At 61.5% G+C, this 57389-nt stretch carries 51 protein-coding genes, 1 tRNA gene and 1 riboswitch (2 of these 53 cut by a window edge); of the genes, 37 read left to right on the top strand and 15 right to left on the bottom strand.

The window, feature by feature from the left end; all coding sequences use genetic code 11:
* A protein-coding gene (locus tag AB8B33_RS14045) for an aldo/keto reductase (protein WP_439015859.1) crosses the window boundary here: on the bottom strand, window positions 1-312 show its beginning. The gene continues 747 nt to the left of window position 1, outside the view; 312 of the gene's 1059 nt are visible here — the first part of the coding sequence; the start codon lies at window positions 310-312; its stop codon lies beyond the left edge, outside the window.
* 586 nt (window positions 313-898) lie between these two features.
* Here AB8B33_RS14045 and AB8B33_RS14040 point away from each other — a divergent pair.
* The 17 genes from AB8B33_RS14040 to AB8B33_RS13960 all read left to right on the top strand — a co-directional run bounded on the left by AB8B33_RS14040 (window position 899) and on the right by AB8B33_RS13960 (window position 21766).
* Complete coding sequence (locus AB8B33_RS14040; protein WP_439015858.1) at window positions 899-1876, top strand: ABC transporter substrate-binding protein; 978 nt, start codon at window positions 899-901, stop codon at window positions 1874-1876.
* 7 nt (window positions 1877-1883) lie between these two features.
* Entirely contained in the window at window positions 1884-3578 is a 1695-nt protein-coding gene (locus AB8B33_RS14035) for an ABC transporter permease (protein ID WP_439015857.1), read from the top strand.
* The gene (locus AB8B33_RS14030; protein ID WP_439015856.1) at window positions 3566-4585 is read left to right on the top strand and encodes an ABC transporter ATP-binding protein; all 1020 of its coding nucleotides are present in this window, start codon (window positions 3566-3568) and stop codon (window positions 4583-4585) included. The genes AB8B33_RS14035 and AB8B33_RS14030 overlap by 13 nt, the downstream gene beginning before the upstream one ends.
* A 128-nt stretch (window positions 4586-4713) precedes the next feature.
* Window positions 4714-5823 carry an endonuclease/exonuclease/phosphatase family protein gene (locus AB8B33_RS14025; RefSeq protein ID WP_439015855.1) on the top strand — a complete coding sequence of 370 codons (1110 nt, stop codon included), beginning with the start codon at window positions 4714-4716 and terminating at the stop codon, window positions 5821-5823.
* Entirely contained in the window at window positions 5820-6569 is a 750-nt protein-coding gene (locus AB8B33_RS14020) for an NUDIX hydrolase (protein WP_439015854.1), read from the top strand. Before AB8B33_RS14025 ends, AB8B33_RS14020 begins: the two co-directional genes overlap by 4 nt.
* Window positions 6570-6639: 70 nt before the next feature.
* On the top strand, window positions 6640-7551 hold the full coding sequence (locus tag AB8B33_RS14015) for a PhzF family phenazine biosynthesis protein (RefSeq protein WP_439015853.1): 912 nt from the start codon (window positions 6640-6642) through the stop codon (window positions 7549-7551).
* 126 nt (window positions 7552-7677) lie between these two features.
* A tRNA-Lys gene (locus AB8B33_RS14010) sits at window positions 7678-7753 on the top strand.
* 227 nt (window positions 7754-7980) lie between these two features.
* On the top strand, window positions 7981-8634 hold the full coding sequence (locus tag AB8B33_RS14005) for an O-methyltransferase (RefSeq protein ID WP_439015852.1): 654 nt from the start codon (window positions 7981-7983) through the stop codon (window positions 8632-8634).
* Window positions 8635-8779: 145 nt separating this feature from the next.
* Window positions 8780-9859, top strand: coding sequence for a glycosyltransferase family 2 protein (locus AB8B33_RS14000; RefSeq protein ID WP_439015851.1), 1080 nt, complete (start codon window positions 8780-8782; stop codon window positions 9857-9859).
* Between the two features lie 166 nt (window positions 9860-10025).
* Window positions 10026-11471: an MFS transporter gene (locus tag AB8B33_RS13995; protein ID WP_439015850.1), complete on the top strand. Its 1446-nt coding sequence runs from the start codon at window positions 10026-10028 to the stop codon at window positions 11469-11471.
* Window positions 11472-11742: 271 nt separating this feature from the next.
* Window positions 11743-12798 carry a sensor histidine kinase gene (locus tag AB8B33_RS13990; protein WP_439015849.1) on the top strand — a complete coding sequence of 352 codons (1056 nt, stop codon included), beginning with the start codon at window positions 11743-11745 and terminating at the stop codon, window positions 12796-12798.
* A 33-nt stretch (window positions 12799-12831) separates the two neighbouring features.
* Window positions 12832-13389 (top strand): DUF924 family protein, encoded by a 558-nt coding sequence (locus AB8B33_RS13985; RefSeq protein ID WP_439015848.1) that lies wholly within the window; start codon window positions 12832-12834, stop codon window positions 13387-13389.
* A 91-nt stretch (window positions 13390-13480) separates the two neighbouring features.
* A complete protein-coding gene (locus AB8B33_RS13980; protein ID WP_439015847.1) occupies window positions 13481-16129 on the top strand; it encodes a mechanosensitive ion channel family protein in 2649 nt (882 codons plus the stop codon).
* Window positions 16130-16229: 100 nt separating this feature from the next.
* Complete coding sequence (locus AB8B33_RS13975; protein ID WP_439015846.1) at window positions 16230-16505, top strand: hypothetical protein; 276 nt, start codon at window positions 16230-16232, stop codon at window positions 16503-16505.
* Window positions 16506-16741: 236 nt separating this feature from the next.
* Complete coding sequence (locus AB8B33_RS13970; protein ID WP_439015845.1) at window positions 16742-19255, top strand: GcvT family protein; 2514 nt, start codon at window positions 16742-16744, stop codon at window positions 19253-19255.
* A gap of 147 nt (window positions 19256-19402) precedes the next feature.
* Window positions 19403-20233, top strand: a complete 831-nt coding sequence (locus AB8B33_RS13965) for a response regulator (protein WP_113323315.1) — start codon at window positions 19403-19405, stop codon at window positions 20231-20233.
* 201 nt (window positions 20234-20434) lie between these two features.
* Window positions 20435-21766 carry a diguanylate cyclase gene (locus AB8B33_RS13960; RefSeq protein ID WP_439015844.1) on the top strand — a complete coding sequence of 444 codons (1332 nt, stop codon included), beginning with the start codon at window positions 20435-20437 and terminating at the stop codon, window positions 21764-21766.
* Between the two features lie 186 nt (window positions 21767-21952).
* On the opposite strand, the gene AB8B33_RS13955 is transcribed toward AB8B33_RS13960, so the two are convergent.
* From AB8B33_RS13955 to AB8B33_RS13935, 5 genes are all read right to left on the bottom strand, one after another.
* Window positions 21953-22975, bottom strand: a complete 1023-nt coding sequence (locus AB8B33_RS13955; RefSeq protein WP_113323369.1) for a GlxA family transcriptional regulator — start codon at window positions 22973-22975, stop codon at window positions 21953-21955.
* A gap of 302 nt (window positions 22976-23277) precedes the next feature.
* Window positions 23278-23481: a hypothetical protein gene (locus tag AB8B33_RS13950; RefSeq protein WP_113323313.1), complete on the bottom strand. Its 204-nt coding sequence runs from the start codon at window positions 23479-23481 to the stop codon at window positions 23278-23280.
* Window positions 23482-23597: 116 nt separating this feature from the next.
* The gene (locus AB8B33_RS13945; protein WP_007817848.1) at window positions 23598-23765 is read right to left on the bottom strand and encodes a hypothetical protein; all 168 of its coding nucleotides are present in this window, start codon (window positions 23763-23765) and stop codon (window positions 23598-23600) included.
* Window positions 23766-23980: 215 nt separating this feature from the next.
* Window positions 23981-25882 carry a potassium transporter Kup gene (locus AB8B33_RS13940; protein WP_439015843.1) on the bottom strand — a complete coding sequence of 634 codons (1902 nt, stop codon included), beginning with the start codon at window positions 25880-25882 and terminating at the stop codon, window positions 23981-23983.
* Window positions 25883-26007: 125 nt separating this feature from the next.
* Window positions 26008-27312 (bottom strand): hemolysin family protein, encoded by a 1305-nt coding sequence (locus AB8B33_RS13935; protein ID WP_310387469.1) that lies wholly within the window; start codon window positions 27310-27312, stop codon window positions 26008-26010.
* A 289-nt stretch (window positions 27313-27601) separates the two neighbouring features.
* On the opposite strand from AB8B33_RS13935, the gene AB8B33_RS13930 reads away from it, so the two are divergent.
* The 4 genes from AB8B33_RS13930 (at window position 27602) to AB8B33_RS13915 (ending at window position 31130) form a co-directional block, all read left to right on the top strand.
* Window positions 27602-29008, top strand: coding sequence for a DUF882 domain-containing protein (locus AB8B33_RS13930; RefSeq protein WP_439015842.1), 1407 nt, complete (start codon window positions 27602-27604; stop codon window positions 29006-29008).
* Between the two features lie 109 nt (window positions 29009-29117).
* Window positions 29118-30017: a LysR family transcriptional regulator gene (locus tag AB8B33_RS13925; RefSeq protein WP_439015841.1), complete on the top strand. Its 900-nt coding sequence runs from the start codon at window positions 29118-29120 to the stop codon at window positions 30015-30017.
* Window positions 30018-30091: 74 nt separating this feature from the next.
* Window positions 30092-30784 carry a molybdate ABC transporter substrate-binding protein gene (locus AB8B33_RS13920; protein WP_439015840.1) on the top strand — a complete coding sequence of 231 codons (693 nt, stop codon included), beginning with the start codon at window positions 30092-30094 and terminating at the stop codon, window positions 30782-30784.
* A 190-nt stretch (window positions 30785-30974) separates the two neighbouring features.
* Complete coding sequence (locus tag AB8B33_RS13915; protein WP_113321818.1) at window positions 30975-31130, top strand: entericidin A/B family lipoprotein; 156 nt, start codon at window positions 30975-30977, stop codon at window positions 31128-31130.
* Window positions 31131-31136: 6 nt separating this feature from the next.
* Here AB8B33_RS13915 and AB8B33_RS13910 read toward each other — a convergent pair whose 3' ends face one another.
* Window positions 31137-31487, bottom strand: a complete 351-nt coding sequence (locus AB8B33_RS13910; protein WP_439015839.1) for a hypothetical protein — start codon at window positions 31485-31487, stop codon at window positions 31137-31139.
* 33 nt (window positions 31488-31520) lie between these two features.
* Window positions 31521-32519, bottom strand: a complete 999-nt coding sequence (locus tag AB8B33_RS13905; RefSeq protein ID WP_439015838.1) for a glycine betaine ABC transporter substrate-binding protein — start codon at window positions 32517-32519, stop codon at window positions 31521-31523.
* 662 nt (window positions 32520-33181) lie between these two features.
* On the opposite strand from AB8B33_RS13905, the gene AB8B33_RS13900 reads away from it, so the two are divergent.
* Window positions 33182-34636 carry a cobyric acid synthase gene (locus tag AB8B33_RS13900; protein ID WP_439015837.1) on the top strand — a complete coding sequence of 485 codons (1455 nt, stop codon included), beginning with the start codon at window positions 33182-33184 and terminating at the stop codon, window positions 34634-34636.
* Between the two features lie 104 nt (window positions 34637-34740).
* Window positions 34741-35511 carry an SDR family oxidoreductase gene (locus tag AB8B33_RS13895; protein ID WP_439015836.1) on the top strand — a complete coding sequence of 257 codons (771 nt, stop codon included), beginning with the start codon at window positions 34741-34743 and terminating at the stop codon, window positions 35509-35511.
* 34 nt (window positions 35512-35545) lie between these two features.
* Here the strand turns inward: AB8B33_RS13895 and AB8B33_RS13890 are convergent, their stop codons facing one another.
* The gene (locus AB8B33_RS13890) at window positions 35546-36049 is read right to left on the bottom strand and encodes a MarR family transcriptional regulator (RefSeq protein WP_113311133.1); all 504 of its coding nucleotides are present in this window, start codon (window positions 36047-36049) and stop codon (window positions 35546-35548) included.
* Between the two features lie 104 nt (window positions 36050-36153).
* On the opposite strand from AB8B33_RS13890, the gene AB8B33_RS13885 reads away from it, so the two are divergent.
* A complete protein-coding gene (locus AB8B33_RS13885; protein WP_439015835.1) occupies window positions 36154-36453 on the top strand; it encodes a DUF1330 domain-containing protein in 300 nt (99 codons plus the stop codon).
* Between the two features lie 236 nt (window positions 36454-36689).
* Entirely contained in the window at window positions 36690-37757 is a 1068-nt protein-coding gene (locus tag AB8B33_RS13880) for an adenylate/guanylate cyclase domain-containing protein (protein WP_439015834.1), read from the top strand.
* 75 nt (window positions 37758-37832) lie between these two features.
* On the opposite strand, the gene AB8B33_RS13875 is transcribed toward AB8B33_RS13880, so the two are convergent.
* Entirely contained in the window at window positions 37833-39623 is a 1791-nt protein-coding gene (locus AB8B33_RS13875) for a chloride channel protein (RefSeq protein WP_439017252.1), read from the bottom strand.
* Between the two features lie 207 nt (window positions 39624-39830).
* Window positions 39831-40225: riboswitch (cobalamin riboswitch) on the top strand.
* A 352-nt stretch (window positions 40226-40577) separates the two neighbouring features.
* Here AB8B33_RS13875 and cobU point away from each other — a divergent pair.
* The 4 genes from cobU to cobO are packed head-to-tail and all read left to right on the top strand — an operon-like array spanning window position 40578 to window position 46598.
* Window positions 40578-41102 (top strand): bifunctional adenosylcobinamide kinase/adenosylcobinamide-phosphate guanylyltransferase, encoded by a 525-nt coding sequence (gene cobU, locus AB8B33_RS13870; RefSeq protein WP_439015833.1) that lies wholly within the window; start codon window positions 40578-40580, stop codon window positions 41100-41102.
* A gap of 4 nt (window positions 41103-41106) precedes the next feature.
* Window positions 41107-42153, top strand: a complete 1047-nt coding sequence (gene cobW / locus AB8B33_RS13865) for a cobalamin biosynthesis protein CobW (RefSeq protein WP_439015832.1) — start codon at window positions 41107-41109, stop codon at window positions 42151-42153.
* Window positions 42154-42162: 9 nt separating this feature from the next.
* Window positions 42163-45969, top strand: coding sequence for a cobaltochelatase subunit CobN (cobN, locus tag AB8B33_RS13860; protein ID WP_439015831.1), 3807 nt, complete (start codon window positions 42163-42165; stop codon window positions 45967-45969).
* Window positions 45966-46598 carry a cob(I)yrinic acid a,c-diamide adenosyltransferase gene (gene cobO / locus AB8B33_RS13855; protein ID WP_439015830.1) on the top strand — a complete coding sequence of 211 codons (633 nt, stop codon included), beginning with the start codon at window positions 45966-45968 and terminating at the stop codon, window positions 46596-46598. Before cobN ends, cobO begins: the two co-directional genes overlap by 4 nt.
* A gap of 3 nt (window positions 46599-46601) precedes the next feature.
* Here the strand turns inward: cobO and AB8B33_RS13850 are convergent, their stop codons facing one another.
* Window positions 46602-47396: a helix-turn-helix domain-containing protein gene (locus AB8B33_RS13850; protein ID WP_439015829.1), complete on the bottom strand. Its 795-nt coding sequence runs from the start codon at window positions 47394-47396 to the stop codon at window positions 46602-46604.
* On the bottom strand, window positions 47396-47776 hold the full coding sequence (locus AB8B33_RS13845) for a nuclear transport factor 2 family protein (protein ID WP_113325752.1): 381 nt from the start codon (window positions 47774-47776) through the stop codon (window positions 47396-47398). The genes AB8B33_RS13850 and AB8B33_RS13845 overlap by 1 nt, the downstream gene beginning before the upstream one ends.
* 261 nt (window positions 47777-48037) lie before the next feature.
* Here AB8B33_RS13845 and AB8B33_RS13840 point away from each other — a divergent pair, with 261 nt between their 5' ends.
* Entirely contained in the window at window positions 48038-48685 is a 648-nt protein-coding gene (locus AB8B33_RS13840; RefSeq protein WP_439015828.1) for an isochorismatase family protein, read from the top strand.
* Here AB8B33_RS13840 and AB8B33_RS13835 read toward each other — a convergent pair.
* Window positions 48682-49467: a TSUP family transporter gene (locus tag AB8B33_RS13835; RefSeq protein ID WP_439015827.1), complete on the bottom strand. Its 786-nt coding sequence runs from the start codon at window positions 49465-49467 to the stop codon at window positions 48682-48684. The two genes, AB8B33_RS13840 and AB8B33_RS13835, sit on opposite strands and share 4 nt — an antisense overlap.
* A 116-nt stretch (window positions 49468-49583) precedes the next feature.
* On the opposite strand from AB8B33_RS13835, the gene AB8B33_RS13830 reads away from it, so the two are divergent.
* From AB8B33_RS13830 to cbiB, 6 genes are all read left to right on the top strand, one after another.
* Complete coding sequence (locus AB8B33_RS13830) at window positions 49584-50003, top strand: cobalamin biosynthesis protein (RefSeq protein WP_439015826.1); 420 nt, start codon at window positions 49584-49586, stop codon at window positions 50001-50003.
* Between the two features lie 167 nt (window positions 50004-50170).
* Window positions 50171-51121, top strand: a complete 951-nt coding sequence (locus tag AB8B33_RS13825) for a nucleoside hydrolase (RefSeq protein ID WP_439015825.1) — start codon at window positions 50171-50173, stop codon at window positions 51119-51121.
* Window positions 51122-51317: 196 nt separating this feature from the next.
* Window positions 51318-52166, top strand: a complete 849-nt coding sequence (cobA, locus tag AB8B33_RS13820; protein ID WP_439015824.1) for a uroporphyrinogen-III C-methyltransferase — start codon at window positions 51318-51320, stop codon at window positions 52164-52166.
* Window positions 52163-53470, top strand: a complete 1308-nt coding sequence (locus AB8B33_RS13815; RefSeq protein WP_439015823.1) for a cobyrinate a,c-diamide synthase — start codon at window positions 52163-52165, stop codon at window positions 53468-53470. The genes cobA and AB8B33_RS13815 overlap by 4 nt, the downstream gene beginning before the upstream one ends.
* Window positions 53467-54468, top strand: a complete 1002-nt coding sequence (gene cobD, locus AB8B33_RS13810) for a threonine-phosphate decarboxylase CobD (RefSeq protein ID WP_439015822.1) — start codon at window positions 53467-53469, stop codon at window positions 54466-54468. The genes AB8B33_RS13815 and cobD overlap by 4 nt, the downstream gene beginning before the upstream one ends.
* A complete protein-coding gene (gene cbiB / locus AB8B33_RS13805; RefSeq protein ID WP_439015821.1) occupies window positions 54465-55445 on the top strand; it encodes an adenosylcobinamide-phosphate synthase CbiB in 981 nt (326 codons plus the stop codon). Before cobD ends, cbiB begins: the two co-directional genes overlap by 4 nt.
* Here cbiB and AB8B33_RS13800 read toward each other — a convergent pair.
* Together AB8B33_RS13800 and AB8B33_RS13795 are read right to left on the bottom strand one after the other, a co-directional pair.
* Entirely contained in the window at window positions 55442-56644 is a 1203-nt protein-coding gene (locus tag AB8B33_RS13800; protein ID WP_439015819.1) for an MFS transporter, read from the bottom strand. The two genes, cbiB and AB8B33_RS13800, sit on opposite strands and share 4 nt — an antisense overlap.
* Before the next feature lie 12 nt (window positions 56645-56656).
* Entirely contained in the window at window positions 56657-56893 is a 237-nt protein-coding gene (locus AB8B33_RS13795) for a DUF1127 domain-containing protein (protein ID WP_439015818.1), read from the bottom strand.
* Between the two features lie 175 nt (window positions 56894-57068).
* On the opposite strand from AB8B33_RS13795, the gene AB8B33_RS13790 reads away from it, so the two are divergent.
* Window positions 57069-57389 carry the 5' end (the start) of an agmatinase gene (locus AB8B33_RS13790; RefSeq protein WP_439015817.1) on the top strand. 591 nt of this gene lie beyond the right edge of the window, so the window shows 321 of its 912 coding nt (coding positions 1-321); it begins with the start codon at window positions 57069-57071; the stop codon falls past the right edge of the window.

Below are 57389 nucleotides of genomic sequence, written 5' to 3'. Positions count from 1 at the left end.
GTAGCGTGACAGGCCGCGATCATTCGGGCCATCGCCCATGCCGAAGCGGGCCTTGGTGGCGAGCAGCACGCCATTAGGTCGCTTGCCGTCGAGCACTTCGCCGATGATGCGCTCGGATTCACCCGCGGAATAGACATTGGCCGTATCGATCAGGTTGACGCCGGAATCGAGGCAGATATCGACCATGCGGCGGGCTTCCTGCACACCGAGGTCACCGACTGTCTTTGCCCAGCCGACGCCGCCGAAGGTCATCGTGCCCATGGTCACGGTGGAAACTTTAAGGCCGGAACGGCCGAGCAAACGATATTCCATTGAAATTCCTCCTCATGAAAATGGCCTGATTGACGTACCGCAGCAAAGCTCGCCGTCAAACGGCAAGGTGTTCACGCCTGCGTGATTTTACCCTTTCGCCGCCGCTCGCGCGAGGAGAATAGCCGACTGATTTCGACGCGAGCGCGGGGAGCTTCCGGGACAAGCGCTTTTTTTGCCCGCAACGCGCGGATCATGTCTGCCGCGAGTACTGGCTGGCTTCGTTCCATCCTGCGCGATAGGGCACGGACGAAGCCTGAGCTTTCATTTCTGCCAACCGCTTCGAGCAGCGCCTGGCGAGTGGGCCTGCAGGATTCGGCGGTGAGCAATCCCAGTTCCAATAGCGAGCCTTGTTGCGGGGCAAGGTAAAGACGGATCGGCGTGCGGAGCTGTAGGTGATTCAATCTTAAGTTCATATGGTTTTGCTTTAGACCCGCTGGAAAAAATGCGTGTTTTTGTGGAGAAGGAAGATGAGAAGGTGCGGCCGCTCAACTGGCATAGACGACTAGGTTGAAGCTACCTTGTCCTGTCACATCGGTGTTAAACGCCCCTAATAAGGGAGGGGCATCGCAATCCGAGGATTCCTTCCATGAAAACTCTAGTTTCCGCCGTAGCGCTTCTCGCCGCGAGCCTTTTCGCCATCCCGGCCTCCGCTGCAAACCTCGTTCTTTACACCAGCCAGCCGAACGAAGATGCGCAGGCGACCGTCGACGGCTTCATGGCCGCCAATCCCGATATCAAGGTCGACTGGGTTCGCGACGGCACGCCGAAGATCATGGCCAAGCTTCAGGCCGAGATTCAGGCCGGCAACCCGGTTGCCGACGTTCTGCTGATCGCCGATGTCGTGACGCTCGAGCGCCTGAAGGAAGATGGCAAGCTGCTCGCCTACAAGTCGCCGGAAGCTGCCAATTACGACGCCGCGCTCTTTGATGCCGACGGCTATTACTATTCCACGAAGCTGATCACGACCGGCATCATGTACAATACGTCGGCTGCCATGAAGCCGACGAGCTGGAAGGACCTCGCCAAGCCGGAAGCCAAGGGCCTCGTCACCATGCCAAGCCCGCTTGCTTCGGGTGCCGCTCTCATCCACGCACAGACGCTGGCCGCTGTTCCGGGCCTCGGCTGGGATTTCTACAAGTCGCTCGCCGATAATGCGGCTGTCGCCTCCGGCGGCAATGGCGTTGTCCTGAAGTCTGTCGCCTCTGGCGAGAAGGCTTACGGCGTGGTCGTCGATTACCTGCCGATCCGCGAAAAGGCCAAGGGTGCTCCGGTCGAGTTCGTCTTCCCGAGCGAAGGCGTTTCGGCCGTCACCGAGCCGGTCGGTATTCTCGCCAGCGCCAAGAATGCCGATGCAGCCAAGAAGTTCGTCGATTATGTTCTCTCTGAAAAGGGACAGGAAGGCTTCCTGAAGCTCGGCTACATCCCTGCTCGTAACGGCATGAAGCTGCCCGCCGGTTTCCCGGCGCGCGACACGATCAAGGTTCTGCCGGTCAATGCTGCCGAAGCCCTGAAGAATACCGACAAGGATCTGAAGACCTTTACGGATCTCTTCGGTTCGAAATAATAGACCCATGCAGGGCTATGTACGTCCAGGAAACAGCCAGCCCGTCTGGCTGTTTCCTTTTATTGTCTCGGTGGTTCTCTTCCTTAGCGTGCTGCCCTTAGCGCGGCTCGCGGTCGTCGGCATTTCCGCCTTTGCCAATGGCGGCATCATGGTGGTTCTCACCGACCCCATGGTCTGGTCGGCGGTCTATTACACCATCGTCACGGCGATCCTCGGCACGATCATCTCGCTCGCCATCGGCTGCGCTTTCGCCTATCTGCTGACGCTGACGGATATTCCGGCCAAGGGGCCGCTCAGCTTCTTCTTCGTGCTGCCGATGATGATCCCGCCGCAGGTGACGGCACTTGCCTGGGTGCAGATGTCGGGGCCGTCGAGCCCGCTTCTGAAGGCGCTGCATATTGCGCCGCCGCTGGGGTCGCCGCAGCCGCTCTATTCGGTCGGCGGCATTGCGCTGCTCTATGGCGTGCAGCATGCGCCGCTTGTCTATCTGGCGCTGAGGGCAGGGCTGATGACCCTGCCGCGCGACGGGGTGGAGGCGGCAAGGCTTTCGGGCGCCTCAAGCCTGCGCGTCTTTCGCGACATCATCCTACCGCTATCGCTGCCGGGCGTTATTGCGGGGGCGGCGATCTCCTTCGTTTCCTGCACCGGCAATTTCGGCATTCCGGCGATCCTCGGCATTCCGGCCTCGATCTTTACGCTGCCGACGCTGATCTTTTCGAAGTTTACCGCCTTTACCGGCCGGACCTTCGGCGATGTGGCACTTCTCTCTGCCATCATCGCGCTGATCTCTGTCGCCGGCCTTGCCATTCAGGATAGGGCATTGCGTGGGCGCGATTATCGCGTCATCGGCCTTTCGGGTGCGACCGCTGCCTTCGAGCTCGGCGGGTGGAAGCTCGTTTTCACGCCGCTGCTCTGGATCATCCTGTTCTTCATGCTGGCCGCACCCTTCTTCGCGCTCGTCGCCGGCGCGCTTGTGCCGGCCTATGGCGTGCCGCTCACCTTCAAGACCATGACCTTCCATGCCTTCGAGGAAATCCTCTTCCGGCAGGCGGTGACGCGCACGGCCTTTATCAATTCGCTGTCGCTGGCCAGCGGGGCGGCGGTCGGCCTGCTCTTCGTGACGGTGCTTGCGGCCTATGCGCTGACGCGGCGTAAGGATACGCTGTCGCGCATCGTCTCCAGCCTCGTCGAAATACCCTATTCGCTGCCCGGCATCGTCATGGCGGTCTGCTTCATTCTGGTCTTTGCCGCACCCATCCCGGTGCTCAACGTGACACTCTACGGCACGGTCTGGATCATCCTGATTGCCTATTTCTCCTCCTTCTTCGCCGTCAGCCTGAAGCCTGTGGTCAGCGCCTTCCATCAACTCGATCCGGCGCTGGAAGAGGCGGCAAGGCTGTCCGGTGCCGGCTTCTTCCGGCGGCTGAAAGATATTATCGTGCCGCTGATTGCGCCGGCGGCGGGGGCCTCGGTCATCCTCGTCTTCCTGATTGCCTGCAACGAACTGACGATCTCGGCGCTGCTCTGGTCGGCGGGCACGCAGACGCTCGGTGTCGCCATCTACAATCTCGACGACAGCGGCAGTTCCGATCTTGCTTCGGCTCTCTCCGTGCTCGTCGTCTTCATGGTCGTCGCCATGATGCTGCTTCTGGAGCTTCTGGCGAAACATCTGCCCAAGGGAGTAGTGCCGTGGCGAAGCTGATCCTCAATCAGGTGGCCAAGGATTTCGGCACGGGCAGGGCTGCGGTCAGCGGCTTTTCGCTCGATGTGCGCGAGGGCGGCTTCCTGGCGCTGCTCGGCCCCTCCGGCTGCGGCAAGACCACGGTTCTGCGGATGATTGCCGGTTTCGAGACGCCGACTGACGGATCCCTCCATCTCGGCGAGCGGCTCTTGGCCGATGCCTCGCGATCGCTGCCGCCGGAGAAGCGCAACATGGCGATGGTCTTCCAGTCCTATGCGCTCTGGCCGCATATGAGTGTGGCGGACAATGTCGGCTATCCGCTGAAAGTTCGCGGCATATCGGGCGCGGCCTACAAGGCCAAGGTGAGAGAGGCACTATCGACCGTGCGCCTCGTCGATTATGCCGAGCGGCGGCCGGCCGATCTCTCCGGCGGCCAGCGGCAGCGCGTGGCGCTGGCCCGCTGCCTGGTGACATCGCCCGATGTCGTGCTGCTCGACGAGCCGCTTGCCAATCTCGACCGGCATCTGAAGCAGGAGATGGAGGAGACGTTCCGCGAGTTTCACCAGCGCTCCGGTGCAACGATGATCTATGTGACGCATGACCAGAGCGAGGCGATGGCGCTGGCAACCGATGTTGCCGTCATGTCCGAGGGGCGGCTGTTGCAGGTGGCGCCGCCGGCGGAAATCTATGCGCGGCCGGAAGGGCGCATGGTCGGCGGGCTGATCGGCCGCGGCGCGATCGTCACGCTGCCGGTCATGGGCGGTGAGCGCCAGCTCGAATGGGACGAGCTGGAGGGGGTGCTGCATGCCGCCAATATCGATGGCGCCGATATTCTGGTGCGGCCGGAAGATGTCATCATCGGTAGCGAGGGGGCGCCCGCGACGGTCGAATCCGTGCTCTTCGAAGGCGAACGTTATGCCGTGAAGCTGACCCTCGGTAACGGCCAGACGCTGCGCGCCTATAGCCGCGTGGCTGTCGTGCCTGATGAGGCGGTGCATGTCGTCATCCGCGCCGGCTGGCGGCTCTGACGGACAAACGGCTTTTCGAAGCGCGTATTCGACTTTAACTGTTTTCAAGCGATTCCGGACGCAAAACCGCTGCACACTTTTGCTGGAATTGCTCTAGTAATTGGCGTCGATCCAACCGGGAATTCCTGATGTCGCTTCGCCTTGCCACTTTCAATGTCGAAAACCTGCTCACCCGCTTCGACTTCACGGGCTATCGCAACCAGCTCCGGCAGGACCGCGTCATCAAGCTCTTCGAGGTCAGCAACGAGGGCACCTACCAGCAGCTTGAGCAGGCACGGGTAATCGCGTCGACCGACGATACCAGGCAGATGACGGCACTCGCCATCGCCGATGCGGATGCCGATATTCTCTGCCTGCAGGAAATCGACAATATGGCCGCCCTGCAGGCCTTCGAATATGGCTATCTCTTCCGCATGGTCGGCAATGGCTACCGGCAGAAATATCTGGTCGAGGGCAATGACAGCCGCGGCATCGATGTCGCCGTCTTGATGCGCGAGGAAACGCGCGACGGGCAGAAGATCGAGCTTAGGGATATCAAGAGCCATGCGATGGTGACCTATCGCGAATTCGATCTCTTCGACGAGGAGATCGGCAAGACCAACCGGCTCGACGACAAGATCTTCAAGCGCGACTGCCTGGAACTGGATTTGAGGATCGGCGGTGTGCCGATGACGCTCTATGTCGTGCATTTCAAATCGATGGGCAATCCGCGCGAGGGGCTGGACGGGCGGCAATCGACCCTGCCGATCCGCCGGGCGGAGGCACGCGCCGTTCGCCGCATCATCGAGAACCGGTTCGGCGCAGGCCATACCGCAAGCAAGAACTTCGTCATCTGCGGCGACATGAACGACTATCAGGAGCGGGTCGACGTCATCGGCCGGCGCGGCACGGGCTATCGGTTCGAGCATCAGGATGAGGCCGAAAGCGCGCTCGATGTCTTCAGCAAGGACGGGTTTGCCGAAAATGTCGTGCGCCGCCGCGAGCCACTTGACCGCTGGACGCTCTATCATTCGCGCGGGCCGGAGGAGCAGTGGCTCTGCCAGCTCGATTATCTCTGGCTGTCGCCGGCACTTGCCGCCACTAACGCCAAGCGCATCCCTGAAATCATCCGCCACGGACAGCCCTATCGCACCATCTTCCCGCCGGGGCAGCAGGTGGAGCGTTATCCGCGCACCGGCTGGGACAGGCCGAAGGCATCCGACCATTGCCCCGTCGTCATGACATTGGATCTCTTATGACACTTCGCTTTTCAGAGACTTTTTCAGAAGACCTTTCGGCCTTTCCGCCGGAACGCACGGTATTTCCCATTGCCGGCGCCGATCTGCGCGTGCTCGAGGGGGATCATCCGCTTGTCGTCGCCAACGGGGCTGATATCCGCGAGAACTGGGAGCGGGAAATCGCCGTCAATCCGGCGCTGTTCGATGGCCGGCTGGTGTTGCAGCATCGGGTGAAACTGTCCGAAGCCGGAATTGCGGGTGAGGCCTATATCGCGCCTTTCTCGGCCTTCATGTGGTGGCGGCGCCAGCCGGACCGGAAGGGCGCCATCCATCTCTTTTCCTATCCGGTGCTCGAATCCTCCGATGGGGCGCTGGTCGCTATCCGCATGGGGGCGCATACGGCCAACCCCGGTCAGGTCTATTTCGCCGCCGGCTCGCTGGAACCGGAAGATGTCGTGGACGGGCGTTGCGATATCGACAGCAATATGCGCCGCGAAGTGATGGAGGAGACGGGCCTGGATCTCGACAAGGCGATCGTGGGTGAGGGGCTCTATGCGGGCCATGTGCGCGGTTCCGTCTCGCTGTTCAAGCTCTTCCGTTTCGACATGACGGCAGACGAGATGGTCGATTTCATCGGCGCGCATATGCTGGTCGCCGAGGACAAGGAAATTGCCGGCGCGGTCGCGATCCGCTCGGCCGATCCGAAGGCACAGCCTTACAATGTCGCGATGCTGCCAATCATCGACTGGTATTTCGCGGGCAAGTAGACCTGACGCTTGCACTTGCGTGTGCTGTCGGGCAGGTTGGCGGCTCGATGACCGATTCAAGGAGGCCAGTGTGGCGTTAAGCTACAGCGTCTATGACGTGTTCACCGACACCAAACTTGCCGGCAATCCGCTGGCCGTGATCTTTGACGGCGAGGGGCTTGACGACGCGGCGATGCAGGCGGTTGCCCGCGAAACCAATCTATCCGAGACGGTTTTCGTACAGCCGGCCAACAATCCCGCCTATACGGCGCGCATCCGCATCTTCACGCCCGGCCGTGAACTGCCCTTTGCCGGCCATCCGACCGTCGGTACGGCGATTGCGCTGGCGGAGAAGGCGCATGGAGCGGGAACACTCGATCTCGTGTCGGTGCTCGAAGAAAATGTCGGCCCAGTGCGTTGCGCCGTCCGGTTGCGGGACGGCGAGGCAAGCTTCGCCGAATTCGACCTGCCGCGCAAATCCCAACAGATACCATTGCCGCTCGACAAGCTCGGCATCGCCGACGCGCTGTCGCTGAAGACCACCGAGATCGGCTTCGAGAATCACGTGCCGTCGATCTGGAGTGCCGGCGTTCCCTTCTTGATGGTGCCGGTCCACGATGTCGGCGCGGCAGAGCGCCTGGAGTTCGATCCGCAGCTCTGGGAAAAGACGGTGCCCTTCGTCGATGGCGCGCTAGCCTCGGCCTATATTTATTGCCGTGGCGGCGTGAACCATGTCGCCAAGTTCCATGCCCGCATGTTTGCGAGCGGCATGGGCATTTCCGAGGACCCGGCCACCGGCTCGGCAGCCGCCGCTCTCTCGGGTGCGATCAATCATTTCGACCGGCTGACGGACGGGCATCATCCGATCCTCATCGAACAGGGTCTGGAAATGGGCCGTCCGTCCTTCATCCACCTGCATATGGATATCGAAGGCGGCACCATTTCGAATGCCCGGATCGGCGGCCAGGCGGTGCGGATTGCGACCGGCACGCTCGACCTTTGATTTCATTGCATTTCCAGCTCCTGACAAAAAAACTTCGCAATTAACCAAAGAATTTTCGACGGGGCGCTAGACAAGCCGGACGATCCTATTTATATGCCCCGTCACACCGCGCAGCCAAGCGCGGACGGGTGATTAGCTCAGTTGGTAGAGCAGCTGACTCTTAATCAGCGGGTCGTAGGTTCGAGCCCTACATCACCCACCAAATTCTCCTTCGAAGAGAACAGAATCCAGAAACAAGGCCTTTGATGTCAAAGGCTTGCTGGCTTTTTCTGTTTTTCTGAATCCGCCGCCTCCGTTTGCGGGGAATCGGCGGTTTCCGCTTTCCAAATATTCTGCGCTTGCCCGAAGACGCCCCCGGTATTTAACTCGCTGGAGCGAAGTCCTTGCTGCGGCATCTACCGTCGCAAGCCTATCCCTGGAGGAATGGCAATGAGCGATGACAAACAGAACAATCTCGGCGAACATCGGCTGGATGAGAAGGTGCTCAACGTGCTCGGTGCCTATCACCAGAGGATCGACGAGGAGCGTGGCACTCTGCGCCAGGAGGTACCGGGCGGACGCGATGGCGGGCAGGATCAGCGGATGCGGGCTGTCGGCCCGGAGACGGGGAGGTTTCTCAACATTCTCGTCCGAAACCTGACGGCGCCGACCATTCTCGAGCTCGGCACTTCCTTCGGCTATTCCGGCATCTGGCTTGCTGAAGCTGCGCGGGCGACCGGCGGGCGGCTGATCACCATGGAAGTGCATGGCTATAAATCCGCCCATGCGCAGACGATGGCCGAGAGAGCCGGTCTTGCCGAACATATCGATTTTCGGGTGGGCGATGCGGTTGCGATGATCCGCGAATTGCGGGGCAAGGTGGATTTCGTGCTCGTCGATCTCTGGAAGGATCTCTACCTGCCGTGCCTCGAGGCCTTCTATCCGAAGCTCAATGCGGGCGCGATCATCGTTGCCGACAACATGATTTATCCTGTGACTGAAGACGTGAAGATTTATGCCCGGGCCATCCGCACCAAGCCAGGGATCACCAGCGTGCTGCTGCCGGTCGGATCGGGGCTGGAGGTCAGCCGGTACGAGCCCTGAGTCTCAGGCGGATTTTCACCAGAGGCCGGGAAACAGCCGGTAGCTCACCTTGTGGCAGTAATCATCAGGGCAGGGGTGCTCTGTCTTGTGTGCCCTCAGGTGATTGGTCATGCTGCCCTGCGGGGAGCAAGGAGATTCGGTGGAAATGGGCAAATCCGTTGATGGTGCTGACGTGAAGACGAAGCTTTCCATCGTCGCGCCCTGCTACAACGAAGCCGAAGGCTTGAGCGAATTCTGCCGACGGGCGAAGGCGGCGGCGGAAGCCGTTGCCGGCGGCTCCTTCGAGATCATCCTCGTCGATGACGGCTCCAGCGACAATACATGGGGCGTGATATCGGGGCTTGCAGCTGACATTCCGCAAGTGCTCGGCGTCAAGCTTCTGCGCAATCATGGCCACCAGCTTGCGGCGACCTCCGGCCTTGCTGTGGCGCGTGGTGAGCGCGTGCTGCTGATCGATGCCGACCTGCAGGATCCGCCGGAACTGCTGGCCGAGATGATGGCGATCATGGATCAGGGCGCCGATGTCGTTTACGGGCAGCGCAGCGAGCGCAAGGGCGAGACGAAGTTCAAGCTCATCACCGCTTCCGTCTTCTATCGGCTGCTGACGCGGCTAACCTCCATCTCGATCCCGCAGGACACCGGCGACTTCCGGCTGATGAAGGCGCGGATCGTCCATATCCTGCTCAATATGCCGGAGCGGCATCGTTTCATCCGCGGCATGGTGAGCTGGATCGGCGGCAAGCAGGTGGCACTGCGTTATACGCGCGATGCCCGCTATGCCGGGGCGACGAAATATCCGCTGCGCAAGATGATCCGTTTCGCGATCGATGCGATCACCAGTTTCTCGATCATTCCGCTGCGCGTCAGCGCCTGGATGGGCCTTATCTCGGCCGTCTTTGCGGTCGGGCTTTTGATCTATACGCTCGTGCAATGGTTCGAGGGCAATGTCATTACCGGCTGGTCGAGCATCATGGCTGCCGTATCGGCCTTGAGCGCCATCCAGCTGATTGCGCTCGGCACGCTCGGCGAATATGTCGGCCGCCTCGTGCAGGAGCATAAGCGCCGGCCGATGTTCATGATCGACTGCGTGGTGCAAGGCGAGGTCACGTCCGAATTGCCCGACGATTTCTCCGAACTCGATACCGCCAGCCGCAGGTCGGAGCTCGGCAGGCTTTCGGCGGCAAGCGTGAGCGCGAACCCGATTGAGGCGGCTGTTGGCCGCTGATCTCGGATTGTTGCCGAACATGTTTACAAAAGTCTCGGACTTGGCGGCATTTGACCTTTCCGATCCGGCATAAGGGGCGTATGCAGACTGTATCCCTCCGCGCGGCTTGCCCTGTCGGTTCTCCCGCCTTTTCCCGCGCAATCCGGAATTCGCATTTGGCAGATCGATGACTGCAGTTCAGACGAGTGAGAATACAGATGAGGCGGCAAGCGTCCGCCAGGCGAAGATCGTAGCGCTCGTCGTTGCCGTTTCCTTCTTCATGCAGATCCTCGACGGGACGATCGTGACCACCTCGCTGCCACAGATGGCGACGAGCTTCGGTGTGCAGCCGGTCGCCATGAGCATCGGCATCACTGTCTATATGCTCACCATGTCGGCCTTCATTCCGCTTTCCGGCTGGCTCGGCGACCGGTTTGGGGCGCGGCGCGTCTTTCTCGTGTCCATTGCCGTCTTCACCGTGGCGTCGCTGTTCTGCGGCCTGTCCGGAAACCTCACCGAATTCGTCATTGCCCGTGCGGTACAGGGTGTGGGCAGTGCGCTGATGACGCCGGTTGGACGCATCATCGTGCTCAAGAACGCCCGCAAGTCCGAGCTCGTGCAGGCGATCGCCCTGATCACCTGGCCGGCGCTGACGGCACCCGTGGTCGGCCCGGTGCTAGGGAGCTTCATCACCACCTATGCCAGCTGGCACTGGAACTTTCTGATCAATATCCCAATCGGCCTCGTCGGCATCGCGCTGGTGCTGCGCTTCGTGCCGGAACAGCGCGAGGAACGGGTCGGGCCGCTCGATATCAAGGGTTTTTTCCTCAGTGCGGCGGGGCTGACCCTGCTGCTTGCGGCACTTGAACTGTCAGTCAAAGCACAGGGCGGCTTCGTGCCCCTCGTCGTGCTGCTTGTGGCGGGCATCGTGCTTTCCGTCATGGCGACGCGGCATTTCCTGCGGGTCGACAATCCGCTGCTCGATCTGGCCGCCTTCAAGGTGCAGACCTTCTCGATGACGACGCTTTCGGCGGGTACGGCCTGCCGTGTGGCGATCAATGCGACGCCTTTCCTGCTGCCGCTGCTGTTCCAGCTTGGCTTCGGCCTGAGCTCGATTGCCGCTGGCACCTATCTCCTGGTTTATTTCCTCGGCAATCTCGGCATGAAGGTGGTGACGACGCCGCTGCTGCGGTTTTTCGGCTTCCGCAACGTGCTCTTCTTCAACGGCGTCATTGCCGCCGGCTCGATCGTCGCCTGCGGCTTTCTGACACCTGATACCCCCGAGGTCGTCATCTCGGCGCTGCTCTTCATTGCGGGGCTTTCCCGCTCGATGGAATTTACCGCCCTCAACACGCTGTCCTTTGCCGATATCGGCCCGGCGCAGAGAAGTTCGGCCTCGACGCTGTCGAGCATGTTGCAGCAGATTTCCATGCTGCTTGGCGTTGCCGTTGCGGCCGCCGTGCTCAACATTTCCGCAGGGTTTCGGGGTGCCGCGGACCCTGTTCTTGGTGATTTCCGCTGGGCTTTCTTCGTGGTCGGCATGATCGGCTTTTTGTCCTGCCTGCGCTTCCTGCAACTTTCAGCCGATGCGGGTGCCGAAGTTTCACACCACCGCCGCTTTCAAAAAAGCTGACTTACCCTCGGAACCATTTGCCTTCCACTGCGTTAACGGCCTGATTTTCAGTATCTGTGTTCGCAATTTATAGAGGGGCTTCCGGCCGCAGCCGGCAGAGGTTGACGTTCTCGATGGCATTCTCCTTCGATCCGTCTGGCATCAGGCGGCACATCATACCAAAGGCCAGGTGCTGTTTACGCGCGCTGGCCGATGCAATACGACAGTCTCATGCAGAAAGACTCGGCGGCCTCACAGCCGGTATTGCTGCGGGGAAATGCCCGGAGGCAGAATGAGCGAGTCCAGAGGCGGTACGGGTGAAGCGATCCGTATCCTCTATATCGATGACGACGAAGAGCTTGCGCTGCTGATGCGGAAGAATCTCGGCCGTCGCGGTTTCAAGCTCGAATGGGCGAGCGACGGAGCGACCGGCCTTGCGGTGCTTGCCGAAGGCGGTATCGAAGCCGTCGTTCTCGATCATTTCCTGAAGGCGGAAACCGGGCTCGATATCCTGCCGCGCATCACGGCGATGCCTGATCATCCGCCGGTCATCTACGCCACCGGTTCGGGCGACACGAGCATTGCGGTCGCAGCGCTGAAGGCTGGTGCCGACGATTATGTGCTGAAAGGCATTTCCCCCGACTATTTCGATCTTCTGGCCGCGGCTCTCGAACAGGGGCTGGAGCGGGCGCGATTCCGCCGCGATACGGCGCAGGCGCAGGAGGTGATCCGCCAGCAGCGCGACCATGCGGAAATGCTGCTTGCCGAAGTCAATCACCGCATCGCCAACAGCCTCGGCCTCGTCGGTGCGCTGATCCGCATGCAATCCTCCATGACCAGCGACCAGGTGGCGATCGACGCGCTGCAGGAAACGCAGATGCGCATCAATGCGATCGCCAGCGTCCACCGCCGCCTCTACACCAACCGGCAGGTCGGCACGGTGCAGGTGGATGAGTATCTGAGCAGCCTCCTGACCGAACTCGAAGCCTCGATGCGCGACGAGAAGCGGCCGCATCGCGTGGTGCTGACCTCGCAGCCGGTCAATCTGACGACCGACAAGGTCATCACGCTCGGCCTCATCGTCAGCGAACTCGTCACCAATGCCTTCAAATATGCCTATCCGGATGGCAGCCCGGGCGAGATCAATGTTATCGTCGAGCAGGAAAGCGATGTGCTCAGGGTCACCGTCGAAGATGCGGGCCAGGGCTTTGATCCTTCCGGCCCGGCGAAGGGAACCGGCCTCGGCTCTAAGATCTTGACCGCGATGGCCGGCAGCCTGAAATCCGAACTTGTCTACGATCCAGAGCATCGCGGCACGAAGGCGATACTGGTCTTTACAGTAAGCTGACCTGCTTTTCTGTAAGCTCACGGGGGAGAGATCATGAACACGGATATCGTCTGCACGCCCGGCGAGGTCTATGATTTCTGGTTCATCCGTTGCAGCCGAAAGGAATGGTTCGGCTCGAGCGCCGAACTGGACGAGGAAATCCGGGCGCGATTTCGCGCAACCCACCTGTCGCTTGCCCTTGAGGTCACCGAGGAATGGCGCTCCAGTCCTGAAAGCCGGCTTGCCGCCGTGATCGTGCTCGACCAGTTTCCGCGCAACATCTACCGGGCGACACCGCTTGCCTTTTCGACCGATGGATTGGCGCTGCGCGAGGCGAAGATGGCGCTTGCCGTCGGCGCCGATCAGGCCGTCGAGGGCATCCGGCGGACCTTCTTCTACATGCCGTTCGAGCATGCTGAAGACCTCGCCGAGCAGGATCGTTCGGTGGTGCTCTTTACCGCGCTCGGCGACGAGGAGTTCCGCGACTATGCGCTTCGCCACCGCGACGTGATCGCGACATATGGGCGTTTTCCGCATCGCAATGCCATCGTCGGGCGGGAGTCGAGCGAGGCCGAACTGGCGTATCTGGCGCTTCCCGGCTCCGGTTTCTGAGCCGTTATCTGGAAATTCCGCCTTTCTGTCGCCTTTCTTTCCTATAAGAAGCGGTCAATTACCTGATGAGACGAATCCACGCGGGGGCATCTTGCGCTTGACACACTGGCTGCTTCGCACCGTTCTTCTGCTGTCGCTGGCTGTTGCCGGCCTGCATCTCGATGGAAAGGCCGCTTTCGCGCAGGCCCCGCAGCCTGCGGCCGAGGCCCAGACGCAGGCTGTCCCGGCTCAAGCAACTGGGACCCAAGCAACTGGGACCCAAGCAACTGAGACTCAGGCAACCCCTGCCCAGGCAGTGCCGGCTGAGGCGCCCCTTGCCAGCAGCGCGCTCGATCAGGCGCTGAAGGATATCGACAAGGCGAAGAACCAGCTTGCTTTGCTGCAGGACCGCGTCAAGCAGAATGCCGATAATGACGACGCTCTGGTAGAGCTTGCCGGCCAGACGGATGAACTCGGCCGCGGTGTTATCGCCACCTCCGTCAGCCTGCGCCCGCGTTTCGATCAGATCAAAAGCCGCCTGGCCGAGCTTGGCGAACCGCCGAAGGACGGGCAGCCGCCGGAAGCGCAGATCGTTACCGACGAGCGCAATGCGCTGACATCGGAACGCTCTCAGATCAATGCCGTAACGGGTGACGCGGAAAACCTGTCGATCGCAATCACAAAGCTTTCCAACGTGATCACGGCGACGCGCCGCCAGCTCTTTGCCGATACGCTGTTCCGGCGCACCGAAATCTCCGTCTCCGTTTTCGACGATGCGACCAGCGCCTTCGTCCAGGAAGTGAGCGAGTTTTCCCAGACGTTTTCGAGCTGGATCACCTTCGTCTGGAAGTTCAAGAGCCTGTCGCTTTTTGCGGCGATCTTCCTGTCGCTCGCGACGGCCTTGATCCTGCTCTCCGGCGGCTACCGGCTTTTCGGCCAGTATCTGCGGCGCGACGTCCATGTCGAAGAACCGTCCTATATCAGCCGGCTTGCCTTTGCCTTCTGGTCGACGCTGATCCGCACGGCGGCGCTCGATGTGCTGCTGGTGACGTCGCTGATCTTCCTCGACGGCTTCAATGTGCTGCGGAGCGACATCACGCCTGTCATCGGTGCGCTCTTCGGCTCGATCGGCCTTGTTTATTTCGTCGGCCGCTTCGTCAACGCCGTCTTTGCGCCGAATGATCCGTCGTGGCGGCTGGTGCGCCTTTCCAATCTCGGCGCCCGCTCGGTCGGCTACTGCCTGATCGCCATGGCCGTCGTCAACGCGCTCGACTATCTCTTCGGTGCCATCGGCGAGGCGATGGGATCGCCGCTGGTCCTGACTGTCGTGCGCAGCCTGCTTGCGGCGCTGATCATCGGCCTCATCCTGATTGCCGTGTCCTTCGGAAAACCGATGCTGGCGAAGAATGGCGATCCCGATGCGCCGGGCCGCCACTGGCCGCGCGGCATGGCGATCCTGCTGCGCGTCTTCGGTGCGGGCCTCATCTTTGCGGCGCTTTCGGGCTACGTGGGTCTGGCGCGTTTCGTCGCCACCCAGCTCATCATCACCAGCGCCATCATCGTGACGACCTATATCGGCCTGCTGCTCGGCAAGGCGATCTCGCGGCAGGACAATTTCGGCGATACGTTCCTTGGCCGTTTTCTCGAGACCCGCTTCAAGCTCGGGCCTGTGGCGATCGATCAGGTAGGGCTGGTCGTCGGCCTGCTGATCTATGCCGTGGCGCTGTTGACGGGCATTCCGCTGATCCTGCTGCTCTGGGGCTTCCATGTGCAGGATCTGCAGCTGCTTGCCTACCGGCTGTTTACCGAGGTGCGGCTCGGCGGCATCAGCATTTCGCTCGTCGGCATCTTCACCGGCATACTGCTCTTTGCCGGCGGTTATCTCGCAACGCGCTGGGTGCAGAAGTGGCTGGACAGCAATGTCATGGCGCGCAGCCATGTCGATCTTGGCGTGCGCAATTCGGTCAAGACGGGCATCGGTTATCTCGGCGTCGGCGTGGCGGCGATCTTTGGCATCTCGGCGGCGGGAATCGATCTTTCCAACCTTGCGCTCGTTGCCTCGGCGCTGTCGGTCGGTATCGGTTTCGGCCTGCAGAACATCGTTTCCAACTTCGTCTCCGGCCTGATCCTGCTCGTCGAGCGCCCCTTCAAGGTGGGCGACCATGTCGTTTCGGGAACGGCCGAAGGCATCGTCAAGCGCATCTCGGTGCGCGCGACGGAAATCGAGACCTTCCGCAAGCAGTCGATCATCGTGCCGAATTCGGAGCTCATCAACGGGCTCGTCGGCAACTGGACGCATCGCAACAAGCTCGGACGTTCGGAAATCCCTGTTTCCGTCAGCTATGAGGCCGATCCGCGCAAGGTGATGGATATCCTGCTGGAACTGACGGCGGCCGTGCCGCTGATCCTGCGCAATCCGGAACCGCATGTCGAGTTCCTGCGCTTCGGGCCTTATTCACTTGATTTCGAGCTGCGCTTCTTCCTGGCTGATATGGGGGATGGCCTGACGGTGCGCAACAATCTGAGGATCGAGATCCTCAGGCGCTTCAAGGCGGAGGGCATCGAGATCCCGCTGCCGCAGAGTGATCTGACCATTCATCGGCAGGCGAATGCGGATGCGGAAAAGGTGCTTGTCCAAAAGCCTGATGAGCCCGAGGAGGCCACGGCTGAAGACGAGGTCAAGGAAATAGAGACGGTAGAAGACGAGCGGCCGGTGCGCCAGTTGCGCAGCAAGACGGCGGACGGCAAGCTCAAAGGCTGAACGGGTCATTCAGCGCTCATTCACGGGTCTTGCGCTATAACCTCAGGCAATCGATCGCTGCCGGGCAGCGACGAGCGCTCCAGGGGAGGGCGTATAGCCTATGTCGCATACCGTGACACGATCCGCAGTCGCATTTCTTCTTCTCCTTTCCGTAGCACCTCTGGCGTTCGCCGCCTCCGTTACCAACAAGGATGATGCAGCCGTGGTGCTGACTGTCACCGAAGGCGGCAACCGCGTGGAAGTCGTCGTGGATGCCGGCGCATCCGAACGGGTCTGTCCCTCCGGTTGCTTCATGACGACGCCCGATGGCGACCGTATCGGGCTTTCCGGCGACGAGACGATCGAGATCGTCAAGGGTTCCGCCGTCATCAAGTGACGGCGGCTTCGGCCCGGCCACTATCGATTTTTATGAATTTTTGAGCCTTGCGGCTTTTGACGCTTGTCTATTTGCGCCTCGTCGCGGCAAGCTTTTCGCATGTCGTAAACAGGCCTCTCATGACGCAGGCCTCGCTGCATAGTTCGCGAAGATAGTTCGTCCGGCTTGAGCCGCCGGATATTGGGAGTTCGTCCGGTATGGGCTGCCGGACATTCGATAAAAGAGGGTATTTCTCCATGAAGTCACATGCGCGGGCAGTGGTCATCGGCGGCGGCGTGGTCGGTGTTTCGACGCTCTATCACCTTGCGAAGAAGGGATGGGGCGACAGCGTGCTCATCGAGCGCAAGGAGCTGACGTCAGGCTCGACCTGGCATGCAGCCGGCCTGCTGCCGCTCTTCAACATGAGCTATTCGGTCGGCCAGATTCACAAATATTCGGTCCGCTTCTATCAGGAACTGCAAGAGGAAACCGGCATGAATGTCGGTTTCAGCCAGGTCTCCAACATCCGTCTCGCTCGCACCAAAGATCGCTGGGACGAATTCATGTACTATGCCGGCATCGCCGAGACGATCGGCGTGGAGGTCAATATCCTGACGCCCGAGCAGGTGAAGGAGATCTGGCCGCTCTGTGAGACCGATGGCCTGCTCGGCGCCATCCAGCATCCCGATGACGGCTATATCCAGCCGGCGGACCTGACACAGGCGCTTGCCAAGGGCGCGCGCGACTTCGGTGCCACAATCTACCGCAACACGACGGTCACCGCCATCGAGCAGCAGGCTGACGGCCTCTGGAAGGTGACCACGGACAAGGGCGAGATCACCGCCGAACACATCATTTCCTGCACCGGCAACTTCGCCCGCAAGACCGGCGATATGGTCGGCATCAACATTCCGGTCATCCCGGTCGAGCACCAGTATATCGTCACCGAACCGCATCCCGATATTCTGGCCCGCAAGGCCAAGGGCCTGCCGGAAATGGGCGTGCTGCGTGAAGCCGACAGCGCCTGGTACATGCGCGAGGAAAATGGTGGTCTGCTGCTTGGTCCCTACGAGCAGGGCGCACCGGTCTGTTATGTCAACGGTCCCTCCGATGACAGCGAATACGAGCTCTTCCAGGAAGAGCTCGAGCGCCTGATGCCGCATATCGAAACGGCGATCGCCCGCGTGCCGGCCTTCGGCGAAGTGGGCATCAAGAAGGTCTATAACGGCGCCATCGCCTATACGCCTGACGGCAACCCGATCGTCGGCCCCGCACCGGGCCTGAAGAATTTCTGGCTCAACGAAGGCCATTCCTTCGGCATCACCGCGGCCGGCGGCGCAGGCTGGCAGCTTGCCGAATGGATCGTCGATGGCGAGCCGACCGTCGACATGATGGGCGTCGATCCGCGCCGCTTCGGCCCCTATGCCAAGGAAGGCTACCTCATTGCCAAGAACGAGGAAGCCTATGCCAACGTCTTCACCATGCACTATCCGGACGAGGAGCGCGCAGCCGCCCGTCCGCTGAAGACGACGCCTGTCTATGACCGGCTGAAGAAGCTCGGCGCCGTCTTCGGCTCCGTCTATGGCTGGGAGCGCGCCAACTGGTTTGCGCCCGAGGGCTACGATCTGCCGAAGGACCAGATCGGCGTCGGCGCCGACGTGCTGACCAACCACAATCATTCGGATCCGACCGAAGACGGCCGCATTCTGGAACGGTGGTCGTTCCGCCGCTCGAACTATTTCGAGCATGTCGGCAACGAAGTCATGAACGTCAACAAGAATGTCGGCGTGCTCGACATGTCGGCTTTCGCCAAGGCGCTGGTGACAGGCCCTGGCGCGCGCGCATGGCTGGAATCGATCTTCGCCAATGCCATTCCGAAGAAGCGCGGCCGCATCGCGCTCTGCCACATGCTGACCAAGGAAGGCGGCGTGCGCGCGGAATTCACCGTCTATGAAAGCGCACCCGGCACCTTCTACCTCGTCTCGGCCGGTGCCTATGAGGCGCATGACCACGACTATATGCGCAAGCTTCTGCCGGCAGACGGCAGCGTGAAGTTCACGCCGATCACCCAGGCCTATGGCGTGCTGGTGCTTGCGGGTCCGAAGTCGCGCGATGTCCTGAAGAAGTTGACGCACACCAGCCTCGACAACAAGGATTTCCCCTGGCTCTCGGGCAAGGAGATCTCCGTCGGTGCGGCCAACGCCCATGCGCTGCGCGTCAATTTCGTCGGCGAGCTCGGCTGGGAGCTGCATCACCCGATCGAGATGCAGAACTACATCTTCGACAAGCTGATGGAAGCCGGCGCCGAATTCGGCATCAAGCCCTTCGGCATACGCGCCATGCTCTCCATGTCGGTGGAAAAATCCTACCGCCTGATCCCGCGCGAAATGTCGATCGAGTACAATGCCTATGAATCCGGCCTCGACCGCTTCATCAAGCCGGAGAAGGAATTCCTCGGCCGCGAGGGCCTGCTTGCCTACAAGGAAAAGGGCCTGAAGTGGAACTTCACGACGCTTGTCGTCGAAACCGGCAATGATGTCGATGCGCGCGGCTCGGAAGCGATCTACAACGAGGCAGGCGAGCTCGTCGGCCGTGCCACCAACGGCACCTTCGGCTTCCGCATCAACCGCTCGCTGGCGCTTGCCATGCTGCGGCCCGATTACGCCAAGGAAGGTACGAAGCTGAAGATCAAGATCCTCGGCACGACCTACAACGCAACTGTCGTCGGCGAGAGCCCGTTCGATACGGAGAACGCCGCACTTCGCACGTGATTTCTTAATCATATTGACAAGAAAAAGGCGGCCGCACCATCGGCCGCCTTTTTCATAGCTGGCTATGGCAAGCCGATTAATAATTATTCAAATGAATTCATGTAACCGTTTCGTTCGGGGACAGAATTTCCACTTTAAAGGTTTGCCATGGCGTTTCTAGGTATTTCGGGGATGCAATATTCCGGAGAAATGTTTGCCGGCGCGCGTATTATCCTCGCTGAAGATTCCAACGTCTTCACTTCGATGATCGGAAAGCGCCTGAAGGAGCTCTTCGATATCGATGTCGAGATCTGCCGCAGCTTCGAAGAGCTGCAGCTTTCCTACGACAAGTCTTCTGATCCGATTACGCTCGCGATCTCCAACATCAACCTGCCGGGCGCCGAAAACGGCGAGGCGCTGGAATATCTGGTCGATCTGTCGATCCCCACGATCGTCTTTACCGGCACCTTCCAGGAAGGCATGCGCGACAAGCTGCTCGCCAAGGATATCGTCGACTATATCCTCAAGGACAATATCTTTGCCGTCGACCTGCTGGCGGAATCGATCTGCCGCTTCCTGACCAATCACCGCCATCACGTGCTGATCGTCGATGATAGCGCCACGGCCCGCGCGCTGCTTTCCAGCCGCCTGAAGCGCTATAATTTCCGCGTCAGCACCGCCGAGAGCGGCGCCAAGGCGCTCGAAATCCTCAAGGCCAACCGCGATATCGGCCTGATGGTCACCGACTATAACATGCCCGATATTGACGGCTTCGAGCTGACCCGCCGCATCCGCGCGTCGATCGGCTCGCACCAGCTGCGCATCATCGGCGTTTCCTCCTCTTCCAACCGCCTGCTTTCAGCGCGGTTCCTGAAGGCCGGCGGCAACGACTTCATGCTGCGCCCGTTCATCGACGAAGAGTTCTACTGCCGCGTCAACCAGAACCTGGATACGCTCCTGCAGATCCAGTCCATGCGCAAGGAACGGGCTGTTGCCTGACCCTGCCGCAAAGATCGGGTGCAGGGAAGCGGCTCCGTGATCGGCCCACACCTGAAAGACATGACGGAAGCTCATATTTCTGCAATCGCAGGTGTTGCTGCCGTCATTTGCCTCTTCACTGGAGGGGAGGCCTCGGCTATCGTCCGGCACGGCAAGAGGGGGCGAGTCGACCCCCTTGGGCGTGTGGAGGGGTAGGCAGCTGTGACATTCCAGGGGGATTTTCAGCGGGAGAATGCAGGTCCTCGGTTTGGAGGAATCCGCATACTTCTGGTTGAGGATTCTCGAATGTTTTCCGCCGTGCTCCGCCATCGGTTCCAGACCGAGCTCAACCTCAGCGTTGTCTGCTGCTCCTCGCTGAAGGCGTTGCGCGAAGCGCTCTCGCAGGACGACCACGGCTGCAGCATGGCCGTCGTTGACCTGAACCTGCCGGATTCGCCCTATGGCGAGGCGCTCGACTGCACGATCGAGCACAATATTCCGGCCATCGTCTTTACCGCGACCTTCGATCTCAATACGCGCGCCCGCATCCTCGAGCGCAATGTTATAGACTATGTGCTGAAGGATAACGAATTCGCGCTCGACAATCTGGTCGCGACCGTGCGCCGTGCGATCATGAACCGGAAGACGCGGGTGCTCGTCGTCGACGACGTTTCATCTGCGCGCCAGGTACTGGTCGATCTCCTGAAAGCCCAGCAATATATGGTCGTCGAAGCCAGTTCCGGGTTTGAGGCGATTGCGGCACTTGAGGCCTACAGCGATATCGAACTCGTCGTCACAGACCATCACATGCCCGATATGAGCGGCTATGAGCTGACGCGGCGCATCCGCCACCGGTTCGGCTCGGACAAGCTGCGCGTCATCGGTGTTTCCTCGTCGAACGACCGCATGCTGTCGGCCAGCTTCCTGAAGGCCGGTGCCAGCGATTTCGTCTACCGGCCGTTCGTGGCCGAAGAGCTGCAATGCCGCATCGCCAACAATGTCGAGACGCTGACGCAGATGAAGCAGCTGCGCGCAGCGGCGGCCTGCGATTACCTGACGGGCCTCTATAACAGGCGCTATTTCTACGACAACGGCCCGAAGCTGGTGAACGAATGCCTGCGGCTCAAAATGTCGACCGCGGTCGCCATTCTCGATATTGATCATTTCAAGCGCCTCAACGACACCTATGGTCATGAGATCGGCGACAAGGTGCTGAAGGCTGTCGCGGACAGGCTGCAGACGATCTTCGAAGGTAGCGACAATCTCCTCTCGCGCCTCGGCGGCGAGGAATTCGCCATTCTCTTCCCGCAGATGGATTCGCTGGCCGCTACCAAGCTCTGCGATGAGATCCGCTCGGATATTTCCCGCCTCAAGGTGACGGCCGACGATGAGGAACTGTCGGTGACGGTCTCGATTGGTGTTGCCGAGATCGCCGGCTACGAGACCTTCGAGAACTATCTGAACGCGGCAGACCAGTTTCTTTACATGGCCAAACACAAGGGGCGAAACCTTGTCTATTCCGATGCCAAGATGACGGAAGAGGCGGCGCAGTAAGGGGCGCAATTCCACTCGCCGTCATCCTCGGGCTTGTCTCTGACATCCGCTACGTTCCAAAAGACGAGACGGCAGCAGATGCTCGGGACAGGCCCGAGCATGACGAAGGAGAGGGTGGTGCCCTCGCAAATCAAAAAGGCGGCCACCGAGCCGCCTTTCATGTTTCGTCATCCTGCCGTCACTGCCTCAAGCCGCAACCGCCTGCTGGCGGGCGGTGGCCATGGTCATCTTGCGATCGGCGCGCTCCTGCTGCGGTGAGCGCTGATAGAGTTCGCGATAACACTTGGAGAAGTGCGAGGCGGAGACGAAGCCGCAGGCGACGGCGACTTCGACGACCGGCATAGAAGACTGCACCAGCAGGTGACGAGCGCGGTCGAGACGGATTTCAAGATAGTAGCGGGCTGGCGACCGGCCCATTTCCTGGCGGAACAGGCGTTCGATCTGGCGGCGCGACAGGCCGGCACCCTCGGCGATTTCGAGCAGCGATAGCGGCTCGGCGAGATTGCCTTCCATCAGTTCGATGATCGACAGCACCTTGGCGTTCTGGACGCCGAGGCGGGCGCGCAGCGGCAGGCGCTGGCGGTCATGCGGGTTGCGCACGCGGTCGGTCAGGTGCTGCTCGCAGATGCGGTTGACAAGGCTTTCGCCGAAATCCTCGCCGACGAGGTTCAGCATCATGTCGAGCGAGGCCGTGCCGCCGGCGCAGGTGTAGAGGTTGTTGTCGATCTCGTAGAGGTCGGCATAGACCTCGGCCTGCGGGAAGGCCTCGGAGAAGCCCGGCAGGTTTTCCCAGTGGATCGCGCAGCGCTTGCCGTTCAGGAGACCTGCCTGGGCAAGCACATGCGCGCCCGTACAGAGCGAACCGACGGCGACGCCGCGATTATAGGATTCGCGCAGCCAGGCATTGACGGATTTGTTGTTGAAGGTCTCAACATCGATGCCCGAACAGACGAGCAGCATGCCCGGCCGGTTTTCGCCACCGAGATGGCGGCGCTCTTCAGCGAGCGACGAATTGGCCTCCACGCCGATGCCGCAGGAGGAATAGACTTTCTCGCCGTCGACCGAGCTCAGGCGCCACGTATAGGCCGGATAGCCGAGCATGCGGTTTGCGATCCGCAGAGTATCCACCGCCGCCGCAAAGGGCAGCATGGTGAATTGCGGAACCATGAAGAAGACTACGGAACGTTTCTTGAGCTGCATCTTGTTCATTGGAAAATCCATGCTCGAGGGCGACTGCATATTGGTCGCGTGGAATGCGTCGTTCCGATGTTCCAAAAGCGACACTGGCATGGATAAATGCGGCTAGGAAGAGCAAATCTGCGACATGATCGGTGATTTGCGGCGCGAGCGATGCAAAAGGCGTCGCTGCGGGGGCATAGTCCTGCGAAATTCACCGGGGAAAGGGCAGGCGGAGGATATGAAAAAGGCGGTGCTGCTTGGGACAGGCACCGCCTTTAGCTTGGGAGGTATGTCGCATTCATTGCATGGTATTGCATTCATGAGCCCTATGTTTAGTGAGCTCTGTCCTTGCCGGTCTCATCGGCGCTCGGCCAGCCGATATCCTTGCGGATGTCGAGAGGCATGGATTCGATCTGACGTTCCGTCTGCCACCGGCGCCATGCGCGCACGAGCTTGTCGGCATAGGAACCGAGCGAGGAATGTCTGCTATAGGACGACAGGCCCTTGCCGCCATCTCTGTAGGTCATAGAGGTCATTGCCGTTTCCTTTCCTTGCGAGATACGGGATTGCCGTATCCTTGAAGTGAAATATGCGCTTGCGGCACTCATCATTCAAACGAATAGATTTCATGGGTACCATAAGCGATTTTGAACTATCGCTGCTGCTCGTCCAGGGCGGGCAGGGCGCAGATATCGGCCGCAAGATGCGGCGGATAATGCTTCATTTCCTGCCTGATCCGTTCGCGTACCGCCACCCGAAACATGCGCGCGCGAAACGCGAAGAAAGCCTGGAGGATGTTGAAGCCTAATGTCTGCGACATGATCGGCCTCCTTTTCTTCAGCCTCATCGTCACAACTAAAATATAGGTGCTGAGGCTGGTTCAAACAAATGAAATGAACTGGGTCTTAGGTTCAGAGAAATTGAAAGATGAGGCGCGCGTAGAATGGCTGTGACGGGCTGCCTTCGGCAGCGCTTCGTGCCTGTCGGGCGACATATAAACGGGTGGACGGGTGTGGACGATCCACGCAGAAGCGGTTAGATGACCATCTGCTCTCCGAGCTCCACAACACGGTTGCTAGGGAGCTGGAAATAGTCCGAAGGGTCGATGGCGAAGCCGGCCATGGCGATGAAGAGGCGGTCCTGCCAAGCCGGAAGGCCGGTATTCGGATCGCCGACGAGCTTGCGCCTGCCGACGTAGAACGAGGTCGACATGATCTCGAAGTCGAAGCCCGCCTTGCGGCAGAGCGGCAGGGCCTTGGAGACGTCCTGATCCTCCATGAAGCCGAACAGGAGCTGGATCTTGATGAAGCGCTCCGACAGCCTTTCGATCGTCACCCGATCCGTTTCCGGCACATAGGGGCGCGGAGCGGTCTTCACATTGAGGATGACGTTGCGGGCGTGAAGAATGCGATTGTGCTTCAGATTGTGCAGCAGCACGCCGGGCGTCATATCGGGAAGGCTGGTCAGGAAGATCGCGGTGCCCGGGACCTGGGCGGGAGCGTGATCCGACTTCCGTTCGATCGACGCCAGAAACTGCATCAGGGGTATGTCGTTGCTGGCGGACTTCTGGCGCACAAGCAGCGTTCCCTTCTTCCAGGTCCACATCATAACCATCAGCGCGCCGGCGATCAGGATCGGGACGTAGCCGCCGTCGTGGATCTTCAGGAGGTTGGCGCCCAGGAAGATGCTTTCAAGCACGAGGAGCGGCAGGAGTGCCGCCAATGCCATGAGCACGTTCCATCCCCAGACGACGCGGAGAAACTGGAAGGACAGGATGGTGGTGACGACCATCGCACCGGTGACCGAAATTCCATAGGCGGTGGCGAGGGCCTCGGAGGAGCCGAATGCGAAGATCAGGGCAAGCACACCAATGAGAAGCGCCATGTTGACGGCCGGGACATAGATCTGGCCGGTGTTGGAGGCGGAGGTGAAGCAGATCTCCAGCCGAGGAAGGAATCCGAGATGGATCGCCTGACGGGCGAGAGAGAACGCCCCGGTAATGACCGCCTGGCTGGCGATGATGGTGGCTGCGGTGGCAAGGATGACCACCGGAAGGATCGCCCATTCCGGAAACATCAGGAAGAACGGATCAGACGCAGCCTGCGGGTTGGCAAGCACAAGCGCGCCCTGGCCGAGATAGTTCAGGAGGAGCGACGGGAAGACCACTGCGAACCAGGCGACCTGGATCGGCTTCCTGCCAAAATGGCCGAGGTCGGCATAGAGCGCTTCCGCGCCCGTCACGGTCAGGAAGACGGCGCCGAGGACCACGAGGCCAATGAGGCCTGCATGGGTGATGAAGTCGAAGGCGTAGAGCGGATTGAGCGCTTCGAAGATCGCCGGATCGTCGGCGATGTGGGCGAGTCCGCCAAGGCCCATCACGAGAAACCACAGCAGCGTTATCGGACCGAAAAGCTTTGACACGGATGCGGTGCCGACTGACTGGACGAAAAACAGGAGCAGCATGATCGCGATGGCGATCGGCAGGATGTAGGGGGTGAAGACCGGTGTCACGAGCTTCAGACCTTCGAGCGCCGACAATACCGACAAGGCAGGCGTGATCATCGCGTCACCGATGAAGAGTGCGGCGCCGATAATGCCTGCGAAGAAGAAGATGGTCGCGTGCCGGCTGGTCTTCTTCATGAGAAGGGCCAGCAGGGAAAGGGTGCCGCCTTCGCCCTCATTGTCCGCCCTAAGCAGAAACAGCACGTATTTGAACGTGACGATGATCGTCAGCGTCCAGATCATCAACGAGATCAGCCCGATGACCTCGTTTGGAGTGACGCCGTCATGGGTGAAGGGCCGAAGCGCTTCGCGGAAGGCATAGAGTGGGCTCGTTCCGATATCGCCATAGACCACTCCGACCGCCCCGAGCAGGAGAGCCGCAAACTTTTGCTGGCCTGCATGAGACCGGTCTGCGTCGTGGGTGGTGGCGGACATGGACATTCCCTGATTGTCGTTTGGAATGAAGGATATAGGGCGCAAGCCTGAGAATAGCACGTCTGGCAGCGAGCAGAGGGCGCAAGGGCCGTCAGGCCGCTTGCATCCCGGCTCCGTCGTACCGATCAGTTCTCCGCCCGTGCCTCGTCCTTCGTCAGCGCGCTGACGAGGAGCTTGTCGACGCGCCGCCCGTCGAGGTCGATCACCTCGAATTTCCAGTCGTTCTTGATGAAGGTCTCCCCAAGCTCGGGCAGATGCTTCAGTTCTTCCAGAACGAGACCGGCGACGGTCTGATATTCGACGTCTTCATCAACGGGGAAGTTCATGAATTCCGAAAACTCGTCGATCGGTGTCCATCCGGAAACCAGGTAGGAGCCATCCTCGCGTCGCTTGATCGCCGGTTCTTCGCCGGAGGCCGCATCGCCGAAAACACCCATGATCGATTCGAGGATGTCGCCTGACGTGATCACACCCTCGAAGTGGCCGTATTCGTCAAAAACCAGAACCATATGCTGCGAGGACTTGCGGATGGATTCGATCACCGAGGAAGCGGGAGCGAGGTCCGAGATGATCGGAACATCGTGTACCAGCGTCATGATGTCGACCGTCCGGTTGGCTTCAAGGGCGTCGTAGTAATCCTTGACGGCCAGAACGCCGAGAACCTCGTCGGAGCTGCCCTTGCGGGCCGGCAGTCGCGTTCGCGAGGTCGTCTGGATGGTCTTGCGGATCTCCTCGGCGGTATCTTCGATATCGACCAGCTCGACGTCGCGCCGCGGCGTCATGAGCGCACGTGCCGTTCTGTCTGCAAGACGCATGACGCCGGTGATCATGGCGGACTCGCCTATTTCGATTACGCCAGCGCTCTGGGCTTCGGCGAGAACCGTCTTGATCTCCTCGTCGGTGACGCCATCGGCGTTCTTTCCGGACTGGCCGAGCAGGGCGAGAACGAGTTTGCCCGAGCCGTCGAGCAGCCAGACGAGCGGCAGAGCCGCCTTCGACAGGTAGGTCATGGTCGGAGCGACCCTGGCGGCGACGGCTTCCGGCGCGCGAAGGGCCATCTGCTTGGGCACCAGTTCGCCGATGATGAGGGAGAGATAGGTGATCGCTACGACGACCGTACCGACGCCAAGCCCGTCCGCCCAGGCATCGGGAAGCCCCTGCGCCAGCAGCCAGGTGGAGAATCGCGCGCCGAGCGTCGCGCCCGAGAAGGCACCTGATAGTACGCCGACGAGGGTGATGCCGATCTGAACCGTCGACAGGAAACGGCCGGGATTCTCCGCGAGCCGCAGAGCCAGTCGCGCTCCTCTGCTTCCCTGATCAGCCATAACCCTGAGGCGTGCCGGGCGGGCGGAGACGATTGCGAGCTCCGACATCGCCAGGACGCCGTTGAGAATGGTGAGGAGGACGACGATGGCTATTTCGGTATACAAACTTTGGCCTGTTTCGATGACAATGATCCGTCGAAACTATGCGATCTCGCCTCGCTTTGCGAGGGTTCCCGTCAAAGATCATGGCGCTTGCCAAGATAATTATGGCGGGACTTCTCGCAGCCACCGCAACTGGAGAGCCGCAAGACGGCATCTCCTTGAAACGGCGTCTCATATAGTCCGCAGCTCATAAACCCCCTCTTAAGGATCTATTGACCATAATGAAGGCTTAACGCCGCCCACGTGTGCGGTGCCTGTGATGTTTTCGTGTTTCGCACCAAGGACGAAGTCTGTGTCCCTTCATCAAGCCATCGCCGCCATTCCGACGACCGCGTCTGCGTGGTTTTTGTCTGTCGTCGCTCATCGCATGGCGATCGCCGCGGCCTTCGTTTTTGCTGTCATGGCCGGATCGGGCGAGGCGGCGGCCGAGGACAGGGCGCTGAAACTCTACTTCACGCATACCGGCGAGCGGGCGACGATCGTCTTCAAGCGCAACGGCAAGTTCGACCAGCGCGGCCTCAACCAGATCAACCGCTTCCTGCGCGACTGGCGGCGCAACGAGCCGGCCAGGATGGACCCGCGGCTGCTCGACCTCGTCTGGGAAGTCTATCGCAAGAGCGGGGCGAAGGAGGCGATCCACGTCGTTTCGGCCTATCGCTCGCCGGCGACCAACAACATGCTGCGCAACCGATCGCGCAATACCGGTGTCGCCAAGCGCAGCCAGCACATGCTCGGCAAGGCGATGGATTTCTACATTCCCGGTGTCAAGCTTGCGACGCTGCGCGCGCTTGCCATGCAGATGCAGGTCGGCGGCGTCGGTTATTACCCGACATCGGGTTCGCCCTTCGTGCATCTCGACGTCGGCAATGTGCGCGCCTGGCCGCGCATGTCGCGCCAGGAGCTGGCGCGGCTTTTCCCTGACGGACGCACGATCCACCTGCCGGCGGACGGACGACCGCTGCCGGGCTATCAGGTGGCGCTTGCCGAGCGCAAGAAGGGTATCCGCTCGGCACCGATCGAGATTGCCGCAGGTGAAGATGAGGATGACGATACGCCTGTAGCGCCAAAGGCAGCGGCATCGGCCCTGCTGACGGCACGCGCAGCAGCACCCGTGAAGGCACCTGATCCCGTCGTGACCGGAAGCCTTGTCACCGCCATGCTGCCGACGCCGCAGAGGCGGGCCGAGATCGGACTGGCGCCGCAGCTTGCCAAGCCGGAGGACAAGGCGGTCGCCGACCGGGCCTTTGCCGATCTTGCCTCACTGACCGTTCCGCTGCCGATGCTGCGGCCTGTTGAAATCGAGGCCGTGGAAAGCGAGACGCCCGCACCTGTGCCGGCGGTTGCGCCGGTGTTGGCATCCGTCCAGCCGGCCCCGGCCGATTTCACGCGGTTCGTCGTCGGTCGCAAGCCTGCCAATACGTCAGGTATCGCCGACCGGCTGACCCATCCCGCACCGACGGCCGAGCAGATCGCGGTGTTGCCGGTCTCCGCGTCGGAGCATGTCTCGGGTGGCGTCGGAGAAATGTCCGCACGAGCGCTGATTGCCTGGGCAGTGCGATCACCGGAAACGTCAGTTGAACTCACGGCGCCTGCCATGATCGGCAACACCTATCCGAAGGGTGTCGGCGAGGGCCGGGCGGTTGCTTCAGGTGCGGCTGGAACCAGCTTCAAGACCAGCCGTTTCGGTACCGAGGGCTGAACTCAAATAGGCTCGATGGCGGTTGCCCTGCAAAAATAGGGCGCAGATTGACTTTCAATCAAATGGAATGATAATCCTTGGTCATTCAGAAAAATTGAAAGATGTGACGATGACAATCCCGTTTCGCCGTCCCATTCCTCTGCTCGACAATGACGTGCTGCGCACCTTCGTGGCCATTGCAGAGACCGGTAATTTTTCGACTGCGGCCGAAACCGTGTTCCGCACGCCGTCGGCCGTTTCCATGCAGATCAAGAAGCTCGAAGAGCAGCTTGGCGTGACGCTGTTTCGCCGCGATGCGCGCTCGGTGACGCTGACGCAGCATGGTGAAATGCTGCTGTCTTACGCGCGCAACATCCTGGCGCTCTCCAACGAGGCGGTGTCGCGCTTCATCATGCCCGAGCTCAGCGGCGTGGTGCGGCTCGGCGCGCCCGAGGATATCGGCGAGCGGCTGCTGCCGCAGATCCTGAAGAGCTTTGCGCAGATCTATCCAGGCATCATGGTCGATGTGACGATCGACATGAGCATCGGCCTGAAGAAGCGGATGGAGGAACAGCGCCTCGATCTTGCGCTCATCAACTGCGCCACGCGGCCTTTCCCGACCAATGGTGAGGTCGTCTATCGCGAGCGCCTCGTCTGGGCGGGAGCCAAATGCGGCTCGGCGCACCGGCGCGATCCGCTGCCGATCTCCATCTGGGAAGACGGCTGCATCTGGCGGCAGGAGGCGATCACCCAGCTCGAGCGCAACAAGCGGCCCTATCGCGTCGCCTATCTCAGCGCCCACACGATGGCGCAGCGCGCCGCCGTGGTCTCCGATCTCGCCATCGCGCCGCTGCCGCTCTCCTATGTCAGCGAGGATATGGCTATCCTCGGCATCCAGGAAGGGCTGCCGGAACTGGGGTCTTTCGACATCCAGCTTTTGACTGCATCGCAGATGACAGGGCCGATCGAGACGGTGGCCGACAGCATTCGCGCATCCTTCGCCGAAAGATCGAAAGCGGCGGCTGCCTGATTGGCACAGAGCGATATGGAATGATCGCGTAGACGCGGAATGCTTAGATACCACCTTACAAGGACGGTCAGGCCATGGATCAGCAAGTCCGGCTTTTTGGCGCTGTTGCGGTCCGACCTGCCGTCCTTGCCGTCATCTCCCGGTTCGAAACGATCTCAGGATGCAAGGTCGCGGTCAGGTGGGAGCTCAATCCGACCGTAAGGAAGCAGATTGAAGCCGGGGAACCTTTCGATCTCGTCATCACCAATCCTGATCTGATTGAGGAACTCACCGCCCTGGGGAAGGTCAAGGCGGGGAGCCAGGTCGCTTTCGGTCGGATAGCAATGGGAGTGGCGGCAAAAGAAGGCAGCCGACCGCTCGACATTGGCTCCGTGGAAGCATTCAAACACGCCTTGAAGAACGCCGGATCAATCGCCTATGCCAGTGACGGAACCAGCGGTGGCTACTTCTCCGGTTTGCTGGAGCGCTTGGGAATAGCCGAAGAGGTGAAGCCCAAGCTGGTGCCGGTAGCAGGAGGCCAGACGGCGGCATCTGTCGGCCGCGGGGAGGCCGAGATGGGTGTCGTTCCCGTGACGTCTATCCTCGCCGCCGCTCCCGAGGTCATGCTCGTCGGCAAGTTTCCGGCAGAACTCCAAAGCTACATCGACTTTTCCATTGGCATCAGCGCCAATTCAACGAGTGCAGACGCTGCCAGGCAGCTGTCAGCGTTTCTGATGTCGGCAGCCATTGACGATATCCTGGCGGCAAAGGGCGTCGAGCGCAGCTGAATATGTGCTTGATGGGCAGCGATCGGCGCGGGCTATCGTCCCTGGTTGCTGAATCGCGTTTGACGATCTCGAAGATGTTGGCCTTCTCCGGAGAAAGGCTCTTAGCCGGTGAACTTTTCGCTCACGAATGCGTTATCCCGCCCGGACGGCTTCAGCCGTTCGGGGTTGATTTCACAAAAGGATTTCGCACATGACGACCACGGGTAAAATCGCATCCGCCTTGATGATCCTTCTTACGCTTTCTTCTTGCGCCAACACGATCCGTGGCGTGGGCAGGGATACGGCAAATGCCGTCAATGCCACGCAGGATGCCGGCCGCAGTGTCGATCGCGCAGCGAAGAGATAATTACTTTCAGATTTTTGAAGTCGGATAGGCTTTTTCGAGGCCGCCGGATCGGGTCAGCCCGGTCCGGAATGCGGCATAGGCCGGGTGCTGGCTGGAGCGCGCCGCTTCCATGAGCCTGATCTGCAGCCGGTCGGGTGCAGCTTCGCCGATCCATTTGCCGAGGGTTTCAAGCTTCAGCGAGTTGAGAAGGCGCGCGGAGGAGGCGATGTCGAGATGCCGATAGAGACCCGCGAGCAGGTTATCGTCCTGCGCCGGATTTTCCATGAGCAGTGACAGGTAGGATTTGTCGGTTTCCGAGAGCGCCGCGAGTTTTTCCGCGACGGTATCGCGATCGGGGAAGGGCACCGTGCCAGTCATAACGAATCGTCCAGTCCTTGTTGTCAGCAAGGCTTATAGACTGGCCTTGACCTTCTCGGCTACATCGGCCGGAACCCAGCGGCTCCAGAGCTCCTCATAATTCTGCAGGAAATAGAGGGCTGCATTCTCGTTGTCCTCGCCATTTTCATCCTGCCAGGCCAGCACCTGGCTGATGGTCTCGTTGTCCCAGCTGCGGGCGTTCAGATAGTTCATGACCGGGCCGGCGCGATCAGCGAAAGCCCTGGTCATCAGCGTGAAGGCCTGCGACACCGGATAGGCGTTCACCTTGGGATTGGCGCAACGGGGCACCGAGGTGCAGGCGTTCCATTCGGCCTCGTCGTGCGGCACACCGAAGCCCAGCTGTTTCATGTCGTATTTGCCGATGACTGATGTCGGCGCCCAGTAATAACCGAGCCAGCCGACCTTGTTTTCAAAGGCGCGGGCAATCGAACCGTCGAAATCCTTGGGTGTCCGGCTGTCGACCAGCGCAAAGCCGAGCTTGTCGGCATCGAGCGCTCTGAAGAGATTGCTGGTCGAGATCTCGCAGGCCCAGGCTTCCGGGCAATTATAGACTGCGGCGCGCGAGGGATCGTAGGTATCGGGAAAGAGTTCCGGATGCTTCAGCGCATCCTGCACGGAACGAATATCCGGGTTTGCGTCGGCGATGAATTTCGGAATGTACCAGCCTTCGACCGCTCCATCCGCAAGAATTTCGGCGCCCTTGACCAGACGCCCGGCGCTGATGGCGGCATCGAGCTGCGGCTTGACCGCCTTCACCCAGAATTCCGAGGCGATATCGGGCGTGCCGCTGCCATTCATGGAGGCGAAAGTCGGCAGCGTATCGCCATCCACGATGGTGACGGAGCAGCCGTAGCCCTTTTCCAGGATGAATTTATCGAAGCTCGCGGCAATGGCGGCGGAGCCCCATCTCATCTCGGCGATCGAGACCTTGCCGCATCCGGCAGCTTGCGCCTCCGCTATTCCGGCATAAAAGCAGACCGCAAGGATGAATGACGTGAAAAATGTCTTCATTATACGTTCCCCGAAATTTTTATGTGATCGAACGCGCATGCACCGAGGCAATTAGCCGACAAATCTCCCCGCCGCTTCAGGTGCCCACGGCCGGAATATGGCTCCACGCGGCTTTTCCTATGTGCGGCGCCGTTCGTCTGGTCTTCCGGCGGCTCGTCGCTGGCCATTTCTATCGATGGCTTAATATGAGCAAACCTACGGATTTGCTGCAGGAAATCAACTCTCTTTTCCGTGTTGTATTTGTAACTAAATTATTGAATTCGAAGAATTTATGCCGGTAGTTTCATGAAACTGCGGCCCGGGGTGCGATTGGTGGAAATGCACGCTCGCGGCGAGGGGTGAAAGCGGTTCCAAGTGAGAGAAAGTCGGAAAAGTTCAAAAAAAGTCGAATTTTGTCTCCGGTTGGGTCTTCACTAACCATCCGGTAAGAATGTGCCGTTATCTGTTGTGACGCGGCGGGGGACATCCGCTGCTTTTCCGGATCAGGTACTGCGTCCCGGAAAAAGCGAGCTTCATTGCGTAATGATGAAGACGCCTGCGTTTTTACGGCAAACCGCGTAGGGCTTATGGCCCGATCGCGGTTTTCGCATTTCTGGCCCTCTGTTGACCTGATATCCGCGCGCATTGTAGGCCTGCCGGAAATACTTCACGGATAGGCGCCAATGACCAGAGCCATCATGCTGCAGGGAACCGGCTCGGATGTCGGCAAGACGGTGCTGGTGGCGGGGCTCTGCCGGCTGGCGGCCAATCGCGGCCTGACGGTGCGGCCGTTCAAGCCGCAGAATATGTCGAACAATGCGGCGGTTTCCGACGACGGCGGCGAGATCGGCCGGGCGCAATGGCTGCAGTCGCTCGCAGCACGCACACCGTCATCGGTGCATATGAACCCGGTGCTGCTCAAGCCGCAGTCGGAAAACGGCAGCCAGATCATCGTGCAGGGCAGGGTGTTCGGGCAGGCGAAGGGGCGCGACTATCAACGGCTGAAGCCGCAGCTGCTCTCTTCCGTGCTGGAGAGTTTCGCCAAGGTGTCCGAGGGTGCCGACCTCGTCATCGTCGAGGGGGCAGGGTCACCCGCCGAAATCAATCTCAGGGCCGGCGATATCGCCAATATGGGCTTTGCGACGCGGGCGAACGTCCCTGTCGTTCTCGTCGGCGATATCGATCGTGGCGGGGTGATCGCCTCGCTGGTCGGCACGCACGCGATCCTCAGCGAGGAAGATCGCAAGATGATCTCGGGTTACATCATCAACAAGTTCCGCGGCGATGTAAGCCTGTTCGACGACGGTATCCGCGCCATCGAAGGTTTCACCGGCTGGCCCTGCTTCGGCGTCGTGCCCTGGCTTAAGGCGGCCGGGCGGCTGCCCGCCGAGGATTCCGTCGTGCTGGAGCGGCTGGTGAAGGGCGAGCGGGGGGCGCTGAAGATCGCCGTGCCGGTGCTGCCGCGCATTGCCAATTTTGACGATCTCGATCCGCTGCGGGCCGAGCTTGGCGTTGAGCTCGTCTTCGTGCGCGCTGGCGAGCGGCTGCCAGCCGATGCAGCGCTGATCATCCTGCCCGGCTCGAAATCGACCATATCGGATCTCGCCGATCTCAGGGCGCAGGGATGGGACCGCGACATTGCCGCCCATGTGCGCCGTGGCGGCCGGGTGATCGGCATTTGCGGCGGCTACCAGATGCTCGGCCGCAAGGTGCATGATCCGCTCGGCATCGAGGGCACGACGACAGAGATCGAAGGGCTTGGCCTGCTCGATGTCGAGACGGAGATGGCGCCGGAGAAGACAGTGCGCAACAGCTCTGCCCATTCGGCGGAATATGACGTGCCGCTGTCAGGCTATCAGATCCACCTCGGCGTCACGCAAGGGGCTGATTGCGAACGGCCGGCGGCGATCGTGGATGGATTGGCCGACGGTGCGGTTTCGGCCGACGGCCGGATCATGGGCACCTATCTGCACGGCCTCTTCGGCAGCGACGCCTACCGCGCCCGGCTGCTTCAAAGCTTTGGCCTCTCAGGCGAGGGCGGCAACTACCGCGAGAGCGTCGACCGGACGCTCGATGAGGTCGCAGTCGACCTGGAGAAACATCTCGACCCGCGCTGGCTTGCAGGACTGCTTGACTAGGCCGGATGGCCTGCGTTCATCGACGAGGCTCCGCTATTGCCAAATTAGTTGACTGAGTCCATTAATTATCGCTGCAACGCACCCAGTCGAGAGCGGTAGAGATCATGAGCATACTGGATAGATTTTCACTGGCAGGTCAGGTGGCGCTCGTGACCGGCGGCGGCCGTGGCCTGGGCTTCGAGATGGCACGCGCACTTGCCGAGGCCGGTGCGCACGTCATCGTCACCGGGCGCACAGCGGCGACGCTGGAAGATGCCGTAAGGGCCATCCGCGCCGCTGGCGAGACGGCGCAGGCCGCCCCGTTCGACATCGCCGACCGAGAGGCCCAGCGCGGGCTGATGGCCGACATCGAAAGGACCCATGGCCGTCTCGATATCCTGATCAACAATGTCGGCGCCCGCGACAGGCGGCTGCTGGCCGAATTCGACGACGATGCCATCATCGAGTTGCTGCGCACCGATCTGGCCGCGGCGATAACGCTTTCGCGGGACGCAACCGTGCTGATGAAGCGGCGCAATTACGGCCGCCTGATCGCGGTGACCTCGATCAGCGGCCATGTCGTCATGCCCGGCGACTGCGTCTATCCGGCGGCCAAGCAGGGCCTGACCGGCCTGATGCGCGCCATGGCGGTCGAATTCGGGCCGCATGGCATCACCAGCAACGCGATTGCGCCCGGCTGGTTCGCCACCGAGACGAATGCGGCGATGGCTGCAAACGAGGAATTGATGCCCTTCGTGCGCCAGCGCATCCCGGTCCAACGCTGGGGCCGCCCGGACGAGATCGCCGGCGCGGCGCTGTTTCTTGCAAGCGGTGCCGCTTCCTTCGTCAACGGCCACGTACTGACCGTCGACGGCGGCATGACGGTAAGGATGTGATCGGAGATGCCCGCCTTCATTCCTGCGGCGTTTTTCATGGCTTCTCACCGGAGTGGGTGGAGGCCTGCTCGGGATGCGGTTCTTTCAGCGATGGCGGAGAGGTCCGGGCGAAGATATTGCCGAGATCGGTGAGGAAGGTCAGCAGCAGGTTGAATTCCGGCTCGCTGTAGGAGTCCAGGATCGCGGAGACCGGCTCGCTCTGCTCCTCGTAGAGCCGGGTGGCGCGTGCCGAGGCCTCGGGACAGGCAACCAGGACAAGGCGGCGTTTGTCGGTCTCATCCCGTTGCCTGACGACGAAGCCGGTCGCCTCCAGCTTGTCGATCAGCCCGCTGACCGTACCGATCTTCAATCCGACCTCGCGCGACAGGGCCGTCATCGACAGCGGTCCGAGTTTTTCCAACAGCCGGAAGCACTTGAATTCGGTGCTGGTCAAGCCCACCTGCTCGGCCACCTTCTGGTGGAACAGCCCGAGCCGGGCCGAAAACAGCTGGACCGTCGGAATGTAGCGCGCGAGGCGGTCGGTTGACTTTTTCGGCAAAACGTTTAGATCTCCGAACTAATTGTTTCGATATTCTAAGGACTGGTCAGCGTCATGTCGATACTCTCGCATGGCTGTTCGGCCCTTGTTAGAGGCAGCGATCCATGAGCGCCTATTTCATTCTCGAAATCCATCCCGATATCAAAGATCAGGCGATCGATGATTATCTTGCATGCATATCGGCGGATATGACGTTCCATGGGGGCCGTGTCCGATCTCCGGGAGGCAAGGTCCAGCCGGTCCAGGGAAACCGGCAGATGAACAGGCTTCTGATCATCGAATTCCGCACCGCCTCCATTGCCCGGGAATGGTATGAGGAGGCGAAGCAGGCGAATGAAGGTGTTGCCAGGTATCGTTCTCTCTTCGCCTGCCCCGCGGTTATCGTTGCCGGGATGGATGGTTAGAAACATCGGCCTCGCAGCCGTTGCCTGAGGTCGCAGCCCGGTTCGGCATTGCCGCCCATTCGCCCTATTTCCGATCATAGAATTGCGCCGGCCCATGTGGAGGTTTCGAAATTAACAATCATATTCAGTGGCTTATAGATGAGGGAATCAGGAGCGAGCATATCGGCGAGCTCATTGCCGGTTTGTGCGACCGGTTGATCGCGGATGGCTTTCCCATCTGGCGGGGCAGTATCGCTATGCCATCCATTCATCCCATGTATGCCGGCATCTCGGCCAATTTCGTGCGCGGCGGCGCGACCACCATCGAGAGGGCCGAATATGGCAGCGCGGCGCAGCTGAGCTTCGAGAAGACGCCGATCTATTATCTGTTGGGCCGAGGCGAAACGTCGGGGCGCTGGATCCTTGCCAAGGGCGAGGGTGTCGACAACTATCCGCAGCTTGCAGAATTCGCGCTTGGCGGCGGCACGGATCATCTGGTGAGCCTGCTGGAGTTTCCGAAGGAGGCCGCGTTGCGCGGGGTCAGCCTGTCCTTGACAAGCGACAGGCCGGGCGGATTTTCCAATGATCAGCTGACGATCATCGCAAAGCTTTTCCCGGCACTGGGGCTTGCCTGCTACCGCATCGCGGCATCGAGAACCGCCTCGGATATCCTTGCTGTCTATACAGGCGCCAAGACGAGTGCGCGCATCCTTGCGGGCGAGGTCCAGAGGGGAACGGGAGGCGCCATCAATGCCGCGATCCTGCTTGCAGACCTCAGAAACTTCACGGCGTTGACCGAGGTCTATCAACCCGGTGAGATCGCCGGGTTTCTGAACGAGCATTTCGAGCTGATCGGCCGGCATGTCGAGGAAAATTCCGGTGAGATCCTCAAGTTCATGGGCGACAGCGTATTGGCGATCTTCCCGACAGGCGGTGAAGACGGCGAGGATCCTGAGACGGCCTGCATGGCTGCGCTCGCCTCGGCCCGAAATGTTCTGGAGGCAAACGAGGCGCTCAATCGTCAGCGGACGCGCGAGGGCGGTCCTGATATCGGTGTCGACGTCGTCCTGCATCTCGGCGAGGTGTTCTACGGAAATGTCGGCGCCCGCGGCAGGCTTGATTTCACCGTGATCGGCAGGGCCGTCAACGAGGCCTCGCGGCTCGAGAAACTCTGCGGCGAACTCGGCCAGCCGCTTCTGATGTCGGAAAGCTTCGCGGCTGGCTGCGGTGTCGCCTGCGAACATCTGGGATCGTTCGAATTGCGCGGCGTTTCGAGGAGGGCGGACGTGTTCAAACTCGCGGCACCGACTACGGCAGTAGCCTGAAATCGGCATCGATTTTCAGAAAGTCTGATGCGTAGCTCTAATGGCGGCGTGTTTCTGACTTCAGCGGCAAATGTCTCAGATCTCGCCTGAGACCTCACGACGGCGGCGGTCGAGTTCTTCGCTGTAGCGGCGCAGCGTGTGGCTTTCGCTGAGCTGGCCGATCACCTTGCGCTCGATGAGGTTGTTGACGACGGCGAGCGCTTCGCTTTCGGTCTTGTCGAAGATCGCGGCCGCCTGTTTGGCGTTCATCTGCGGCTGCAGGAAATCGTTTTTGTAGCGGATGAAATCGGTCAGCTGCTGGGCTTCGTCCTGCGCGCTGGTGGGGTTGGCGTAGATTTCCGGCACGAGCACGAGACCGGCATATTTGTCGCCGTCATCGACGAGGATGACGCGCTGCGTCGAACCGATGGGGAAGGCCTCCTTGAACTCGTCCATCGTTATTCCAAGTTTTGCGGTCTTCACGTCTGATCGCATCAGCTTGTCTACGGTCAGGTTGCGGATCCAGCCGACATCATGGGCGCTGCGGATGCTCTCGCCGCGCAGGTGAAAGCGCCATGTGGCGAAGGAGTAGCCGAAGGTGGTGCGCACCACGAGCGAGGAGGTAATGACGGCGGCGAGCACCAGAACGGTGATCGGAAAGTCGCCGGTGATCTCCAGCGCCAGGAAGGTCATGGTCAGCGGCCCGCCGATGACGGCGACGGCGAGCGAGCTCATGCCGACCACGGCATAGATCACGGGTGTCAGTGTCGCATCGGCGAAATAGGGGGCGGAATAGGCGAATAGCTTGCCGAGCAGGGCACCCATGAAGAGCGAGGCGAAGAACAGGCCGCCCCTGAAACCGGAACCGATCGAAATGGCCGATGCCACCGACTTCAGAAGGAAGAGGCCGATCAGCGCGGGAATGGTGATCTCATGGGAGAGGTTGAGATGCAGCGCGCCGTGACCGGCGGCGAGGACCTGCGGCGAGGCCAGCGCCAGCAGGCCGACGACCAGGCCGCCGAGCGCCGGGCGGAAGGGTAGCGCGATGGAGCTTTTGCGCGCCAGTTCCTCGACGAAGGAGACGCCCTGCATGATGAGGATGCCGATGCCGGCGCAGAAGGCGCCAAGGGCGATCGCCGGCACGTAATCGGCGGGCTGGACAGCGCCGAAGCTGCCGACATCGATGATGAAATCGCTGCCGGATAGCAGCCGGGCGACCAGTGTAGCGACGAGGGCCGCGACGACGACGGGCGTCAGCGAGACGATGGTGTAGGTGCCGATGATCAGCTCGAAGGCATAGAAGGCGCCCGTCAGCGGTGCATTGAAGGCGGCGGCGATGGCGCCGGCCGCGCCGCAGCCGACGAGGACGCGCATGTCGGAGCGGCGCAGCTGCAGCTTCAGGCCGAATTTCGAAGCGATGCCGGCTGCAAGCTGCGTATAGCCGGCCTCCAGACCGACGGACGCGCCGAAGCCGTTGGAAACGAGGTTCTGGATGGCGACGAGGATGCTGTCCGTCAGCGACAGGCGGCCGCCATGCAAGGCATTGGCCTCGATCGGGTCGACCATCGGCTTCTTGCGCCATCTGGCGAGAATGAAGATCAACAGGCCGAGCAGCATGCCGCCGGCAACCGGGGCCGTCATCAGCAGGAACTTGCTGTCGATCTGCGAGGCGCTGAGCCTCGTCGTGCCGTCTATGCCGAAGATCAGCCTGTGCATCTCTTCCGAGACATAGCTCATGGCGGTGACCGCAAGCCCCGAGGCGATACCGACGAGCGCGCCGGCAAAGACCATGCCCATTTCGCTGTGGCGGATAAGCGCGCGCAGGCGTCCCGGATCAAAGACGGTGCCGAGAGGGCCGAGGCGGCGAATATCCATTCGGGAGAGCATCATGGGGAAACTAGGCGGCAGGAGTGGGGGTCAAGGGCGGAGCCGGCATCCGCATGAGCGGCAATTGCGGCAAAATACCGACTGCGCCGTAAAGTTTTTGTGACGTAAACCTTTGATTAAAGACGATAATATCGGTAGTGTAAGTCGAGATGATCTCTGTGTGCACCCAGTGCGCCGATTGACATGCCCGGGGCGGAAGCCTAACCATGAATTGACATAATGGATGGTTCCGGATCGGCCTTACGCCTTCCGGATGAAAAGGGAATGTGACGGGGCGGACCCAAGCCGGGCGCCTTCATCACAGCCGACCCCGCGACTGTAGAGCAGTCAGGGTCTTCCGTCCGGTATTTTAGCCGTTGCGCTGACAGCCTCGCATTCTGCAGGCGGGCAAGGCGGTATAAGTGCCGGAAAAGCCACTGGAATGCATCGTGATCAGCCGGGGCAGGACGCCTCTATTTCTACGAATCGTCCGCCTTTTCACGAGAAGCAGCCGGGAAGGCGAGGCGGATCCGCTGGCACGATCAGGGGCGACCGGAAACGGTCTGCCCCTGTCGCGGCCGCTAACTGCGAGCCAGGAGACCTGCCATCCGTGCCGGGCATAATGCCCATACTGGGCCGTTTGCCCGCTGCCAGCACGGAGGTTGTCTTGGCTGAAGGATTTGATTCAGCGCTGCCTCTGGTGGTGCATGTGAAAGGTGTCGGTTCGGTACCTCCTGATGGGATGCGTCTGGCGCCTGTTGGTGGACGTTACCCGGCGCGCACTTTCCTCTCCTCCCTCATTCCTGTGCTTGTCACAGGAATCCAGCCACGGCGCGTCCGCGCAGTGAGTGAATCTACGCCGTCGTTGAGTGAGTCTCTCGTGCCCAAGGACTTGGGCACGCTGGATCCCTGTGACAAGCACAGGGATGAGGGAAGTGGGTGGAGCCGCGCCTTCGCTCCAAGGGCGGCCGTGGCATGACCAAGAGCCTTCTCAACGCCACCTTCATCCTTGGCGGCGCCCGCTCCGGCAAATCCCGCTTCGCCGAAAACCTCGTCACCACAAGCGGCCTCGACCACCACTACATCGCCACAGGCCGCGCCTGGGATGACGAAATGCAGGCGCGTATCGACCAGCACAAGGCCGACCGCGGCCCCTCCTGGACCACGCATGAGGAACCGCTCGACCTTACCGAGCGCCTTGCGGCAATCGACGGCGAGGGCAGGGCTGTTCTCGTTGATTGCCTGACGCTGTGGCTCACCAATCTGATGATGGAGGGGCGCGATATCGCCGCCCAGTCCGCCGCCCTTGCCGCCTTTCTACCGCAGGCAAAGGCGCGGCTCGTCATCGTTTCCAATGAAGTCGGCCTCGGCATCGTGCCTGAGAACCGCATGGCGCGGGATTTTCGCGACCATGCCGGCCGGCTGCACCAGATGATCGCGGCTGTGGCCGACGACGTGTATTTTATCGCGGCAGGTCTGCCGCTGAAAATGAAGGGTTAAATCCATGCAGCAGAAAATTCCCGCGACCGTCATCACTGGCTTCCTCGGTGCGGGCAAGACGACAATGATCCGCAACCTGCTCACCAATGCCGGCGGCAAGAAGATTGCGCTCATCATCAACGAGTTCGGCGATCTCGGCGTCGATGGCGATGTGCTGAAGGGCTGCGGGGCGGAGAATTGCACCGAGGACGATATTATCGAGCTCACCAATGGCTGCATCTGCTGCACGGTCGCCGACGATTTCATTCCGACCATGACCAAGCTTCTGGAGCGCGAGCAGCGCCCGGACCATATCGTCATCGAAACTTCAGGCCTTGCCTTGCCACAGCCGCTGGTCGCCGCCTTCAACTGGCCGGACATCAGAAGCGAAGTCACCGTTGACGGCGTCATCACCGTGGTCGACAGCGCCGCTGTTGCCGCAGGGCGTTTTGCCGATGACCATGATGCTGTCGATGCACGCCGGGTCGAGGATGAATCGCTCGATCATGAAAGCCCGATCGAGGAGCTCTTCGAGGATCAGCTGACCTGCGCTGATCTGATCGTGCTCAACAAGACCGACCTGATCGACGCTGACGGCCTTGGCCGTGTGAAAAGCGAAGTCGCCTCGCGCATCGCCCGCAAGCCTGTGATGATCGAGGCCAGGAATGGCGAGGTGCCGGCAAGCGTGCTGCTCGGCCTCGGCATCGGCACGGAAGACGATATCGTCAACCGCAAGTCCCATCACGAGCTGGAGCATGAGGACGGTACGCCGCACGATCACGACGAATTCGACAGTTTCGTCGTCGAGCTCGGCGCTATCGCCGATACATCAGGTTTCGTCGAGAAGCTGAAGGGCATTATCGCCGAGCATGACGTGCTGCGTCTCAAGGGCTTCATCGATGTCTCCGGCAAGCCGATGCGCCTGCAGCTGCAGGCCGTGGGTGCCCGCATCGACCAGTATTTCGACCGCGCCTGGACGCCGGGCGAAGCCCGCACCACGCGCCTCGTCGTCATCGGCCTGCATGAGATGGATCAGGACGCGGTGCGCAAGGCGATCGCGGCACTGGTCTAAGGGGTTTCGATGCACCTGCTTCTGGCTCAACAGGGAACGATCAGCGACGGGGACGAGGCCATCGACCTCGGCCAGTCGCCGGGCGATATCCTGTTCCTCTCGGCCGCCGACACCGAGCTTGCGGCAATCGCTGCGGCTCATTCCGGCGGGGCGAGCGGGCATACGCTCAGGCTTGCGAGCCTGATGAGCATGAAGCATCCGATGTCGGTCGATACCTACGTCGAACGCACGGCACGGCATGCGAAGCTGATCATCGTGCGGGCGCTGGGTGGGGCGAGCTACTTTCACTACGCACTGGAGGCGCTGCATGCGGTTGCCGCTCGTAACGGGGCGCTGATTGCGGTGCTGCCGGGCGATGCGCGGCCGGATGCGGGGCTGACGCCGTTTTCCAATGTGTCGCTTGATGATCTGAATGCGCTGTGGGCGTATCTGATCGAGGGCGGCGACGCCAATGCGCAAGGCTTTCTTGCCTATGCATCAGCGATGCTTTCGGGGGCGGAGAAGCCGGCGCCAGCCGCGCCGCTGATGAAGGCGGGGATCTGGTGGCCGGGGCGAGGGCTTGTCGGAGTTGAGGAGTGGCGGCGGCTTGCCAAAGCCGAAGTTCAAGTCCGGAAGGGGACGCCACCTACTGTCGCCATCGCCTTCTACCGCGCCCTCGTGCAGAGCGGCGAAACTAAGCCCGTCGAAGCCTTGATCGAAGCCCTCCAGCAACAAGGCCTGCGTCCGTTGCCGGTCTTCGCCTACAGCCTCAAGGATCCCGTCTCCAAGGGCATCCTCGAATCCATCTTCGCCGAACTGAAGCCCGAGGTCGTCATCAACACGACAGGCTTTGCCGTCTCCGCACCCGGCGCCGATCGCGAGCCGACGGTGCTGGAGGCCAACGACGCGATCGTGCTACAGGCAATCTTCTCCGCTTCGTCGCGAGAGGCCTGGGCCGTCTCATCGCAAGGGCTCTCGGCGCGTGATCTCGGCATGAATGTCGCGCTGCCGGAGGTGGATGGCAGGGTGCTGTCGCGCGCCGTCTCCTTTAAATCAGCCGCGCGCTACGACGTTGCTGTCGAGGCCAACATCGTTTCCAGCGAGCCGGATGAAGGGCGCATGAACTATGTGGCATCGCTTGCCGCCAACTGGGCGCGGCTGCGGCAGATGCCGTTGGAGAGCAGGCGAGTTGCGCTCGTCATGGCGAATTATCCAAACCGCGACGGACGGCTCGGCAATGGCGTCGGCCTCGATACGCCAGCAGGCACTATCGAGGTAATGCGAGCGATGGAGAAGGCCGGCTACCCGGTCGCCGATATCCCTGCCGATGGTGATGCGCTGATACGGCACCTGATGGCGGGGCCGACCAATTCCGGCTTCGATGGAAAGGTCGTGCGCGAGCAGCTTTCCCTGAGTCGATACAAGGATTTCCTGGAATCTCTTCCTGCTCAGATTCAGGATGAAGTCAGCACGCGCTGGGGTGTGCCGGAGGCCGATCCCTATGTCCGCGATGGCGCTTTTGCGCTGCCTTTCGCCCGTTTCGGCGACTTGCTGATCGGTATCCAGCCGGCGCGCGGTTATAATATCGATCCGAAGGAAAGTTATCACTCGCCCGATCTCGTGCCGCCGCACGGCTATCTCGCCTTCTATGCTTTCCTGCGCGAGGAATTCTGCGCACAGGCAGTGATCCACATGGGCAAGCACGGCAATCTGGAATGGCTGCCGGGCAAGGCACTGGCGCTATCGGAGACCTGCTATCCGGAGGCGATCCTCGGGCCACTGCCGCATCTCTATCCCTTCATCGTCAACGATCCCGGCGAGGGCACGCAGGCGAAACGCCGCACTGCCGCTGTCATCATCGACCATCTGACGCCACCGCTGACACGGGCCGAAAGTTATGGGCCGCTGAAGGATCTGGAGGCGCTGGTCGACGAGTATTACGAGGCATCGGGCGGCGATCCGCGCCGTATCCGCCTGCTCAGCCGGCAGATCCTCGATCTCGTCGCTGATATCGGGCTGGATCGGGATGCGGGCATCGCCAAGGGCGAGGCCGAAGGTGAGGCGCTGAAGAAGCTTGATGCCTATCTCTGCGACCTCAAGGAAATGCAGATCCGTGACGGGCTGCATGTGTTTGGCGTGTCGCCTGAAGGGCGGTTGCTGACGGATCTGACTGTGGCGCTGGCGCGGGTGCCGCGCGGGCTAGGTGAGGGTGGAGATGCGAGCCTGCAGCGGGCGATTGCTTGGGATACGCTGAAAGACCCCTCCCACCTGTGTGGAGGAGCTGGGGAGGCGTCTTTCGACCCTCTCGACTGCGACATGGCCGCCCCCCGGAGCGGCCCGACACCCAAAATCCTCGCAGACATCCTCGACGCCCCGTGGCGCACGAACGGCGACACCGTCGAACGCATCGAGTTGCTCGCAGCCAAGCTTGTCTCCGGCGAAATCACCTGCCCACCTCCCTGGTCCCAAACCAGAAGCGTGCTCGATGAAATCGAAGCTCGTCTCAAACCTTCGATTCTCGCCTGCGGCCCGGCCGAGATCGCCAGTCTGCTGCGCGGCCTCGACGGCCGTTTCGTGCCGCCCGGGCCATCCGGCGCGCCGACGCGCGGGCGGCCGGATGTGCTGCCGACGGGGCGGAATTTCTACTCCGTCGACAGCCGTGCTGTGCCGACCCCGGCAGCCTACGAACTCGGCAAGAAATCCGCTGAGCTGCTGATCCGCCGCTATGTGCAGGATCATGGCGAGTGGCCTGTCTCCTTCGGGCTGACGGCCTGGGGCACGTCCAACATGCGCACTGGCGGTGACGATATCGCGCAAGCCTTGGCGCTGATCGGCGTCAAGCCGGTCTGGGACATGGCGTCCCGTCGCGTCACCGGCTACGAGATCATCCCGCCGGCCATGCTGCGGCGGCCGCGGGTGGATGTGACGCTGCGGATCTCTGGCTTCTTCCGCGATGCTTTTCCCGAGCAGATCGCGCTCTTCGACAAGGCGATCCGCGCGGTCGGTGCGCTGGAGGAGGATGCAACCGACAACCCGATTGCCGGGCGCATGCGCGGCGAGACGGCACGGCTGACCGCTGCCGGGCTTGACGAGAAGGCCGCGGCAAAGCGGGCCGGCTATCGCATCTTCGGGTCGAAGCCCGGCGCCTATGGTGCAGGTTTGCAGGCGCTGATCGATGAGAAGGGCTGGGAGCGGCGTGCGGATCTGGCCGAGGCCTATCTCGTCTGGGGCAGTTATGCCTATGGCGCGGGTGAAGAGGGACAGGCCGAACGCGGGCTCTTCGAGGAGCGGCTGCGGTCCATTCAGGCCGTCGTGCAGAACCAGGACAATCGTGAGCACGACCTGCTCGACAGCGACGATTATTACCAGTTCGAAGGCGGCATGGCGGCGGCGACCGAGGTACTCGGCGGTGCGCGGCCGGCGATCTATCACAACGACCATTCGCGGCCGGAAAAGCCTGTTATCCGTTCGCTTGAAGAAGAGATCGGGCGCGTAGTGCGCGGGCGTGTCGTCAATCCGAAATGGATCGAGGGCGTCATGCGCCACGGCTACAAGGGCGCCTTCGAGATTGCCGCGACGGTCGATTATCTCTTTGCCTTTGCGGCGACGACGGGGGCTGTCGGCAACCATCATTTCGAGGCGGTCTATCAGGCCTTCGTCGCCGACCCCAAGGTCCGCGATTTCATGGCCGAGAAGAACCCGGCGGCACTTTCCGAGATGAAGGAACGGCTCATGGAGGCGATCGATCGCGGACTCTGGACGCCGCGCAGCAACTCGGCGCAATTCAACCTCACTGAATCCAACGAAACCAAGAAAAGAGCAGGCAGCCAGCCATGACCGAAGAGCCAGTCGTACCAGCCGAAAAGGACGATGCCCGTCACGCCGAGAAGATGGCGAAGAAGAAGGCCGCCCGTGACAAGATCATGGCCAGCAAGACGGATGAGAAGGGCCTGATCATCGTCCACACCGGCAAGGGCAAGGGCAAATCATCAGCCGCCTTCGGCATGATTTTCCGCCATATCGCCCATGGCAAGCCGTCTGCCGTCGTGCAGTTCATCAAGGGCGCCATGTGGACGGGCGAGCGGGATCTGATCGAGAAGCACTTTTCCGATCTCTGCCAGTTCCATACGATGGGCGAGGGTTTTACCTGGGAAACACAGGACCGGGCGCGGGATGTGGCGGCGGCCGGTGCTGCCTGGGAAAAGGCCAAGGAACTGATCCGCGACGAGCGCAATTCCATGGTGCTGCTCGACGAGATCAATATCGCGCTGCGCTACGACTATCTCGATATCAACGAGGTGGTGGAGTTCCTGAAAGACGAGAAGCCACACATGACGCATGTCGTGCTGACCGGGCGCAATGCCAAAGATGAGCTGATCGAGATCGCCGATCTCGTGACCGAGATGGAACTCGTCAAACATCCCTTCCGCTCGGGTATCAAGGGGCAGCCGGGCGTGGAATTCTGATCTTTAATTCGCCAGATGGCCGCGCAGTATCGCGGCCGTTTCCTCATCGGCCGGGAAGAGCGTTTCGATTGCCAGTTCCGACAGGGTGATATCGACGGGCGTGCCGAAGACGGTCGTTGTCGAGATGAAGGAAAGCAGGCCGGCTTTGGTCGAAAGTTGCAAGGGCACGGCGATGCCGGCAAGGTCGGTGTGGGGCTCGCCAGCATCTTTGGGAGCCGGATAGGACAGCAGTTCCTTCAGCAGCTTTTCCAGCATCGGATCGCCCGAGACCGAAATCTGCTGACGCAGCCGATCAAGGAGATGGGCGCGCCATTCCGAGAGATTGATGATGTGCGGTGCCAGCCCCTGTGGATGCAGGCTGAGGCGCAGCACGTTGACCGGCGGTTCCAGCACGGATGGATCGGCAACGGCTTCGAGCAGTGGTGCGATGGCGGCATTGGCGGCAACCAGCGTCCAGTGGCGGTCGATGGCGATCGCCGGGAAGGGCTCGTGGCCTTTCAGCACCCTATCGATGGCCCGGCGCGCGGGCTCAAGGGCGGGATCATCCAGCCTGCGTTCGGCAAAGACGGGGGCGAAACCCGCAGCCAGCAGCAGCGGGTTCCGGTCGCGCAGAGGCACGCCGAGGCGTTCGGCGAGATGCAGCAGCATTTCGCGGCTCGGGGTCGAGCGCCCACTCTCGATGAAGCTCAGATGCCGTTGCGAGATTTCGGCCTCCAGCGCGAGGTCGAGCTGGCTCATGCGGCGGCGCTGGCGCCATTCGCGCAGGTGATCTCCGAGAGAGCGGGCGGTCGGGGTCATCAGGCGGCTTCCGGCAGGAGATCGATGAAGCCACGTACGGATTTCAGCCTGCCGTCCTCGAGCTCGGCGAAGTCCGTGCCCTTGATCAGCGCTTCGCCATTTTCAGGGCCGAGGCCCCAGGAGAAGCGCAGGTTGTTTCCGTAGCCATCGGCCGTGCCGATCAGCTCGAAACGAAAGCCGGGGAAGCGGCTTTGGACGGCTTCGACCAGCGAATTGATCTGCTCATGGCCTTCGCCGCGCATCAGCGGGTCGATATAGGTGGCGGCTTCCGCCCAGCTCTCGGCGATGAGAGCGCGGCGGCGAGCGGCGTCCGTCTCGTTCCAGATGGCGAGGTAGCGCTCGGCGTTGGTGTTTGCGTCGTTTGTCGGGGCGTTGGGCATCGGGTCATCTCCTTTTGATCGCCTTTCATATTCAGGCAGGTGGCATGTTCAGGCAGGGCGATCATCGGCGAAAGCGGTGCAGCCTATCAATTACGCGGGAGGTAATGGAAGGCTGATCAACAATCGGGTTTCACACAATTGCGGACGTAAAACCGCGGCACATTTTTGCTGGAACCGCTCATCTCGCGGCTTGGTGATTTGACAGGCGTGGAGGCAGCCCGGAGATTTGCGGCGACCCCTTTTGCCCCGGAGGAGACATCGGTGAAAACCCGTTCATACAAAGCCTTAGCCGCATTCGCCATCGCGCTTCTCGGCGCATCCGCGACGCAGGCAACTGTTATCGATGACTGGAATACGATCAAGGTGCCGGCAGCACCGGCGCTGAAGCCGGTCAGCGTGAATAGGTCGGATACGGCGCTGCTGCTGCTCGATTTCAATGGCGCGCAGGACCCGTCCAAGGGGCCGTGCAACGCGAAGAACAAGCCGCGCTGCATCGCCTCTCTCCCGAAAGTGGAAAAGCTGATGAACGAGGCGCGCAAGAGCGGCGTTCCCGTCATCTATAGCATCACGGGTGGTGCTACGAAGGGCGATATTGCCAGCGTGCTGGCGCCGAAGGAGGGCGATGCGATCGTACAAGCCGGGGCCAACAAGTTTATCAACACCGATCTCGAAAAGATCCTGACCGAGAAGCACATCAAGACCATCATCGTGGCCGGAACGGCATCCGAAGGCGCGGTGCTGAATACGGCAGCCTATGCGGCGCTGAAGGGCATGAACGTTATCCTGCCCGTCGATGGCATGTCATCTGCCGATCCTTATGCCGAGCAATATGTCGCCTGGCATTTCGCCAATGCGCCGGGTGTTTCTGTCAAGACGACGCTGACCACGATTGATCAGATCACGTTCTAAACCCCGAGCCAGACACGCAGCGGGTTTACGGGGTCGGAGAGCAGCTTCACCGCGAAGGCGATGCAGACGATGACGAGCAACGGCTTGATGAGCTTTGCGCCGATGCGCATGGCGAGCCGCGAGCCCAGCTGTGCGCCGAGGAACTGGCAAACACCCATCAGAAGGCCGATCTTCCAGAGCGTCGCGCCGAAGCTTGCGAAGACGATGAGCGCGCCGAAATTCGAGCCGAGATTGAGAAGCTTGGTATGGGCGGTCGCCTTCAGCATGCCGAAGCCGGCAAGCGTGACGAAGGCCAGCATGAAGAAGGAGCCGGTGCCCGGGCCGAAGACGCCGTCGTAGAAGCCGATGAGCGGTACCAGCGTCAGGCCGAAGAGGAAGGGCGTCATGCGCCTGACAGTATCGAGGTCGTTGAGGTTCGGCTTGACGGCGAAGAAGATCGCGATTGCCACGAGCAGCACCGGCATGACGGCCTGCAGCACCTGGCCGGGGACGAGTGTGGCGAGGGCTGCACCGAGCGCGCCGCCCATGACGGCCATCAGCGCCATCGGCAATTGTTCCGAAAGCTTCACATGGCCCCTGCGGGCATAGGCGATGGTTGCCGAGGCGGCGCCGAAGAGCGACTGCACCTTGTTGGTGCCGAGCGTCTGCAGCGGCGGGATGCCTGCGATCAGCATGGCGGGAACGGTGATCAGGCCGCCGCCACCGGCAATGGAATCGACGAAACCGGCAAAGAAGGCGGCCGCGCAGAGCAGCAGAAGCAGATGGAGGGCAATGTCAGGCAAGATGCTATTCCGGGAGAGGTATGCGGGGCGGGGGGCTTTCGGGCGGGCTTGTTGCATTTCCCACCTCAAGCTGCAATGGCTCCAGGGACACAGCGGGGCGCAATCGGCTGATGGGAATGAGCGAAATCACCATTGATGAGGCAAGGCGGCATGTGCTCGGGCTCGGCTGCGAGCGCGGGACGCCTGATGGCGAGGTGACGGCGCTTGCCGTCGAGGCGTTGAGGGCGGCTGGGATCAGCGGGACTGAGCTTGCAGCTGTTGCCTCGATCGATAGCCGCAGGCAAGAGCCGGCGATCCTTGCCGTTGCGGCGCATTTTTCCGCGCCTGCCGTGTTCTTCGATGCGGCGCGGCTGGAAGAGGAGACGCCGCGGCTCAGGAATCCCTCTGCCATCGTTTTTGCCCGTGTCGGCTGCCATGGGGTGGCGGAAGCGGCGGCCCTTGCGGCTCTTGGCATGGATGCAGAGCTGATACTCGGCAAGATCAAATCTCAGCATGCGACAGCAGCCGTCGCCCGCATCGGGTTGCAGAAAGCCTGACGGGCGTTATGGTGGCGGCACTTCGCGGCGCCCTCCGGCTGCCAGCGATTCGAATCCGGAGCATCTTCGTTTTTTGAATCACGAATGTGCTCTATCCCTTTGTTTTTACGCAATTCCGGGCGCAAAACCGCTGCAGATTTTTGCTGGAATTGCTCTGGAGGATACATATGCACAAGGTCATTTATGACACGGATCCGGGCGTCGATGACGCAATGGCGCTGCTTTTCCTGCACCGCCACCCCGAGATCGATCTGATCGGCATCACCACGATTTTCGGCAATGCCTCGATCGAGACGACGACGCGCAATGCGCTGTTCCTGAAGCAAGAATGGAATATCGCAGCACCCGTTGCCAAGGGCGCCAATGTCACCATCGATCCTGCGCGTCATGAGCGTCCGTGGCCGACCATGGTGCATGGCGAGAATGGCCTCGGTGATATGCCGGTGCCAGATACGATCGACCTGCCGGTCGATCCGCGCCCGGCGCATCGCTTCATCATCGAAACCGTGCGCGCCAATCCGGGCGAGGTGAGGCTGGTTGCCGTCGGCCGCATGACCAACCTGGCCCTGGCGCTCAAGGAAGACCCCGAGATTGCAGGCCTCGTGAAGGACGTCGTCATCATGGGCGGCAATTTCTATGTGCCGGGCAATGTCTCGCCGGTTGCTGAAGCCAATATCCATGGCGATCCGGAAGCGGCCGATATCGTCATGACTGCGCCGTGGAAGGTCGTCGTCATCGGCCTCGATGTGACCGCGATCACGACGATGAGCCGCAGCTATCTCGGGGAGATGGCCGCCAGGGGCGACAAGGCGGTCAAGCAGCTCGATACGCTTTCGCAGTCCTATATCGACTTCTACAAGCATGCGGTCGAAGACGGCATGATGGTGCATGACAGCTGCGCCAGCGTCTATGTCGTGGCGCCCGAGCTGTTCACGACGATCACGGGCGCGGTGCGTGTTGTCTGCAGCGGTATTGCCGATGGCCAGACGGTGATCAAGCAGGATGGCCGCCGGTTCCCGCCGGGCGACTGGGATGGACTGCCGAGCCAGATCGTTGCCACCGGCATCGAGTCGGAAAAAGTGCTCGAGCTGATCCGCGATACGCTGCTGCGCCTCTGATGGCTTCAACGGGCCGGTCCCGCATGCCTGCGGCCGGCCCGTTCCCATATTCTGGAATCCAATCAAATTGTTATATGCGTTTCTTCCGAGGCTGATTCCGCTTCTTCGGAAATTGAGTCTCGGCCATTTTGTCAACTTCCGGTGCGCTGCCACTGATGGCGTTGACCTCGTCTGCTGCCGGGCCTAGATCAGCGGGATGATAGATCGCGCATTCTCACATCTGCCGGCGCTGGAGCCGGGCAGCGTCTGGCTCGTTGGGGCCGGTCCCGGCGATCCGGGCCTGCTGACGCTGCTTGCCGCCAAGGGGCTTTCCGAGGCCGATGTGATCGTCCATGACGCGCTGGTCAACGAGGAATGCCTGAAGCTCGCGCGGTCAGGTGCGGAGCTCGAATATGCGGGGAAACGCGGCGGCAAACCCTCGGCCAAGCAGCGGGATATTTCGCTTCGGTTGGTGGAATTGGCGCGGACCGGCAAACGCGTGCTGCGGCTGAAGGGCGGCGATCCCTTCGTCTTCGGGCGGGGTGGGGAAGAGGCGCTGACGCTGGTCGAGCACAATATCCCGTTTCGTATCGTGCCGGGCATTACCGCTGGTATCGGCGGGCTTGCCTATGCCGGGATTCCGGTGACGCATCGGGACATCAACCATGCCGTGACCTTCCTCACCGGCCATGATTCCTCCGGCATCGTGCCTGACGCGATCAATTGGGAAGCGATCGGCAAGGGCTCGCCCGTCATCGTCATGTATATGGCGATGAAACATATTGCCCAGATCAGCGCCAATCTGATTGCTTCGGGCCGTTCGGCTTTCGAGCCAGTGGCCTTCGTCTGCAACGCGGCGACCGGTGACCAGCAGGTGCTGGAGACGACGCTTGGCGAAGCGCCTGAAGCCGTTGCCGCCTCCGGTCTGGAACCGCCGGCGATCGTCGTCGTCGGCGAGGTGGTGCGGTTGCGCGCCTCTCTCGACTGGCTTGGCGCGCTTGGCGGTCGGCGGCTGCAGCCCGACCCCTTCAGGCATGCCGGCGGGCAAGGGAGGGAGACAGCATGAGCGGGTTGCTGATCGCCGCACCGTCCTCCGGTTCCGGCAAGACCACAGTGACGCTCGGGTTGCTTCGGGCGCTGCGCAATCGCGGCGTCGCCGTCGCACCCGGCAAGGCCGGCCCTGATTATATCGATCCGGCCTTTCACGCGGCGGCAAGCGGCACGCTCTGCCTGAATTTCGATCCCTGGGGCATGCGGCCGGAACTGATTTCCGCCAATGCGACGCTGCACCGCTCCGGCGACCGGGTGTTGCTGATCGAGGGCATGATGGGCCTGTTCGATGGTGCTGCGGACGGGCGCGGCACGGCGGCGGACCTTGCGGCCCAGCTCGGACTTTCGGTCGTGCTCGTCGTCGATGCTTCGCGCCTGTCGCAATCGGTGGCGCCGCTCGTCAGCGGTTTTGCCGGTTTCCGCGCCGATGTGCGCATCGCCGGTGTCATCCTCAACAAGGTCGGCAGCGACCGGCACGAAGCGATGTTGCGCCAGGCGCTGGAAGCGATCCGCATGCCCATCGTTGCCGTCATCCGCAAGGATGCGATGCTGGCCCTGCCAGAGCGGCATCTGGGACTGGTACAGGCGGGCGAGCATGGGGCGCTCGAGGAGTTCATCGATTATGCGGCCAATGCCGTTTCCGAAGAGTGCAATTTCGAATTCCTCATGCGCATCGCGCGGCAGGGTATGAACCGGCCGTCGGCTGCCAATATTGCCCGGCTGATGCCTTTCGGCAGGCACATTGCCGTCGCGCGCGATATCGCCTTTGCCTTTTGCTACGAGCATATGCTGCTCGGCTGGCGGCGGCGCGGGGCCGAGATTTCCTTCTTCTCGCCGCTCGCCGACGAGGGCCCGTCCGAGGCTGCCGATGCGATCTATCTTCCGGGCGGATATCCCGAACTGCATGCGGGCAGGCTCGTGGCTTCGCAGAATTTTGTAGCCGGCATGAAGGCTGCGGCGGCGCGGGGCGTGCGCATCTATGGCGAATGCGGCGGCTACATGGTGCTCGGCGACGGGCTGATCGACGGGCAAGGCGAGCGCCATGAAATGCTCGGCCTGCTGCCTATCGTCACCAGCTATGAGACGCGCAAGCGGCATCTCGGCTATCGCCGCGTCACGCCGCTCGACGGCGCCTTTTTCGACAGGCCGATGACGGCGCATGAATTCCACTATTCGACGATCGTCTCCGAAGGGGAGGCCGACCGGATGTTTGCCACGCAGGATGCGCTCGGCAACGATCTCGGCTTCACCGGCTTGCGGCGCGGGCAGGTGGCCGGATCCTACATGCATCTGATCGATCTTGTGGGAGCTGCCGCATGAATGCGCCGATCGTGCATGGCGGCGGCATCACCGCGGCGGCGGCAAGCTTCGGCGGCCGGCTGGAGGACTGGCTCGATCTTTCGACCGGCATCAATCCCAATCCGGTGGTGCTGCCGGAGATACCTGCAAGGGTGTGGCATCGGCTGCCGGACCGACATCTGATCGAGACGGCGCGACATGCGGCGCGCGATCATTACCGCAGCGGCGCGATCCTGCCGCTTCCGGTTCCCGGCACGCAATCGGTCATCCAGCTTCTGCCGCGGCTGATCGAGCCGGGCAGAAAAGTTGCGATCCTGTCGCCGACCTATGGGGAATATGCGCGGGCTTTCAGCGTTGCGGGTTTTGCCGTCGATGCGGTCAGCAATATCGATGATATCGGCGCGGAGCATGGGCTGGCAGTTGTCGTCAATCCGAACAATCCAGACGGTCGGGTCCACGCGGCGGACAGGCTGGAAGCGCTGCATGAGCGGCTGAAGGCGGGCGGCGGTTTTCTTGTTGTCGATGAGGCTTTCGGGGATACGAGCCCGGAGGCGAGCCTCGTGCCGCGTGCATCAGGTCTTTCGAACCTCATCGTCTTCCGCTCCTTCGGCAAGTTCTTCGGGCTTGCAGGGCTGAGGCTCGGCTTTGCCATTGCGCGGGGCGATATTCTCGTGCGTTTCGAGGACTGGCTCGGTCCCTGGGCGGTGTCGGGGCCTGCGCTGTCAATGGCGAGCTCGCTGCTGAATTCGGATGTCTCCGCCATCGCCGGCTCGATTGCCGAGCGCCAGGCGGGCCTGCATGCCGTGCTTGCCGGAGCCGGCCTTGCTATTGCGGGCGGCACGCCGCTTTTCACCCTCGTTGCCGACGCGAAAGCCGGTGACATTTACACGACTCTCTGCCGCCATCATATTCTCGTCCGCCGGTTCGATTATGCACCGGACTGGCTGCGCATCGGCCTTGCGCCGGATGCTGCGGCGGATGGACGACTTGCTGCGGCCCTTCGGAGCTTTAACCGATGAATCTGGATGAACATTTTCTCGTGCTGGTTCTGGCGCTGCTGCTCGACCGCATCATCGGCGATCCGCAATGGCTGTGGATGCGCGTGCCGCATCCGGTCGCCATCTTCGGTCGGGCGGTCGGCTATTTCGACCAGCATTTCAACCGTGAGAGCCTGAGCAAGGCTCAGCGCCGGCAGAACGGCGTGGTGGCGATCCTGGCGCTGTCGGGGCTCGCCGTCGTCACCGGCCTGGTGCTGCATTGGTTCCTGATGCTCTTCGGCCCTGTCGGTATCCTGCTCGAAGTCTTCTGCGTGGCGATTTTCCTGGCGCAAAAGAGCCTGTCGGATCATGTCGCGGCGGTCGCAGCGGCGCTGAAGAGCGACGGCCTCGTTGGCGGGCGCAAGGCGGTGTCGCGCATCGTCGGGCGCGATCCGGAAACGCTGGATGAGCCGGGTGTCTGCCGTGCGGCAATCGAGAGCCTCGCCGAGAATTTTTCCGATGGCGTGGTGGCGCCGGCCCTCTGGTTTGCGATCTTCGGCCTACCTGGCCTGTTCTTCTACAAGATGCTCAATACAGCGGATTCAATGATCGGCCACCGTTCGGAAAAATATGTCGATTTCGGCTGGGCCTCGGCGCGGCTGGACGATATCGCCAACTGGCCGGCGGCACGCCTGTCGATCCTGCTGATCGCCGTCGGCGCCGGCATCCGCCGCGGCACGTCAGCCTTCCGCGATTCTTTCCGTGTCGGCATCCGCGACGGCAAGCTGCACCGCTCGCCGAATTCCGGCCGCCCGGAGGCGGCGATGGCCGGCGCGCTCGATCTCCAGCTTGCCGGCCCGCGCGTCTATTCGGGCGTGGTCGTGCGCGAGCCGATGATCAACGGCACGGGCCGGGATGTGGCGACGGCAGGCGATGTGGAGGACGGGATTTCGGTCTTCCAGGCCAGCTGCATGGCGCTGACGCTGCTTACCTTCGTGGCCTTCGTCTGCCTGCTTTAGCCTCGCCATTTCTCCGCCGTCAAAAGTAACGCCAAGACACAGCTCAGCAGGCCAAGCGATAGTGGCAGGCCCTGATGGCCGATCAGTTGCATCGCCACGCCCGTCGCGGGCGAGCCTGCGATGCCGCCGAGACCCCAGACGAGGGCGAAGGCGGCGTTGCCGGCGATGAGGGACTGGCCGGTGAAGCGTTCACCGAGCTGGATCAGCGACAGGGTGTAGATGCCGAAGGAGACGCCGCCCCAGGCGAAAAACAGCGGCCAGATGAGCCATGTATCGAAGAGCAGCGGCAGGAGCAGGCAACCGGCGAGCGAGGCGAGCACGCAGAAGAGCAGGGTAGGGCGGGAGCCAAATTGTTCGGCGAGGCGGCCGAGGACGATCTGCAGCACGGCATTGCCTGCGATGAAGCAGGTGATCAGCGCGGTGATGCGGGGTTCGGGGCTGCCGAGGGCTGCGCCATAGACGGCGAAGAGGGCAAGCAGGATCTGCTCGAAACCGGCGGCGACGAAGACGGCGAAGAGCAGGAGCGGCGCCAGCATGACGAAGCCGCCGACAGATATGGCTTCGCCCTCCTGCGGCATGTCGGGCAGTCGTCTTGTGACGGCAAGCACGATCAGGCCGCAGACGAGGAAGGCGAAAATACCGATCAGGAAGGGTGGCCAGCCCTCCGTACCGGCAAGGCCGAGGGATAGCGGGCCGATGGCGAAGCCGCCTGATACGACGGACGAATAGAGGCCCATGATGCGGCCGCGGCGCGCGGCGGGCGTGATGGCGAGCAGCCAGGTTTCGCTGATCACGTAGAGCGGGTTGGCGAAGACGCCGAGCAGGAAGCGCAGCGGCATCCACGCCCAAATGTCCTGCGTCCAGGCAATGGCAATCAGGCTGAGTGCTGCGAGGATCGAGCAGAGGATGGCAAGCCGTCCGGCGCCTACGCGGTGTGACAGGGCAGGAATGAAGGGTGCGGAGACGATAAAGCCCGTTGGCGTCATGGCGGCCGACAGGCCGATCAGGCCTGATGGTGTTCCCTGCCGCTCCAGAATGAAGCTCAGGAGCGGATAGGTCAGGCCCTGCGCCATGGCGAACACCGTGACGGTGGCGATGATGCCTGCCATCGCGGCCCATGGAATGCGATCTTCGCGTGGCGATATCGGGCTGCGCCGGTCGATCGTTGCGGCTGGAGGAAACTGGTCATCGTGTGTCATCGGACATTCGCCTCACACGTGCCAGAAAAAGCCGGTGGTCTCGGAGCCTGCCTGTTGTTCCGTCAGGCCGATATCGTCGATCAGAACGGGGCTGATTTTCGACCGTCGCTTCCGTTCGCGGCGGATGCGGATGCGCCAGAACCAGTGCGTGATCGCGCTTCGCAGGATGATCAGGCTATTGTGCCGGCGCGGTAACTTGTGACGTGGGGTTGATGCAAGGGTGCAGCAATCGCTCATGATGAACTCCATGGAGCTTGAAGGTCCGGGAACTTGGATTTCGCCTGGGGCCTTAGATTTCAAAGGATGGTGGAGTCTGGAGGATGCGGCGCGGGGCGTAATTAAGCGCTTCCAAAAAGTTCGCAAAAACTTCCAAAGTGACTAAACAGGTTAAAACAGGATTTCGCCTGATCAGGACAATAAGGACATGACCGCCTCATCTTCCTTTCTCGGCCTTCCAGATCGCCTGGCCGATGGCCGTTTGCCCCGTGCGGTGATCTTCGCAGCCGCGCACGGCAGCACCTATCCCGGCAAGGACAGCAGCGGTTATGCGCTGGCCGCCGGCGCCATCCGCGCTGCGAGCCAGGAGGATGCCGGGCTCATCGAGCATTGGGATTTCGATCTCGGCGGCCCGCTGTTTGCCGGCAAGCCGATCTCCTGCATCGACGCTGGCGACATCGAGACCACCATGCATGACAATGCCGACAACCGCGCTCGGATTGAGGCGAAGACGCGCGAAATCCTGGCA

Origin of the sequence: Rhizobium sp. 768_B6_N1_8 (assembly GCF_051811225.1) — a bacterium.
Taxonomy (GTDB): domain Bacteria; phylum Pseudomonadota; class Alphaproteobacteria; order Rhizobiales; family Rhizobiaceae; genus Rhizobium.
This window is presented reverse-complemented; position numbering and strand designations above follow the sequence as displayed.

What these genes read in the sequence shown, in the direction of transcription:
- AB8B33_RS13850 (WP_439015829.1), bottom strand. Translation starts at nt 47,396, where the DNA reads ATGACCCCGACCGCCCGCTCTCTCGGAGATCACCTGCGCGAATGGCGC.
- AB8B33_RS13910 (WP_439015839.1), bottom strand. Translation starts at nt 31,487, where the DNA reads ATGACTGGCACGGTGCCCTTCCCCGATCGCGATACCGTCGCGGAAAAA.
- AB8B33_RS13975 (WP_439015846.1), top strand. Translation starts at nt 16,230, where the DNA reads ATGTCGCATACCGTGACACGATCCGCAGTCGCATTTCTTCTTCTCCTT.
- AB8B33_RS13895 (WP_439015836.1), top strand. Translation starts at nt 34,741, where the DNA reads ATGAGCATACTGGATAGATTTTCACTGGCAGGTCAGGTGGCGCTCGTG.
- cbiB (WP_439015821.1), top strand. Translation starts at nt 54,465, where the DNA reads ATGAATCTGGATGAACATTTTCTCGTGCTGGTTCTGGCGCTGCTGCTC.
- AB8B33_RS14005 (WP_439015852.1), top strand. Translation starts at nt 7,981, where the DNA reads ATGAGCGATGACAAACAGAACAATCTCGGCGAACATCGGCTGGATGAG.
- AB8B33_RS13845 (WP_113325752.1), bottom strand. Translation starts at nt 47,776, where the DNA reads ATGCCCAACGCCCCGACAAACGACGCAAACACCAACGCCGAGCGCTAC.
- AB8B33_RS13880 (WP_439015834.1), top strand. Translation starts at nt 36,690, where the DNA reads ATGCCATCCATTCATCCCATGTATGCCGGCATCTCGGCCAATTTCGTG.
- AB8B33_RS14025 (WP_439015855.1), top strand. Translation starts at nt 4,714, where the DNA reads ATGTCGCTTCGCCTTGCCACTTTCAATGTCGAAAACCTGCTCACCCGC.
- AB8B33_RS13990 (WP_439015849.1), top strand. Translation starts at nt 11,743, where the DNA reads ATGAGCGAGTCCAGAGGCGGTACGGGTGAAGCGATCCGTATCCTCTAT.
- AB8B33_RS13830 (WP_439015826.1), top strand. Translation starts at nt 49,584, where the DNA reads ATGAGCGAAATCACCATTGATGAGGCAAGGCGGCATGTGCTCGGGCTC.
- AB8B33_RS13995 (WP_439015850.1), top strand. Translation starts at nt 10,026, where the DNA reads ATGACTGCAGTTCAGACGAGTGAGAATACAGATGAGGCGGCAAGCGTC.
- cobU (WP_439015833.1), top strand. Translation starts at nt 40,578, where the DNA reads ATGACCAAGAGCCTTCTCAACGCCACCTTCATCCTTGGCGGCGCCCGC.
- AB8B33_RS13925 (WP_439015841.1), top strand. Translation starts at nt 29,118, where the DNA reads ATGACAATCCCGTTTCGCCGTCCCATTCCTCTGCTCGACAATGACGTG.
- AB8B33_RS13940 (WP_439015843.1), bottom strand. Translation starts at nt 25,882, where the DNA reads ATGTCCGCCACCACCCACGACGCAGACCGGTCTCATGCAGGCCAGCAA.
- cobD (WP_439015822.1), top strand. Translation starts at nt 53,467, where the DNA reads ATGAATGCGCCGATCGTGCATGGCGGCGGCATCACCGCGGCGGCGGCA.
- AB8B33_RS13815 (WP_439015823.1), top strand. Translation starts at nt 52,163, where the DNA reads ATGAGCGGGTTGCTGATCGCCGCACCGTCCTCCGGTTCCGGCAAGACC.
- AB8B33_RS13800 (WP_439015819.1), bottom strand. Translation starts at nt 56,644, where the DNA reads ATGACACACGATGACCAGTTTCCTCCAGCCGCAACGATCGACCGGCGC.
- AB8B33_RS14040 (WP_439015858.1), top strand. Translation starts at nt 899, where the DNA reads ATGAAAACTCTAGTTTCCGCCGTAGCGCTTCTCGCCGCGAGCCTTTTC.
- AB8B33_RS13965 (WP_113323315.1), top strand. Translation starts at nt 19,403, where the DNA reads ATGGCGTTTCTAGGTATTTCGGGGATGCAATATTCCGGAGAAATGTTT.
- AB8B33_RS13905 (WP_439015838.1), bottom strand. Translation starts at nt 32,519, where the DNA reads ATGAAGACATTTTTCACGTCATTCATCCTTGCGGTCTGCTTTTATGCC.
- AB8B33_RS13985 (WP_439015848.1), top strand. Translation starts at nt 12,832, where the DNA reads ATGAACACGGATATCGTCTGCACGCCCGGCGAGGTCTATGATTTCTGG.
- cobO (WP_439015830.1), top strand. Translation starts at nt 45,966, where the DNA reads ATGACCGAAGAGCCAGTCGTACCAGCCGAAAAGGACGATGCCCGTCAC.
- AB8B33_RS13885 (WP_439015835.1), top strand. Translation starts at nt 36,154, where the DNA reads ATGAGCGCCTATTTCATTCTCGAAATCCATCCCGATATCAAAGATCAG.
- AB8B33_RS13950 (WP_113323313.1), bottom strand. Translation starts at nt 23,481, where the DNA reads ATGACCTCTATGACCTACAGAGATGGCGGCAAGGGCCTGTCGTCCTAT.
- AB8B33_RS13875 (WP_439017252.1), bottom strand. Translation starts at nt 39,623, where the DNA reads ATGCTCTCCCGAATGGATATTCGCCGCCTCGGCCCTCTCGGCACCGTC.
- AB8B33_RS14020 (WP_439015854.1), top strand. Translation starts at nt 5,820, where the DNA reads ATGACACTTCGCTTTTCAGAGACTTTTTCAGAAGACCTTTCGGCCTTT.
- AB8B33_RS14000 (WP_439015851.1), top strand. Translation starts at nt 8,780, where the DNA reads ATGGGCAAATCCGTTGATGGTGCTGACGTGAAGACGAAGCTTTCCATC.
- cobW (WP_439015832.1), top strand. Translation starts at nt 41,107, where the DNA reads ATGCAGCAGAAAATTCCCGCGACCGTCATCACTGGCTTCCTCGGTGCG.
- AB8B33_RS14035 (WP_439015857.1), top strand. Translation starts at nt 1,884, where the DNA reads ATGCAGGGCTATGTACGTCCAGGAAACAGCCAGCCCGTCTGGCTGTTT.
- AB8B33_RS13915 (WP_113321818.1), top strand. Translation starts at nt 30,975, where the DNA reads ATGACGACCACGGGTAAAATCGCATCCGCCTTGATGATCCTTCTTACG.
- AB8B33_RS13920 (WP_439015840.1), top strand. Translation starts at nt 30,092, where the DNA reads ATGGATCAGCAAGTCCGGCTTTTTGGCGCTGTTGCGGTCCGACCTGCC.
- AB8B33_RS13825 (WP_439015825.1), top strand. Translation starts at nt 50,171, where the DNA reads ATGCACAAGGTCATTTATGACACGGATCCGGGCGTCGATGACGCAATG.
- cobN (WP_439015831.1), top strand. Translation starts at nt 42,163, where the DNA reads ATGCACCTGCTTCTGGCTCAACAGGGAACGATCAGCGACGGGGACGAG.
- AB8B33_RS13795 (WP_439015818.1), bottom strand. Translation starts at nt 56,893, where the DNA reads ATGGAGTTCATCATGAGCGATTGCTGCACCCTTGCATCAACCCCACGT.
- cobA (WP_439015824.1), top strand. Translation starts at nt 51,318, where the DNA reads ATGATAGATCGCGCATTCTCACATCTGCCGGCGCTGGAGCCGGGCAGC.
- AB8B33_RS13970 (WP_439015845.1), top strand. Translation starts at nt 16,742, where the DNA reads ATGAAGTCACATGCGCGGGCAGTGGTCATCGGCGGCGGCGTGGTCGGT.
- AB8B33_RS13955 (WP_113323369.1), bottom strand. Translation starts at nt 22,975, where the DNA reads ATGAACAAGATGCAGCTCAAGAAACGTTCCGTAGTCTTCTTCATGGTT.
- AB8B33_RS13900 (WP_439015837.1), top strand. Translation starts at nt 33,182, where the DNA reads ATGACCAGAGCCATCATGCTGCAGGGAACCGGCTCGGATGTCGGCAAG.
- AB8B33_RS13945 (WP_007817848.1), bottom strand. Translation starts at nt 23,765, where the DNA reads ATGTCGCAGACATTAGGCTTCAACATCCTCCAGGCTTTCTTCGCGTTT.